Origin of the sequence: Rhodococcus oryzae (assembly GCF_005049235.1) — a bacterium.
GTDB lineage: Bacteria > Actinomycetota > Actinomycetes > Mycobacteriales > Mycobacteriaceae > Rhodococcus_G > Rhodococcus_G oryzae.
In genome coordinates, this window is the sequence record NZ_SUMD01000013.1 from 1 (window position 1) to 55,192 (window position 55,192).

The 55,192-nt window shown below is 70.4% G+C and carries 54 protein-coding genes and 2 pseudogenes; 23 read left to right on the forward strand and 33 right to left on the reverse strand.

Annotated elements, in window-relative coordinates:
- The 11 genes and pseudogenes from FCG67_RS25465 to mrf form a co-directional block, all read right to left on the reverse strand.
- Positions 1–170 (reverse strand): annotated as a pseudogene (locus FCG67_RS25465) (MspA family porin); the annotation flags it as partial.
- A gap of 295 nt (positions 171–465) precedes the next feature.
- Complete coding sequence (locus tag FCG67_RS21765; protein WP_136911723.1) at positions 466–1,143, reverse strand: MspA family porin; 678 nt, start codon at positions 1,141–1,143, stop codon at positions 466–468.
- A 62-nt stretch (positions 1,144–1,205) separates the two neighbouring features.
- The gene (locus tag FCG67_RS21770) at positions 1,206–1,877 is read right to left on the reverse strand and encodes an MspA family porin (protein ID WP_136911724.1); all 672 of its coding nucleotides are present in this window, start codon (positions 1,875–1,877) and stop codon (positions 1,206–1,208) included.
- Between the two features lie 623 nt (positions 1,878–2,500).
- On the reverse strand, positions 2,501–2,998 hold the full coding sequence (locus FCG67_RS21780; protein ID WP_037176160.1) for a MogA/MoaB family molybdenum cofactor biosynthesis protein: 498 nt from the start codon (positions 2,996–2,998) through the stop codon (positions 2,501–2,503).
- 110 nt (positions 2,999–3,108) lie between these two features.
- Positions 3,109–4,512, reverse strand: coding sequence for a S1C family serine protease (locus FCG67_RS21785; RefSeq protein WP_136911725.1), 1,404 nt, complete (start codon positions 4,510–4,512; stop codon positions 3,109–3,111).
- A 106-nt stretch (positions 4,513–4,618) separates the two neighbouring features.
- A complete protein-coding gene (locus tag FCG67_RS21790; protein ID WP_136911827.1) occupies positions 4,619–6,106 on the reverse strand; it encodes a HAMP domain-containing sensor histidine kinase in 1,488 nt (495 codons plus the stop codon).
- On the reverse strand, positions 6,106–6,792 hold the full coding sequence (locus FCG67_RS21795) for a response regulator transcription factor (protein ID WP_097214007.1): 687 nt from the start codon (positions 6,790–6,792) through the stop codon (positions 6,106–6,108). Before FCG67_RS21795 ends, FCG67_RS21790 begins: the two co-directional genes overlap by 1 nt.
- A gap of 72 nt (positions 6,793–6,864) precedes the next feature.
- Positions 6,865–7,476, reverse strand: coding sequence for a trimeric intracellular cation channel family protein (locus FCG67_RS21800; protein ID WP_136911726.1), 612 nt, complete (start codon positions 7,474–7,476; stop codon positions 6,865–6,867).
- A gap of 69 nt (positions 7,477–7,545) precedes the next feature.
- On the reverse strand, positions 7,546–7,719 hold the full coding sequence (rpmF, locus tag FCG67_RS21805; RefSeq protein ID WP_136911727.1) for a 50S ribosomal protein L32: 174 nt from the start codon (positions 7,717–7,719) through the stop codon (positions 7,546–7,548).
- Between the two features lie 37 nt (positions 7,720–7,756).
- Positions 7,757–8,008, reverse strand: a complete 252-nt coding sequence (locus FCG67_RS21810) for a type B 50S ribosomal protein L31 (RefSeq protein WP_136911728.1) — start codon at positions 8,006–8,008, stop codon at positions 7,757–7,759.
- On the reverse strand, positions 8,005–9,318 hold the full coding sequence (gene mrf / locus FCG67_RS21815; RefSeq protein WP_136911729.1) for a ribosome hibernation factor-recruiting GTPase MRF: 1,314 nt from the start codon (positions 9,316–9,318) through the stop codon (positions 8,005–8,007). Before mrf ends, FCG67_RS21810 begins: the two co-directional genes overlap by 4 nt.
- 84 nt (positions 9,319–9,402) lie before the next feature.
- Between mrf and rpmB the strand changes: the two genes are divergently transcribed.
- Genes rpmB through rpsR form a run of 4 tightly spaced genes read left to right on the forward strand, consistent with a single transcriptional unit; the run spans position 9,403 to position 10,395 of the window.
- A complete protein-coding gene (gene rpmB / locus FCG67_RS21820; RefSeq protein WP_136911730.1) occupies positions 9,403–9,639 on the forward strand; it encodes a 50S ribosomal protein L28 in 237 nt (78 codons plus the stop codon).
- Positions 9,639–9,803 carry a 50S ribosomal protein L33 gene (gene rpmG, locus FCG67_RS21825; RefSeq protein WP_068056418.1) on the forward strand — a complete coding sequence of 55 codons (165 nt, stop codon included), beginning with the start codon at positions 9,639–9,641 and terminating at the stop codon, positions 9,801–9,803. Before rpmB ends, rpmG begins: the two co-directional genes overlap by 1 nt.
- A 2-nt stretch (positions 9,804–9,805) precedes the next feature.
- Positions 9,806–10,111, forward strand: coding sequence for a 30S ribosomal protein S14 (rpsN, locus tag FCG67_RS21830; protein ID WP_077042652.1), 306 nt, complete (start codon positions 9,806–9,808; stop codon positions 10,109–10,111).
- Positions 10,112–10,131: 20 nt separating this feature from the next.
- Positions 10,132–10,395, forward strand: a complete 264-nt coding sequence (rpsR, locus tag FCG67_RS21835) for a 30S ribosomal protein S18 (protein ID WP_027500792.1) — start codon at positions 10,132–10,134, stop codon at positions 10,393–10,395.
- Between the two features lie 130 nt (positions 10,396–10,525).
- On the opposite strand, the gene FCG67_RS21840 is transcribed toward rpsR, so the two are convergent.
- Positions 10,526–11,314, reverse strand: a complete 789-nt coding sequence (locus tag FCG67_RS21840; RefSeq protein ID WP_246045215.1) for an RsiV family protein — start codon at positions 11,312–11,314, stop codon at positions 10,526–10,528.
- A 123-nt stretch (positions 11,315–11,437) separates the two neighbouring features.
- On the opposite strand from FCG67_RS21840, the gene FCG67_RS21845 reads away from it, so the two are divergent.
- Complete coding sequence (locus tag FCG67_RS21845; RefSeq protein ID WP_136911732.1) at positions 11,438–12,364, forward strand: AEC family transporter; 927 nt, start codon at positions 11,438–11,440, stop codon at positions 12,362–12,364.
- 56 nt (positions 12,365–12,420) lie between these two features.
- On the forward strand, positions 12,421–12,891 hold the full coding sequence (locus FCG67_RS21850; protein ID WP_136911733.1) for a hypothetical protein: 471 nt from the start codon (positions 12,421–12,423) through the stop codon (positions 12,889–12,891).
- A 15-nt stretch (positions 12,892–12,906) separates the two neighbouring features.
- Here the strand turns inward: FCG67_RS21850 and FCG67_RS21855 are convergent, their stop codons facing one another.
- On the reverse strand, positions 12,907–14,919 hold the full coding sequence (locus tag FCG67_RS21855) for a vWA domain-containing protein (protein WP_246045216.1): 2,013 nt from the start codon (positions 14,917–14,919) through the stop codon (positions 12,907–12,909).
- A complete protein-coding gene (locus FCG67_RS21860) occupies positions 14,916–16,301 on the reverse strand; it encodes a sigma 54-interacting transcriptional regulator (protein ID WP_136911829.1) in 1,386 nt (461 codons plus the stop codon). The genes FCG67_RS21855 and FCG67_RS21860 overlap by 4 nt, the downstream gene beginning before the upstream one ends.
- 195 nt (positions 16,302–16,496) lie before the next feature.
- Between FCG67_RS21860 and FCG67_RS21865 the strand changes: the two genes are divergently transcribed.
- From FCG67_RS21865 to FCG67_RS21875, 3 genes are read left to right on the forward strand one after another with little or no spacing between them, the layout of a single operon-like run.
- Positions 16,497–16,790: a DUF3311 domain-containing protein gene (locus FCG67_RS21865; RefSeq protein ID WP_136911734.1), complete on the forward strand. Its 294-nt coding sequence runs from the start codon at positions 16,497–16,499 to the stop codon at positions 16,788–16,790.
- Positions 16,787–18,451, forward strand: a complete 1,665-nt coding sequence (gene mctP / locus FCG67_RS21870; RefSeq protein WP_246045217.1) for a monocarboxylate uptake permease MctP — start codon at positions 16,787–16,789, stop codon at positions 18,449–18,451. The genes FCG67_RS21865 and mctP overlap by 4 nt, the downstream gene beginning before the upstream one ends.
- Positions 18,452–18,506: 55 nt before the next feature.
- Positions 18,507–19,094 carry a DUF4126 domain-containing protein gene (locus tag FCG67_RS21875; protein WP_136911736.1) on the forward strand — a complete coding sequence of 196 codons (588 nt, stop codon included), beginning with the start codon at positions 18,507–18,509 and terminating at the stop codon, positions 19,092–19,094.
- Here the strand turns inward: FCG67_RS21875 and FCG67_RS21880 are convergent.
- Complete coding sequence (locus FCG67_RS21880; protein ID WP_136911737.1) at positions 19,057–19,917, reverse strand: alpha/beta hydrolase family protein; 861 nt, start codon at positions 19,915–19,917, stop codon at positions 19,057–19,059. The genes FCG67_RS21875 and FCG67_RS21880 overlap by 38 nt on opposite strands.
- Positions 19,918–20,120: 203 nt before the next feature.
- Positions 20,121–21,338, reverse strand: a complete 1,218-nt coding sequence (locus FCG67_RS21885) for a PucR family transcriptional regulator (RefSeq protein WP_169310591.1) — start codon at positions 21,336–21,338, stop codon at positions 20,121–20,123.
- A gap of 109 nt (positions 21,339–21,447) precedes the next feature.
- Between FCG67_RS21885 and FCG67_RS21890 the strand changes: the two genes are divergently transcribed.
- The gene (locus FCG67_RS21890) at positions 21,448–22,413 is read left to right on the forward strand and encodes an alpha/beta hydrolase family protein (RefSeq protein ID WP_136911739.1); all 966 of its coding nucleotides are present in this window, start codon (positions 21,448–21,450) and stop codon (positions 22,411–22,413) included.
- A gap of 48 nt (positions 22,414–22,461) precedes the next feature.
- Here FCG67_RS21890 and FCG67_RS21895 read toward each other — a convergent pair whose 3' ends face one another.
- Positions 22,462–22,968 (reverse strand): DUF2004 domain-containing protein, encoded by a 507-nt coding sequence (locus FCG67_RS21895; protein WP_136911740.1) that lies wholly within the window; start codon positions 22,966–22,968, stop codon positions 22,462–22,464.
- A gap of 200 nt (positions 22,969–23,168) precedes the next feature.
- On the opposite strand from FCG67_RS21895, the gene FCG67_RS21900 reads away from it, so the two are divergent.
- Both FCG67_RS21900 and FCG67_RS21905 read left to right on the forward strand, forming a co-directional pair.
- Positions 23,169–24,038, forward strand: coding sequence for an endonuclease domain-containing protein (locus tag FCG67_RS21900; RefSeq protein ID WP_136911741.1), 870 nt, complete (start codon positions 23,169–23,171; stop codon positions 24,036–24,038).
- Positions 24,039–24,371: 333 nt separating this feature from the next.
- Positions 24,372–24,563, forward strand: coding sequence for a hypothetical protein (locus tag FCG67_RS21905; protein WP_027500842.1), 192 nt, complete (start codon positions 24,372–24,374; stop codon positions 24,561–24,563).
- 118 nt (positions 24,564–24,681) lie between these two features.
- Here FCG67_RS21905 and purH read toward each other — a convergent pair whose 3' ends face one another.
- The 7 genes from purH to FCG67_RS21940 all read right to left on the reverse strand — a co-directional run bounded on the left by purH (position 24,682) and on the right by FCG67_RS21940 (position 33,785).
- Positions 24,682–26,235, reverse strand: a complete 1,554-nt coding sequence (purH, locus tag FCG67_RS21910) for a bifunctional phosphoribosylaminoimidazolecarboxamide formyltransferase/IMP cyclohydrolase (protein WP_136911742.1) — start codon at positions 26,233–26,235, stop codon at positions 24,682–24,684.
- Entirely contained in the window at positions 26,232–26,873 is a 642-nt protein-coding gene (purN, locus tag FCG67_RS21915; protein WP_136911743.1) for a phosphoribosylglycinamide formyltransferase, read from the reverse strand. Before purN ends, purH begins: the two co-directional genes overlap by 4 nt.
- Positions 26,874–26,929: 56 nt before the next feature.
- On the reverse strand, positions 26,930–28,438 hold the full coding sequence (locus tag FCG67_RS21920; protein ID WP_246045218.1) for a cell division protein PerM: 1,509 nt from the start codon (positions 28,436–28,438) through the stop codon (positions 26,930–26,932).
- A 107-nt stretch (positions 28,439–28,545) separates the two neighbouring features.
- Positions 28,546–29,454: a DUF5336 domain-containing protein gene (locus tag FCG67_RS21925; protein WP_136911744.1), complete on the reverse strand. Its 909-nt coding sequence runs from the start codon at positions 29,452–29,454 to the stop codon at positions 28,546–28,548.
- 198 nt (positions 29,455–29,652) lie between these two features.
- Positions 29,653–30,567, reverse strand: a complete 915-nt coding sequence (sucD, locus tag FCG67_RS21930) for a succinate--CoA ligase subunit alpha (protein WP_097213968.1) — start codon at positions 30,565–30,567, stop codon at positions 29,653–29,655.
- 13 nt (positions 30,568–30,580) lie between these two features.
- Entirely contained in the window at positions 30,581–31,750 is a 1,170-nt protein-coding gene (gene sucC / locus FCG67_RS21935) for an ADP-forming succinate--CoA ligase subunit beta (protein WP_027500848.1), read from the reverse strand.
- Between the two features lie 145 nt (positions 31,751–31,895).
- Positions 31,896–33,785 carry a hypothetical protein gene (locus tag FCG67_RS21940; RefSeq protein WP_246045219.1) on the reverse strand — a complete coding sequence of 630 codons (1,890 nt, stop codon included), beginning with the start codon at positions 33,783–33,785 and terminating at the stop codon, positions 31,896–31,898.
- Positions 33,786–34,211: 426 nt separating this feature from the next.
- On the opposite strand from FCG67_RS21940, the gene FCG67_RS21945 reads away from it, so the two are divergent.
- Both FCG67_RS21945 and FCG67_RS21950 read left to right on the forward strand, forming a co-directional pair.
- The gene (locus FCG67_RS21945; RefSeq protein ID WP_136911745.1) at positions 34,212–35,090 is read left to right on the forward strand and encodes a M23 family metallopeptidase; all 879 of its coding nucleotides are present in this window, start codon (positions 34,212–34,214) and stop codon (positions 35,088–35,090) included.
- Positions 35,091–35,190: 100 nt separating this feature from the next.
- Positions 35,191–35,589 carry a hypothetical protein gene (locus FCG67_RS21950; RefSeq protein WP_136911746.1) on the forward strand — a complete coding sequence of 133 codons (399 nt, stop codon included), beginning with the start codon at positions 35,191–35,193 and terminating at the stop codon, positions 35,587–35,589.
- Positions 35,590–35,595: 6 nt separating this feature from the next.
- Here the strand turns inward: FCG67_RS21950 and pcrA are convergent, their stop codons facing one another.
- Complete coding sequence (gene pcrA / locus FCG67_RS21955; RefSeq protein ID WP_136911747.1) at positions 35,596–38,052, reverse strand: DNA helicase PcrA; 2,457 nt, start codon at positions 38,050–38,052, stop codon at positions 35,596–35,598.
- Positions 38,053–38,179: 127 nt separating this feature from the next.
- On the opposite strand from pcrA, the gene FCG67_RS21960 reads away from it, so the two are divergent.
- Positions 38,180–38,473, forward strand: a complete 294-nt coding sequence (locus FCG67_RS21960) for a chorismate mutase (protein WP_077042663.1) — start codon at positions 38,180–38,182, stop codon at positions 38,471–38,473.
- A 39-nt stretch (positions 38,474–38,512) separates the two neighbouring features.
- Here FCG67_RS21960 and FCG67_RS21965 read toward each other — a convergent pair whose 3' ends face one another.
- Positions 38,513–39,964, reverse strand: a complete 1,452-nt coding sequence (locus tag FCG67_RS21965; RefSeq protein ID WP_136911748.1) for an NAD-dependent succinate-semialdehyde dehydrogenase — start codon at positions 39,962–39,964, stop codon at positions 38,513–38,515.
- Positions 39,965–40,148: 184 nt separating this feature from the next.
- On the opposite strand from FCG67_RS21965, the gene pgi reads away from it, so the two are divergent.
- Entirely contained in the window at positions 40,149–41,798 is a 1,650-nt protein-coding gene (gene pgi, locus FCG67_RS21970) for a glucose-6-phosphate isomerase (protein WP_136911749.1), read from the forward strand.
- Between the two features lie 15 nt (positions 41,799–41,813).
- Here the strand turns inward: pgi and FCG67_RS21975 are convergent, their stop codons facing one another.
- Positions 41,814–42,623: an FAD:protein FMN transferase gene (locus FCG67_RS21975; protein ID WP_136911750.1), complete on the reverse strand. Its 810-nt coding sequence runs from the start codon at positions 42,621–42,623 to the stop codon at positions 41,814–41,816.
- Between the two features lie 244 nt (positions 42,624–42,867).
- Here FCG67_RS21975 and FCG67_RS21980 point away from each other — a divergent pair, with 244 nt between their 5' ends.
- From FCG67_RS21980 to FCG67_RS21990, 3 genes are all read left to right on the forward strand, one after another.
- Complete coding sequence (locus tag FCG67_RS21980; RefSeq protein WP_097213961.1) at positions 42,868–43,854, forward strand: AurF N-oxygenase family protein; 987 nt, start codon at positions 42,868–42,870, stop codon at positions 43,852–43,854.
- 29 nt (positions 43,855–43,883) lie between these two features.
- Complete coding sequence (locus tag FCG67_RS21985) at positions 43,884–45,614, forward strand: FAD-dependent oxidoreductase (RefSeq protein ID WP_136911751.1); 1,731 nt, start codon at positions 43,884–43,886, stop codon at positions 45,612–45,614.
- Positions 45,615–45,766: 152 nt separating this feature from the next.
- Entirely contained in the window at positions 45,767–46,012 is a 246-nt protein-coding gene (locus FCG67_RS21990; RefSeq protein ID WP_136911752.1) for a DUF2630 family protein, read from the forward strand.
- Positions 46,013–46,028: 16 nt separating this feature from the next.
- Here FCG67_RS21990 and FCG67_RS21995 read toward each other — a convergent pair whose 3' ends face one another.
- Together FCG67_RS21995 and FCG67_RS22000 are read right to left on the reverse strand one after the other, a co-directional pair.
- On the reverse strand, positions 46,029–46,793 hold the full coding sequence (locus tag FCG67_RS21995) for an SDR family oxidoreductase (protein ID WP_136911753.1): 765 nt from the start codon (positions 46,791–46,793) through the stop codon (positions 46,029–46,031).
- Between the two features lie 28 nt (positions 46,794–46,821).
- Complete coding sequence (locus FCG67_RS22000) at positions 46,822–47,406, reverse strand: helix-turn-helix domain-containing protein (protein WP_136911754.1); 585 nt, start codon at positions 47,404–47,406, stop codon at positions 46,822–46,824.
- 94 nt (positions 47,407–47,500) lie between these two features.
- Between FCG67_RS22000 and FCG67_RS25475 the strand changes: the two are divergent.
- Together FCG67_RS25475 and FCG67_RS25480 are read left to right on the forward strand one after the other, a co-directional pair.
- Positions 47,501–48,436, forward strand: a pseudogene (locus FCG67_RS25475) (NAD(P)/FAD-dependent oxidoreductase); the annotation flags it as partial.
- Positions 48,437–48,478: 42 nt separating this feature from the next.
- Positions 48,479–49,105, forward strand: a complete 627-nt coding sequence (locus tag FCG67_RS25480) for a class I SAM-dependent methyltransferase (protein ID WP_246045223.1) — start codon at positions 48,479–48,481, stop codon at positions 49,103–49,105.
- A 30-nt stretch (positions 49,106–49,135) separates the two neighbouring features.
- Here FCG67_RS25480 and FCG67_RS22010 read toward each other — a convergent pair whose 3' ends face one another.
- Together FCG67_RS22010 and FCG67_RS22015 are read right to left on the reverse strand one after the other, a co-directional pair.
- Complete coding sequence (locus tag FCG67_RS22010; RefSeq protein WP_211243296.1) at positions 49,136–49,870, reverse strand: Clp protease N-terminal domain-containing protein; 735 nt, start codon at positions 49,868–49,870, stop codon at positions 49,136–49,138.
- A 32-nt stretch (positions 49,871–49,902) separates the two neighbouring features.
- Entirely contained in the window at positions 49,903–50,379 is a 477-nt protein-coding gene (locus FCG67_RS22015) for a nuclear transport factor 2 family protein (protein WP_136911756.1), read from the reverse strand.
- Between the two features lie 152 nt (positions 50,380–50,531).
- Between FCG67_RS22015 and FCG67_RS22020 the strand changes: the two genes are divergently transcribed.
- Positions 50,532–52,004 carry a dihydrolipoyl dehydrogenase family protein gene (locus tag FCG67_RS22020; protein ID WP_136911757.1) on the forward strand — a complete coding sequence of 491 codons (1,473 nt, stop codon included), beginning with the start codon at positions 50,532–50,534 and terminating at the stop codon, positions 52,002–52,004.
- Entirely contained in the window at positions 51,997–53,487 is a 1,491-nt protein-coding gene (locus FCG67_RS22025; protein WP_136911758.1) for a carboxylesterase/lipase family protein, read from the forward strand. Before FCG67_RS22020 ends, FCG67_RS22025 begins: the two co-directional genes overlap by 8 nt.
- Positions 53,488–53,496: 9 nt before the next feature.
- On the opposite strand, the gene FCG67_RS22030 is transcribed toward FCG67_RS22025, so the two are convergent.
- Both FCG67_RS22030 and cobF read right to left on the reverse strand, forming a co-directional pair.
- A complete protein-coding gene (locus FCG67_RS22030) occupies positions 53,497–54,375 on the reverse strand; it encodes an Fpg/Nei family DNA glycosylase (RefSeq protein WP_136911759.1) in 879 nt (292 codons plus the stop codon).
- A gap of 75 nt (positions 54,376–54,450) precedes the next feature.
- Complete coding sequence (cobF, locus tag FCG67_RS22035) at positions 54,451–55,191, reverse strand: precorrin-6A synthase (deacetylating) (RefSeq protein ID WP_136911760.1); 741 nt, start codon at positions 55,189–55,191, stop codon at positions 54,451–54,453.
- Between the last annotated feature and the right edge of the window lies 1 nt (position 55,192).

Here is a 55,192-nt window from a genome sequence, read left to right on the forward strand (position 1 = left end):
ACACTCTCACCGGTGCGGGAGACGACCGCACCCGGCCCGGCCTTCTGCCCGTCCGGCAGCGGCACGAAGGTGTCGGCATGCGCCGCACCGGTCGACATCAGGCCGATCGCCACGGCCGCGGCCGCACCGACACCGGCAATACGGATGCCGCGCTTACGGATCTCGCTCATTGAATCCCCTCACAGGTCTAGCGCTCACCTCTCGCCTGACCAGGCGGTGAGCACGGTTGCCCCGCAAAGCTAAATGGTTGAACCCCCCACGAATAGATCGGAAACCTCACTTTTACACATCATTAACTGAGGGGGTGACCCAGGTAACAGCAAAAAGCCGGGGACGACGGAAATGTCCGTTTCGTCCCCGGCTTCTGCCGGCCGATCACACGAGCGTGATTGGGTCTCATCCTGTTCGTGATTGGGCCTTGACTGTTTTGTGATTCATCTCACCGATGGTTCTTCGGGCCTGAGATCAGCCGAGGCTGAACGGCTGTCCCCACAGGGTGATGGTGCTGCTGACGTTCTTGGTGTTGGCGGTGACCTTCACGTAGGAGCGGGCCTGCGCGTAGCCGGCGCAGCCTTCGACGCCGAGGGTGGAGTCGGCCCAGGTGACGCTGCCGCTCTTGCCCTTGAAGCTGTTGGCGCCGGAATGCGACTCGCCACCGAAGTCGTCGGCCTTCTCCAGGTCGAGCAGCTTGACGTTCTTGGCCTGGCCGGGAGCGATGGACAGGTTGCCCGCGCTCTTGGCGGTCTGCTTGACGCTCTCGCCCTCCCAGTTGGAGGACATGCCGGTGTCGGCGCCGCCCTTGCCGCCGAGGGTCAGCTGGCAGGCCACCACGTAGCCGGGCTCGATCTTGCCGCCGTCGGCGTTGGCGCCGGACAGTTCGACCTTGGTGGAGCCGGAGACCCACACGTTGCGGTGCAGCGGGGTCGAGCCCAACGACGGGGAGATGTTGGCGGTCTCGCCGGTGCGCGTGATGGTGACGACGGTGCCGTCGACGAGGGTCTCGGTGATCGAGCCGTCGGGCAGCGGGACCAAGGTGTCGGCGTTCGCCGCGCCTGCGGACAGGAAGCCGAGGGCGATCGCGGCGGTGGCACCGACGGCTGCGGTCTGCAGCCCGCGGCGCAGGCCGTTCTTACTGGCGTTCATTGTTCCCCTCTGAGGGTCTGGGTTCGCGAATGCGAGAAAGTGTGTGGGCAAAGAAGATCAGGTCAGCCGATGCTGAACGGCTGGCCGTACAGGGTGGTCTTGGAGTAGTTGTCGCCGACGATCTCGACCACCGTGTAGGAACGGGCCTGGGCGAACCCGCCGCAGTTCTGGATCTCGAGCTGGGTGTCCTGGTACTGGACCGAGTACTTGCCGTTCTTCTTGATGTCCTTGCCCGCGACACCGACGAACTTGACCTGGCCGGCGGAGACCGGGACGGTCAGCGAACCGGAGACCGACGGTCCCGAGAGGTCGATGCCTGCGCCGATGGAGCCGCCGAGGCCGGTGATGTCGACCTGGCAACCGACGATGTAGCCGGTGCTGATCCGCGAGACCCCGTGCGTGGACGAGTTGTTGGTGCCCTTGTCGTTGGTGGCACCGTTGAACGGCCCCACCTCGCCTTCCTTGGTGATGCCCTTGACGTCCGCGGTGACCGTGCCCGAGACCCACGCGGTGCGGCCGGCACCATTGGCGGCCAGCGACGGGGAGATCAGGGCGCTCTCGCCGGTGCGGGAGACGACCGCTCCCGGTCCGGCCTTCTGCCCGTCGGGCAGCGGCACCAGGGTGTCGGCCTGCGCCGCACCGGTCGACATCAGGCCGATCGCCACCGCCGCGGCGGCGCCTGCGCCTGCGATGCGGGCGCCACGGCGCAGGCCGGACTTGCGGTTCTCGCTCATTCGTTCCCCTCAAAGGTTCTGCTACTTCTCAACCTCGACCGCCGAGGCTGATGAGTGGTCCATACGGCCCGGCGAAGTATTGCCAACAATGGTGACCGCGAGGTGAACTCGAGGTGATCAATGCGGGGCTGAGATTCGCCGGAGATATTTCCCCCGAATTCGAGGGAAAAGCTCCCGGCAGACGCGCATTTCTGAGCTCCGCCGGCCCTGTTCCTGTACTGACTCGCGGAGGAGATTAACCACGCCTGACCAGCATGGCAACGTTTGGAGAACCGGAGAACCGGGTGAGCCGCACCACTTCGTCAAGGTTGTGTTTCGCCATTCAGAGAAACATGCGACGGAAGGGTTGACAATTTCGCGGGGGAAGGAGTTCACCCGGCGTTTCATCACCGTCAATGTCGCGGCTTCCTCGGCCGATTTTCGCAATCGGACAAAACGGGATCAGCCGTGGTGCGGGGGAACCTGTCGCCGCAGCCAATCGTCGGCCGACGAGGACTCATCGGCCGAGCCGTCGGAACGTTCATCCCGGGTGGTCTCGGGCAGGACATCGCCGAAAACGCGCGCCAGCCGGGCCCGATCGATCGGGTCCCGGCTGGGCGCGTTCTCGGCGCGGTCGGCGATGACTAGTCCTCTATCCCGGAGAGCTCGCCGATCACGTGACCGGCGAGCGGGCTGAGTGTGGCCATCCCGTCGCGAATGGCCGCTCGGGACGATGCCAGGTTCACCACAAGGGTACTGCCGGAGACACCGACGAGTCCCCTGGACAGCCCGGCGTCGAGCGCTCCCGCCGCAAGGCCCGACGAGCGCAGCGCCTCGCTGATCCCCGGGATCTCGCGGTCGAGCACCGCCGCGGTTGCGTCCGGGGTGACGTCGCGGGGCGAGACCCCGGTTCCGCCAACGGAGATGACGAGGTCCACACCACCGATCACCGCGGTGTTGAGTGCGTTACGGATCTCCACCTCGTCCGCCGACACCGCGACGGTCGCGTCGACGAGGAAGCCCGCCTCTCCGAGCAGTTCCGTGACCAGCGGTCCGATCGCGTCGACCTCTGCACCGTGGGCAGCGCGGTCGTCGACGATCACGACGAGGGCCCGCCCGGCAAGTGTGGCTTCGATGTCCATGACTCCTACGGTAGTGCCCGGCACCACGGCAGGCCCCGACCGCCCGTGAATCCGCCGAACCGCGACGGACGAACGGCCGTGCCTGTCGGCACGGCCGTTCGTCGGGTACATCAGCGACCGCCCTGCGTCGGCGCGGTGCCGAGGGTGACCTCGACGGTCTTCTCGCCGAGTCCCTTGGCGTCGGTGTAGGTGATCTTCACCTTGTCTCCCGGCGCGTGCGAGCGGACCGCCGCGATCAGGGCGTCACCGCTGTCGATGACGCGATCGTCGACCCGGGTGATCACCGCGCCCCCGGGGATCCCGGCCTGCTCGGCGGGGCCACCGGGCGAGACGTCCTTGACGCCTGCCCCGTGCGAATCGTCCTTGGAGGGAACCGTGACGCCGATGATCGCCTGCGAGGCCTTGCCGGTCTTGCTCAGCTCGTCGGCGATGCGCCGGGCCTGGTCGACCGGGATCGCGAATCCGAGGCCGATCGACCCGCCCTGCTGGCCGCCCGCCTGGGCGCCGCCGAGGGTGGCGATCGCCGTGTTGATGCCGATCAGCCTGCCCTCCATGTCGACGAGCGCCCCACCCGAGTTGCCGGGGTTGATCGCCGCGTCGGTCTGGATGGCGTCGATGACGGTGCTCTGGTTCGCCGCTTCCCCGCTGGTGGACACCGGCCGGTTCAGCGAGGAGATGATGCCGCTGGTGACGGTGCCGGCCAAACCGAGTGGCGAGCCGATCGCCACGACGCCCTGACCCACCTGGAGGTCGGCGGAGCTGCCCAGTTCGATCGGGGTCAGGTCGTTCTTGCCGTCGACCTTGATCACCGCGAGGTCCGACATCGGGTCCGTGCCGACCAGCTTGGCCGAGGCGGTGGATCCGTCGGAGAACGCGACCATGATCTTGCCGTCCGGGCCCGCGCCCGCCGCGACGTGATTGTTGGTCAGGATCAGCCCGTCCGAGGACAGGATGACGCCCGAGCCCTCGCCCTCGGCCTGCCTGCCCGCGACCTGGATCTGCACCACGCTCGGCAGCACCTTCTGCGCCACCGCCTGTACGGAGCCCGCGGGCGCGTTCGCCGCCGGCTTGGCGTTGGCCTGCGGGGCGTTCAGCGAGTTCGTGACCGGCCCGGAGCTGTCGCCCGCGGCCCAGGCGCCCGCGATCCCGCCGATGCCGCCGCTGACCAGGGCCAGCGCGATCGCGCCGGTGGCGAGGGCGACGCGGGAGGGCCGGGGCTTGGTGGCCGTGGACGCACCCAGTGCGGTGGCCGCGTCCGCGGTCGGGGCGGCGGCGCCTGCCCCCGCGGTCGGGTACTGCTCGGTCGGCCGGTACGCGCCGTACGGTGCCTGCGCGTACCCCTGCTGCTGGTAGGGCTGCTGGTACTGCGGGTACGCCGCGGTCGGCTCGGCCGACGCCTGCTCGTGGCCTGCCTGCGGCATTCCGACGGTCGGGGGGGTCGACTGGTGGCTGGGCTGCGCCGGCTCATGGCCCGGCTGCGGCTGGTTCGGCTGACTGCTGCGGTCGTCGGTCATCGCGTTTGGTATCCGTTTCTCCCCTGCGCGCCCTCGGCGCACTGTGTTCGATCTCGTTACTCACGACTCTGCCCGAGCGGTCTGAGAGGGCGCTGAGATCAGGCTGTCAGTTTGCCGAGACCCTTCCGCTCGCCTGTGCGCCCGGCACGAACTCGGCCTCGCCCGGCAGCACGATCGTGATGAGCGCGCCCCCGAGCTCGGACCGGCCCGCCTCGACGGTGCCGCCGTGCTTGACCACGACCTGCCGGACGATGGCCAGCCCCAGCCCTGATCCGGGCATCGAACGGGCGGCGGTCGACCGGTGGAACCGCTCGAACACCAGCTGTCGATCCTCCTCCGGGATGCCGGGGCCCGCGTCGGCGACGGTCAACGCGAGGTGGCCGCCGTCGAGCTGCTGCATCCGGACCTGGACTGCCTGGCCGGGCGGACTCCACTTGGCCGCGTTGTCGAGCACGTTCAGCACCGCCCGCGCGAGGCCTGCGCCGTCGCCGTAGACGAACCACGGGATCGTGTGCGCCTCGAAGTCGACCTCGTTGCGCCGCCTACGAACCCGCTCGAGCGAGCGTTCCACGGTGTCGCTGAGATCGATCCGCTCGTGCACGGTCTCGGGCGCATCCTCCCGGGCCAGATCGACGAGGTCGCCCACAAGGGTGGAGAGCTCCTCGATCTGTGCGACCACGTCCTCGCGCAGTTCCGCCATGTCCTCGTCCGGAATCTGCGGCGCCCCAGGTCGTCCCGAGGCGATGAGCAATTCCATGTTGGTGCGGAGCGAGGTCAGCGGCGTGCGCAGTTCGTGGCCCGCGTCCGCGACCAGCCGGCTCTGCCGGTCTCGCGACTCGGCTAGCGCCCGCAACATCGTGTTGAACGACACGGTCAGCCGCGCCAACTCGTCGTTGCCGGTGACCGGGATCGGGGTGAGGTCGTCGGTTTTGGCGACCCGCTCGGCGGCCGCGGTGAGACGCGCGATCGGTCGTAACCCGGTTCGTCCCACTGCCATTCCGGCCAGGGCGGCGAGCCCGACTCCGCAACCGCCGACGGTGAACAGCACCCACGCGAGCCGATCGAGCACCTCCCCCGTCGTGGCAAGGCGTTGCGCGATCACCAGGGTGCTGCCGAGATTCGTCCGCTGGGTGAGCACGCGCTGGCCGTCGACGGTGCGCAGCGAGCTGTCGTGTTCGCCCTTGGCCACCGACATCTCGGCGTTGCCGATCGGCGCGTTGGAGCCGGGCGGCATGTACACGTTCTGGTCCGGGAAGATCAGCGCGACGCTGATGTCGTCGGAGTAGAAGGTGGCCAGCGAGATGTACCGGAAGTCCATCGCGTCGAGGTTGTTGTCGATGAGGGTGGCCGAGCGGGTACGCAGCTGCGAGTCGACCTCGGCGTAGAGCGCGCGGGAGACCACCGCGTACGCGGCGATGGCCATGACCGCCACCGCGATCGCCACCACCGAGGCCGCGAGCAGGGTGACGCGCCAGCGCAGCGACACCGACCGCGTCAGCGGCATCGGTGGCCGCATCTCGGGCATCGGTGCCTGCTCACCGTTGACGCCGGTGCCGTTCGTGGCGGTGCCGTTCCGACCGAAGGGGGCAACCATCACGGGGGTGTCTCCCGGAGCACGTAGCCCACACCGCGCACGGTGTGGATGAGGCGGGATTCCCCCTCCGCCTCGGTCTTTCGCCGCAGATAGCCCACATACACCTCCAGTGCGTTGCCCGAGGTCGGGAAGTCGTATCCCCATACCTCCTCGAGGATGCGGCTGCGGGTGAGCACCCGGCGCGGATTCGCCATCAGCATCTCGAGCAGTGAGAACTCGGTGCGGGTGAGGCTGATCGAGCGGCCCGCCCTGGTGACCTCGCGGGTGACCGGGTCGAGGGTGAGGTCCTCGAAGGTCATCGCCTCCGATTCGGCCCCCACGTCGGGCGTGGCGCGGCGCAGCAGCGCGCGCAGCCGGGCGAGCAACTCCTCGAGCGCGAATGGCTTGGGCAGGTAGTCGTCTGCCCCCGCGTCGAGGCCCGCGACGCGCTCCGACACCGAGTCCCGCGCCGTCAGAACGAGGATCGGTAGGTCGTCACCCGTGCTGCGCAGCCGCCTGCACACCTCGAGTCCGTCGAGGCGCGGCATCATCACGTCCAGCACCAGCGCGTCGGGTCGCGCCGCCGCGACCTTCTCGAGCGCGTCGACGCCGTCGACGGCGAGGTCGACGGTGTAGCTGTTGAAGGTCAGGGATCGGCGGAGGGATTCCCGCACGGCACGGTCGTCGTCGACCACCAGGATGCGCATGGTCACAGTTTGACCCCACGAACTGAGATCACGCTGAGAGGGGTCTGAGCGGCGACGGTCAATTGTGACCCCTCAGCTCTCGGACACCCGGGGGCCGGGCAGGTTCCAGTGCCGCCACAGCGCGAGCAGCCGCACCGTCGAGGCCGACACCGTGCCCACCACGAGCCCGAGATTCGGCGTGAGCCCGAACTCCAGGCACGCCACCGTGACCGTGGACCCGATCAGCGCGGGCACCGCGTACAGGTCGCGGTGCAGCAGCAGCGGCATCTCGTTGACGAGCATGTCGCGCAGCACGCCGCCGCCGATCGCGGTGGTCGCCCCGATCAGGCACGCGGCCTGGTTGCTGGCGCCCGCGGCCAGCGCGATGACCGCGCCGCTGCTGGCGAACAGCCCCATGCCGATGGCGTCGAGCACCAGGATCTCGCGGCGCAGCTTCGACACCGCCGGGTGCAGGAAGAACACGATCACGGAGGTGACCAACGCGGTGGTGAACGTCGGCCAGGTGTTCAGCGCGGTCGGCGGGTGGATGCCGAGGAGCACGTCGCGGATGACACCGCCGCCGATGGCGGTGAACACCCCGAGCAGACAGACCCCGAAGATGTCGAGGCGCTTGCTGACGCCGACGAGGGCGCCGGAGGCGGCGAACGCCACGACGCCGACCAACTCCAGCACCTTGAGCAGCACCGGTCCAGGGTGCCACGGCCGCGGGCGGTCAGCCGTCAGCCGGTCCGGGACCGGCCGGCGGCCATCGGGTCAGCGGGCGCCGGGTTCGTAGATCCCGAGCCGCACCGCGCGGACCAGTCGCCGCGGCACCCGGTGGGTCACCCCGCCGACGGTCACCTCGACCAGGTCCGGCGCGGTGGCCTTCCACTGGGCTCGGCGGCTGCGGGTGTTCGAGCGTGACATGCGTCGCTTCGGGACTGCCATTTCCTGTTCTCTCCTTCTGTTGTGTCGGGTGAGGCCGTCAGCGCGCGCGCTTGCCGTATCGGCGCTCGAACTTCTCGACGCGGCCCGCGGTGTCCATCAACCGGGCGGCCCCGGTCCAGAACGGGTGCGACTCGTTGGTCACGTCGACCACGACGAGGGGGTAGCGGTTGCCGTCCTCCCAGTCGATGCTCCGGTCGCTGACGACGGTGGACCTGGTCAGGAACGTCGACCCCGTGGACGAGTCCTGGAACACCACCGGGTGGTAGTCGGGGTGGATGCCGTTCTTCATGCGCGATCCTCTCTGTTGGTCTCGCCGGGTAGCGAGTCGATTGCCTGCGGTCCTGGCCCGCCGTCGGCGCCCCCGTCCTCGCAGGGGTCCTCGTGCCATTCCCCGAACGGGTCCGGCCAGCCCGCCCAGTCGGACTCGTTCCGCAACTCCTCGTCGGTGACAAGGGCCCACCGCATGGCCCGGTCGATGTGGTCCGGATCCGCGGCGTGCACGAGCACGATCAGCGAGGTGTCGCGGTCGCCGTACCGCTCGTCCCAGCGCAGCGCCGCCATGGCGCGGCGCGCCGTCGGGACCGACTCCTGCTCCTCCGCGGTCATGGCCGCGAGCCAGCGCCCGGCGGCCGCGACCTGCAGCCCGCCGCCCGCGGATTCGAGCCAGCACACGTGCTCGGGCTGGGTGGCCAACCACAGCCGGCCGCGCGCGGTGACCACGCCGTCGAGCAGCGCGTCGACGGCCTCGTGCAGGCGCTCCGGATGGAAGGGACGATCGGCGGTGAACTCGATGATCGCGACGCCACAGTCCTCGTCGAGCGGCGGCTGCCCACGCAGCAGGGCCGAATGCGCGTCGCCCACCTCGCCTCGCCTGGCGCCCGCGGGAATCCGTGCGAGCAGCCGCTCGGCCTCGACCGCGCCGCCCTCGGCCACCCAGTCGATCGGCGCCGACGGCGCGAGCCGGGTCAGCACGGCGTGCAGCTTCGCCTGCGCCCAGCCGTCCGCCGCGCGACCGGAGACCACGAGGGCGTCGGCGTAGTCCACCTGCCCGACGACCAGCTGCGCGACCGTGCGCTCGTCGTCGCCGCCCGCCGTCAGTCCCCGGTCCTCCAGCCCGTCGTCGCCGGTCGCGTCGTCGAGCCAGGTCGCGGCGTCGATGCAGGTGACGACGGCCTCTACGCGCACGTCGCGCGAGGCCGGACCGTCGATCTGCCCGACCACGCCCGCGACCGCGACGTGCTCGATCGCCCAGCACAGCGCCTCGGGTTCGAGCGCCCGGTCCAGGTGCAGCACGATCCGTCGGACCGAGCTGCGGGCGTGCAGGCGACGCAGAAGGGGAAGCAGGTCCTCGCGGAGCGTGCAGGAGACGCAGCCGTGGGCGAGCTCGAGGATGTGGGTCCGAACGATGCCGTCGGTCCCGGTGACCGTGCGGCGCAGGACGCCCTCCCGCAGGTGCCCGAGGTCGTGATGCACCAGCACGGTCCCGTCGCCCAGCAGGGCCCGCGCGGTGGCGTCGACGGCGTCCGTCCACCCCGACACCAGAACCAGCGGCGTCCGCCGATCACTCACCTCAACACCTCTTTCGATAACGATTGTCATTAGCCGACGCCAACGCTACAGTGAACTCACGCTGTTGTCGAAAATGATTGTCATCTCTACGTGAGAGGGCGCAGGAGGAACACCATGTCGGCGCACTGCCAGGTGACCGGACGCAAACCGGGATTCGGTAAATCCGTGTCCCACTCCCACACGCGGACCAACCGCCGCTGGGACCCGAACATCCAGAAGAAGACCTACTACCTGCCCGGCGAGGGCCGACGCGTCACGCTGACCGTCTCCGCGAAGGGCATCAAGACCATCGACCGGGACGGCATCGAGGCCGTCGTGGCCCGGATCCGCGCACGGGGAGACAAGGTCTGATGGCGCGCAACGAGATCCGTCCGATCGTGAAGCTCAGGTCCACCGCGGGCACCGGGTACACGTACGTCACCCGCAAGAACCGCCGCAACGACCCGGACCGGATGGTGCTCCGCAAGTACGACCCGGTGGTCCGCAGGCACGTCGATTTCAGGGAAGAGCGCTAGGCATGGCCAAGAAGTCCAAGATCGCCAAGAACGAGCAACGCAAGCTCGTGGTCGCCCGGTTCGCCGAGCGCCGGGCCGAACTGAAGGAGATCATCCGGCGACCGTCGAGCAGCGACGAGGAGCGTGCGAGCGCCCGCACCGCCCTGCAGCGTCTGCCGCGCGATGCGAGTCCGGTACGATTGCGAAATCGTGACGCTGCGGACGGACGTCCGCGAGGTCACCTACGGAAATTCGGCCTGTCTCGTGTGCGTGTGCGCGAGATGGCCCATCGTGGGGAACTGCCAGGCGTCCGCAAGTCCAGCTGGTAATTCGAGCCGTAAGGGAAGCAATGGCAGTCAAGAGAGCCCCGTCCAAGAAGCCGCGCGGCGCTGACGCGGGCCGCAAGCCCAAGAAGAACCCGCTTTTCGCGGCGAAGATCACGCACGTCGACTACAAGGACGTGAACCTGCTCCGCACGTTCATCTCCGACCGCGGCAAGATCCGCAGCCGTCGCGTCACGGGCCTGACCCCGCAGCAGCAGCGTCAGGTTGCCGTCGCGGTGAAGAACGCCCGCGAGATGGCCCTGCTGCCGTTCACCAGCACCAGCCGGTAGTCAGCGCAGAAGCCGAGGCCGCGCAGTCCGCAAGGACTGCGCGGCCTTCTGCGTTCCCGGGCGCCGCGCCGAGTGTGCAGCTACCCACGCTCCCTCTCGGCATGTGCCCCGACAACTGCACACTCGGCCGTCAGCTGCGAACCACGTCGAGCAACTCGGGATCGACGACATCGGCCAGCCGGTCCCACGGCACGGTGATCACCACCAGCCCGATCGCGTGCGGGCCCACCTGATAGTCCGAGAAGTGGATCTCCATCCCGGCGGGCGTCGGCAGCCAGTTCGCGAAGTTGAGCTCGGTGGGCGCGATCCCCTCGCGCTCGAATTCCTCGCCTGCCGCGGTGGCAGGCAGCAACCGCGCGGACTCCTCGGAGAGCCGGTTCAGCCCGGCCTGCAGATCGGGAAACAGCGCCGCAAGCGTGATCGGCTGGGCATCGCCGACGCCCACGACCACCGTGGCCACCAGCGGGGTGGGGTGGGCCCCGGGCGGGTTGGCATTCCACGAGGTCACCAGCAGGCCGCTGACCACACTGTCCCCGATCCGAGCGAACGCCTCCCGACCCTCCAACGTGAACCGTTCATCGCCGGGGCCGTCGATCTGGTCTTGCAACGCCGCCGCGACCGATTCGTTGAACTCGGCGGCGACCGCGGGATTGCCGCCTTCGATCCGCGGCAGCGTGACGTCGTAGCGAACGCGCCCGGTGTCGCCGGTCGACCGGATGGTGGTCGCGATGTATGGCCCGGCGGCCTGCGGATCGTCGGCCGTGGATGGCGTCACCTCCGATGTCGCAGCCGGGGAGGACGACTGCATCGCCGACGGCTCGGGCACCGCCGTCCCACCGCCGCCCGAGGAACAGGCGGCCAGGCCGGCCAGGAGCACGAGCGCCACGGCTCCTCGGTGCAGGACACGGGACGCTCGCATGGGGTGCATCCTCTCGACGGGGTGGATCCATGATGCGCCCCGCGCCTGTCCCGCGAGGCGCACCGGGGTTCCCCGCGTGGCGGACGACTAGACTCTTGCGGGTTCTATGAGGAGGTCCGCGGGGTGTCAGGTGTGTTCGCGGGCTTCACGGTCATCTTCGTCGTCATAGCCATCGGCTACATCCTCGGCCGGACACGGGTGCTCGGCGAGCACGGCGAATTCGTGCTCGGGCGGTTGGTGTTCTTCGTCGCAACCCCGGCGCTGCTCTTCGACACCCTCGCCACCGCCGACCTGGCGACGGTCTTCTCCCCCACCCTCGCGGTGGCCGCGGCCACGGCCTTCGCGGTCGGCGGCGTGTACCTGGCCATCGCGCTCGGCTGGCTGCGCAGGCCCCTGCCCGAATCCACGATCGGGGCGCTGGCCGCCTCCTACGTGAACTCGGCCAACCTCGGCATCCCGATCTCGGTGTTCGTGCTCGGCGACGCGTCGTTCGTGGCGCCGCTGCTGCTGTTCCAGATCGTGGTGTACTCCCCGATCGCGCTGACCGCGCTCGACCTGGCGACCACCCGCAAGGGCACCTCGATCCGCGACACCCTCATCACCCCGTTCCTCAACCCCATCGTGGTCGCCGGGATCGCCGGACTCGTGGTCGCCATCGCCGGGTGGACGCTGCCGGAATCGCTGATCCAGCCGTTCCGGATCATCGGCGGGGCCTCGGTGCCGGGGGCGCTGCTGGCCTTCGGGTTGTCGCTGTACGGGGTCCGCGTGCTGCAGCGCGGCGTCAGCCCTCGCCGCGAGATCGCGCTCGCCTCGGTGCTCAAGATCCTGGTCCAGCCGGTGCTGGCCTACCTGATGGCCCGCTTCCTGCTCGGCCTCGACGGCCACGACCTGTTCGCCGTGGTTGTCGTCTCCGCGCTGCCGACCGCGCAGAACGTGTTCGTGTACGCAAGCCGCTACCAGCGCGGCACGGTGCTCGCCCGCGACACCGCCCTGGTCACCACTCTGGCCTCGATCCCCGCCATCGCACTCGTCGCCTGGGCGCTGGCCTGACCCGCCGAACTTTCGGGGAGGGCCGCCCACCGCGCCGCGCGCGTTACGGTGAGGTCATGCGCACCCTCGTCGTCGCGGCCCTGCTGAGCCTGGCGCTTGCCGGCTGCGCCGGCGGCGACTCCTCGGACCCGGAAACCGCCCCGAGCTCGCCCGCGGTGACCACGCAGGCACCGATCGTCGATGTGACGAGCCCGGCGCCGCCGCCGGTGAACGACCCCAACGCCAAGCCCGGCATGGTGTTCACGGCCGACCCCACCATCGTCGATGCGCACCCCGCCCCCTTCGAGTCCTACACCGTGGTGGGCGAGGCAGGCGACCGCGTGGCCGTGCACTTCACCGCCGGGGCCCCCGAGTGCTACGGCGCCGATGCCACCGTCACCGAGTCCGCCTCCAGCGTCACCATCGCGTTGCGCACCGGCACCAGGGCGGACGCGGTGGACCGGCTCTGCGTCATGATCGCGGTGCAGGCCACCCTCGAGGTGCAGCTCGCCGCGCCCCTCGGCAACCGACAGGTGATCAGTGACTAGCGCCAACCGACCCGATCAGCGCCGACGCAGGCGCATGTAGTCGCTGACCACGGCCGCACCGAGCCCGTCCAGGTCCGGCGCCACCACCCGGCCGCCGACCCGCTGCGCCATCTTGTCGACCACCCTGGCCAGCCCCGGGTCGTCGCCGAGCCGGAATATCGTCACCGCAGCGCCGAGCCGCGCGAGGTTGTCGAACTCGCGGACGGTGAGCCCCAACGTCTTCGGGTGTGGTGGATAGTCGAAGAAGGCGTGCCCGTCCGGTTCCAGGTGTGCCGTCGGTTCCCCATCCGTGACGATGAGGACGACCGGTTGCGCGTTCGGATTGCGCCGCAGGTGCCTGCCCGCGAGCAACAACGCGTGGTGGAGGTTGGTGCCCTGGTCCCAGGCGCCGTCGAGCCCCGCCAGCTCGGCCGGGGTGAGCTGCTGCGCCAGTCGGCCGAACGCGATCAGCTGGAGGTCGTCGCCGCGAAAGCGCGTGGTGATCAGGTGGTTCAGCGCAAGGGCCGTGCGCTTCATCGGCACCCACCTGCCGTCCATCACCATCGAGAACGAGGTGTCGACGAGCAGCGCGACCGCGGCGTGCACGCGCTGCTCGGTCTCGGCGACCTCGACGTCCGAGACCTGCAGCTGAATACGATCCGACGTCAGCGGATTCCCCTGCTGCGCGGCCCGGAGCACCGCGTTCGTCACCGTCCGGGTCACGTCCCACGGTTCGGTGTCACCGAACTCCCAGCCCCTGCTGGCGCCCGTCGGCTCCCCCGTCGCGCCTGCCCGCTGGGTGTCGCGCTCGCCGCTCCGACCCGAGAGTCGCTGCGCCACATCCCGGAACGCCGACTGCCCGAGCCGGCGCATGGCCTTCGGGGAGAGCCGCCACTGGCCGTCCGCCCCGCGGGCGAGGAAGCCCTGCCGCTGCAGCGCCCGCTCCAGCTCGGCCAGCGTGCGGGCGTCGGCCGCCGCGCCGTCACCGAGCTGTCGGGCCAGGGCCTCGGGGTCGATGTCGTCGAGCTGCGCGCCCGCGTACTGCTGCGAGAGCTGCTCGGCGAGCTGCTCCAGCTCGGCGATGTCCGCAAGGGCCCCCGTCCCCTCCCCGAGGCCCATGCCGTCGTCGCCCCGAAAGCGCTGGGTACCGTCCCAGTCCTCGCCTGGACGCGCCGCCCGCAGGTTCGCGTCCAGGCGGTCCAGCTGATCGATCAGGCTTGGGCTGCCGAACGCCTGCTGCGCCAGCGCGTCCAGCTCGGCGCGCTGCTCCGTGGTGAGCGAGTTGCGCAGCCGCTGCGCGGCCGCGGCCCGCCGGGCCAGCGAATCGAGCAGCTCCTCGGTGTTACGCGGGTTCTCCGGGAAGTAGTCGCCGTGCGTCGCCATGAACTCGTCGAAGTCGGACTGGGTGTCCTCACCGCGAGAGTGCTTGTCCAGCAGGTCGTTCAGGTCGCGGAGCATCGCGTCGATGCCGGCGCGATCCTCATCGGTCGCGCCGGCGAGGGCCTCCTTCATCCCCGCGAACCGCTGATCGAGCAGCTCTCGTCCGAGCAGCTCGCGGATCTTCTCGTAGTCCTCGCGGGCCGACGCGTCGCGCCAGCGGTACTCCGACAGGTCCCGGACGGCCTGGGCCGTCGACGACGGCAGCTCGTCGAGCTGCAACTCGGAGAACCGAGCGTCGTCGTCCAACGCGCGCGCCAGCTCCTTGCGCTCGGCGAGCAGCGCCCGCTCCAACAGCTCACGGACCTCGTCGAGGGTGCCACCGAGATGATTGCGCTCCAACAGCTCTCGCCTGCGCCGATTCGCCCGAGCGGCGAGATCGTCGAGCCCGCGGGTGTCCGCGGTGCCGCGGCGCATCAGCTCCCGCAGCGCCCGTCGGGGCGAGGAGCCCTCGAGCACGTCGTTGCCGATCGCCTCCAGCGCCTCCCGGAGGTCCACGGGCGGGAGCAGCGGGTCCGGTCCACCCTGGTACGGCCCGTACCGCGCCCGGTGCGGATCACCCCGACCCCCGGACCGGGGACGCCGGGAACCCGGCCGCGGCGGCTCGGTCATCCGCTGTACACCAGCTGTCCGTCGTCGTCGGGGAACTTCGCGATGCGCCGGGCCAGGTACAGCCCCTCCAACGCCAGCTCCACCGCGGACGCCCGCGCCCCCGTGCTCTCGGCGCCGAAGCGCGCGGCCACCTCGTCCAGCACGTCGATCTCGGGCAGCTCGCCGAGCAGGTCCTTCGCGGTCACACGGTCGCCGGTGACGACGGGTCCGCCCGCCTCCACCGCCGCCACCAGGGGCGCCAGGTCCACGCCGCCGAGCCGCTCGCGCACCGTGTCCGCGGTCGCCCGGCGCAGCAGGTGTTCGAGCACGTCCAACTCGCGCCCCTCCTCGCCGGACTCGAACTCCACCTTGCCGCGCAGCACCTCGATGACCGTGCCGAGATCGACCGGCCGTGCCACCGGATCGGACTCACCGAGCACCGCCCCGCGGTGCACGGCGGCCGCGCTGACGGTCTCGGCCCCGGCCACCGCGAACCGGGCGGACACCCCCGAACGCTGGTCCACCGAGGTGGACTCGCGCAGCAGCCGGGTGAACCGGGCCAGGATCTCCAGGAGGTGGTCGGGCACCTCGGCGCGCAGGTGCGCCTCCTGCTCGATCACCGCGATCTCGTCCTCGAGCGCGGCCGGGTAGTGGGTGCGGATCTCGGCGCCGAAGCGGTCCTTGAGCGGGGTGATGATGCGGCCGCGGTTCGTGTAGTCCTCCGGGTTCGCGCTGGCCACCAGGACCACGTCCAGCGGCAGCCGCAGCGTGTACCCGCGCACCTGGATGTCGCGCTCCTCCATCACGTTCAGCAGCGAGACCTGGATCCGTTCGGCCAGGTCGGGCAGCTCGTTGATGCCGACGATGCCGCGGTGCGCGCGTGGGACCAGCCCGAAGTGGATGGTCTCCGGATCGCCCAGGCTGCGGCCCTCGGCGACCTTCACCGGATCCACGTCGCCGACCAGGTCCGCCACCGAGGTGTCCGGGGTCGCGAGCTTCTCCGAGTAGCGCTCGTCGCGGTGCCGCCAGGCCACCGGCAGCTCGTCCCCCAGGACGGCGGCGCGGCGGATCGAGGCGGGCGTGATCGGCTCGTACGGGTGCTCACCCAGCTCCGAACCCTCGATCACCGGGGTCCACTCGTCGAGCAGCAGCGGCAAGGTCCGCAGCAGCCGGGTCTTGCCCTGGCCACGCTCACCGAGCAGCACCACGTCGTGGCCTGCGATCAGGGCTCGCTCGAGCTGCGGCAACACCGTGTCGCCGAAACCCACGATCCCCGGCCACGGCTCGCGGCCGTCGCGCAGCGCCGCGAGCAGGTTCTCTCGCATCTCGTCCCGGACCGGTCGCAGCACGTGTCCGGACGCGCGCAGTTCGCCGACCGTGCGCGGAAAACCATCGGGGGCCATGGCAGTCACCACTTCACGCTACGAGCGTTCGGCGAATTCGGCACGCGTGTGGCCAAATCGGCATCTACCGCGGCGGGGGCGACGTGGCCGATTCGAGACCTCGGATCGCCGACACCGCGGCACACCTGGGGGTAGTTTTCCGCGGGTGCGGGTTGCACTCGGCAGTCCGCCGCGTCGAGATGCGGAGTACCCATCATGACTGCGGAGCACGATCACGACACCACCCCACCTGCGAACAAGCGCCTGCTGGCCCTCGCCGTGGTTCTGCTGCTGCTCCCGATCGTCGCCATCCTGTGGGTCTCGACCTACGCAAGGACGGGCCCAGAACTGGGCGGCGTGCCGTTCTTCTTCTGGTACCAGTTCCTCTGGGTGTTCCTATGCGCAGGCGCCACCTGGTCGGCCTACAAGATCGTGTTGAAGGCCCGCCCGCACCGGCCGATGACCGAGGGGCCCGCGCCCGAGGTCACCGACGGCGGGTCCGACCGGTGACCACGCTGGCCGCGAGCGACAGCGGCGTCAACGGCGTGGCGCTTGCCGTCCTGATCGCCCTCTTCACGCTCGTCACGGTGATGGGATTCCTGGCCTCGCGCTGGCGCCGGGCGTCGAACCTGCAGACCCTCGACGAGTGGGGGCTCGGCGGACGCAGCTTCGGCACCTGGGTCACGTGGTTCCTGATCGGCGGCGACATCTACACCGCGTACACCTTCATCGCGGTGCCCGCCGCGATGTTCGCGCTGGGCTCGGTGAGCGGCTTCTTCGCGATCCCGTACGCGATCGTGGTGTACCCGATCATCTTCGTCTTCATGTCGCGATTGTGGTCGGTGAGCCACCGGCACGGGTACATCACCACCGCGGACTTCGTCGGCGGCCGGTACGGGTCCCGCTGGCTCTCGCTGGCGATGGCGCTGACCGGCATCCTCGCGACCATGCCGTACATCGCGCTGCAGCTGGTGGGCATCCAGGCGGTGCTCGAGGTCATCGGCATCGGCGGCGCCGACAATGTGATCGCCAGGGACCTGCCGCTGCTCATCGCGTTCGCGGTGCTGGCCGCCTACACCTACTCGTCGGGCCTGCGCGCGCCTGCGATCATCGCGTTCGTCAAGGACACGCTGATCTACCTGGTCATCATCGTGGCGGTGATCTACCTGCCGTCCCGCTACGGCGGCTGGGGCCACATCTTCGACGCCGCCGAGGCGAAGATGACCACCCCGAATCCCGCCACCGGCAAGCCGACCGGGACGTTCATCCCGAACAGCCAGCAGTACTGGGCCTACGCAACGCTGGCGCTCGGCTCGGCGCTGGCGCTGTTCATGTACCCACACTCCATCACCGCCACCCTGTCCTCGAAGTCCCGCAACACCATTCGGCGTAACGCCGCGATCCTGCCCGCCTACACGTTCCTGCTGGGACTGCTCGCCCTGCTCGGCTGGGTGGCGATCGCCGCGGGCACCAAGCCGATCGGCCTGGACGGCAAACCCAATGCGCAGCTGGTGGTCCCGCAGCTGTTCGAGGACGCCTTCCCCGCCTGGTTCGCCGGGGTCGCGTTCTCGGCGATCGCGATCGGCGCGCTGGTACCCGCGGCGATCATGTCCATCGCGGCCGCGAACCTGTTCACCCGCAACGTGTACCGCGAATGGTTCAGGCCCGGCGCGACGCCCGCGCAGGAGGCCAAGGTCAGCAAGCTGACCTCGTTGTTCGTCAAGTTCGTCGCGCTGATCTTCGTGCTGACCCTCGACAAGCAGAACGCCATCAACTTCCAGCTGCTTGGCGGCATCTGGATCCTGCAGACGTTCCCCGCCATCGTGTTCGGGCTCTACACCCGCTGGTTCCATCGGTGGGCGCTGCTCGCGGGATGGGCGGTCGGCATGGTGTACGGCACGATCGCGGCGTACAACGTCTCGTCCGCCAGCGCAGCGCATTTCGCCGGATCGCTCGCCTCGATCCCCGGTATCGCGCAGATGGGCTACATCGCGTTGACGGCGTTCGTGGTCAATATCGTCGTCGCCGCGGTGCTCACGCTGGTTATGCGGGCGGTCAAGGCCCCGGAGGGGGTGGACGCGACCATCAGGGGCGACTACTTCGCGGACGCGGGCGATCCCCGGGTCGCACCGCTGCCGCCGACCCCGACGGAGGCCACCCCCAGCCCGTGACGGGGAACGGCCCGGAATCCGACGGGCCGACACCGTCGACTCCTAGACTCTGCCCATGGAGACCTGGCTGCTGCCCGCCCTGCTCGGACTCGGACTGGCCGCCGCCACCGGCCTGCGCACCTTCCTGCCGCTGTTGATGCTCAGCGCGGCCGCGCACTTCGAACTGTTCGGCATCTCCCTCGGTGAGAGCTTCGCGTGGGTCGGGTCGACCGGCGCGTTGGTCGCCCTTGCCGCCGCCACCGCCACCGAACTGCTCGCGGATCTGATTCCGTTGGTGGACAACGCACTCGGCGTGTTCGGCACCTTCACCCGACCGATCGCGGCGGCGATCGCCGCGGGCGCGGTGTTCACCGATCTCGGCCCCACCGGCGCAGTGATCGCCGGCATCATCGTCGGTGCGCCGACGGCGCTGGCGTTCAGCGCGGCGCAGACCGGAACCCGCGCCGTGAGCACCGCGACCACCGGCGGTCTCGCGAACCCGGCGCTGTCGGTGATCGAGGACGGGGTCTCGTTCGGCATGGTGCTGGTGGCGTTCCTGCTGCCGCTGCTCATCCCGCTGGTGCTGGGACTGATGCTGTGGTTCGCCTGGAAGGGCGCGCGCCGGTTCAGCCCGGGATCTGGCCGGCCAGCCCGTTCCGCTTGAAGTCGGAGAACTGGCGGCTGTCCGAGCAGAAGCCGCAGTTCGGACCGAAGAACTCGGCGCGGGCGGTCGCGTCGTCCATCAGCCAGTACCGGAGCCAGGCCGTCGACGGTGCGCGCATGTCCCCGCCCGAGATGCCGGTGCCGAAGTGGGTGGCGCCGCGCAGTTCCGCGTACTCCGCCGGGACGTGGTCGGCGTCGTTGTACATGCCCTTCACCAGGATCGGCCACACGATCGCATCGAACTGCCCGGCGAGGAACAGCACGGGCTCGTCGATCAGATCGACGTCGTTGAGCGGTCCCGGCTGGATCGCCACGACGGTGTCCACCCGGGGGTCGACGGCGGCGTTGATCGCGCCCGATCCGCCCTGGGAGTGTCCCGCTGATCCGACCCGGTCCAGGTCCACCTTGCCGTGGAAGACGCTGACGGGGTCGGCGTTGAGGTTCTCGATGAGGTCGATGCCGCTGCGCATGGTGATCGCGAAGTTGCTCGCGGGCGTGTTGGCGGCGACCACGATGAAGCCGTGGCTGGCGTAGTGCCGCAGCAGCAGGGTGTACGCGCCGGGGAGCACCCCGGTGCCGTTCCCCCAGATGACCACGGGGTGCTTCTCGCCACGCGCCCCCATGTTCTGCGGGTAGTACAGCGTGTGCACCGCACCGATGCTGACCTCCGGCGTGTAGGGACCCGGCGCGGACCAGTTCCGCCCGACGCTCGGGATGCCCTCGGCCTGAGCGGGCGCGGCGACGGCCGTCAGTGTCACCGCGGTGACCGCGGCCGTCACGGCGGCGGCCAGCCAGGCGCGGAGGATGGAAGTGCGAGTGCGCATGCGCGAACACCTTCCCTTTCGATAGTCGCCCGAGGGCGGGTTGCGCACCGGCACAGCATGTCTCCGGGCCGGCGACGGGGAGTTCCTGGCGTGAAAGCTATGCCGCGCTCTCGCGGCGTGCAGCCGAAATCCGATCTCCGCGCGTGCCTTGTGCCCGAGCACAATCGGGCGGCCCCTGTACTGGCTCGGCTGCCCAGATCGGGCTATCGGCGGGCGGCCTCGACGGCCAGGGCCAGCTCGATCATCGCGCGCGGGTCGGTGATGGATCGGGCGGTGAGGTCCTCGATCCGCCGCAACCGGTTCAGCACGGTGTTGCGGTGGCAGAACAGCGTCGCGGCCGCGCCCGCCGCCGAGCCGCCCGCGTCCAGCCAGGCGGTGACGGTGTCGAGCAGCAGGTCGCGTTCTACCGGCGGCAACCGGAGCACCGGGCCCAGCACCACCGTCCGGAGCCGCTCCGCGAGGTCCGGCTGGGCGGCGACCAGTGCGACCGGCAGCCGCCGATCGAGCACCACCACCTCGTCGGTGTCGGGCGCGCAGGTCTGCAATGCGATCTCGGCGAGCCAACGGGCCCTTGCCAGCTCGGCCAGCGAACCCACCACCGGGCTGATCCCGGCGGCCACGCCCTGTTCCTCCAGCAGCCGGGCTGGCTCGGCCACCTCGTCCGACCCGAGCGAGATCAGCCCCACCTCGTGATCCGCGCGGATCCGCCACAGGATGTGGAAGCCCCCAGTCGCCGAGTAGCCCCTGTCCCTGGGCAGACCGGCACCCCGCCCGACCGACCGCACCACCGCCACCGCGTAGCGGCCGCGCTCGGCCAGGCCCAGAAATGCCGATGCCTCCGCGACGAGGCCCGCTCCCCCGCCGACGGGGAAGTCGGCTCCCGGCCCGCCGAGCAGGACGTCGAGCACGGCGTTGCGCCGCTCGCCGTCCCGCGCCAGGCGCTCCGATTCCGCCTCCTGGTAGGCATCGGCGACCGCGCCGACGAGGAGGTCGACGATGTCCCACAGGTCACCCACACACGGCAAGAGGTCGGGCAGCGAGGCCGGGTATTCCTCGGCAACCGTCTCGATCATGGCCTGCCAGAGCAGCCGGCAGCCGCGCCGGTACGCGTCCTGCAGCGAGGACAGCGGCAGGCCCTGCTCGGCCCTGGTCCGGCCGGTCCATGCGGCGTCGGAGAGGTCGACGGGGCGATCCTCGGAGCGGTCCAGGATCGAGGTCATGGCCTGGCCCAGGTTGTGCAGGATCGTGTCCCGCAGCTCCGCGGGGGCGACCAGCGCGGCGTAGGCGCCGTCCTCGGCGAGGATCTGCTCGGCCAGCCCCGCGGCGATCGCGGGCAGTCGCCCCGCGAGCGGCCGCGCCACCGCGGTCAGGATGTGTGAGGCGTTGTCCCCGTCGCGCACCCAGTCGCCGCCCTTCTCCACGAGACCATCCCGCAGCCGCAGGCACGGTCCGCGATGAGCAGGATGGTAGCCCGCGGGGCGGCGCCGACGGGCTCGTTCCCTGGCCCCGCGCTCTGGTAGACAGTGGGCCATGGCCGACACCGAGATCACCTTTGCCAGCGGCGACGTCACCCTGCACGGCAGCCTGCGGCTCCCCGACGGCGTGTCGGGCCCGGTGCCCGCGGCCCTGCTCCTCGCAGGCAGCGGGCCGACCGACCGCAACGGGGACAGCGCCCTGATGCCCGGGTCCATCGGCACCCTCCGCTTCCTCGCCGACACGCTGGCCGACGCCGGCTTCGCGAGCCTGCGCTACGACAAGCTCGGCAGCGGGGAGACCGGGCTCGGGCCGTACGAGGTCGAGGACGTCGCGGGGCTCGGCTTCTCCACCTTCGTAGACGCGGCGGCCGACGGGCTGGATTACCTTGCGGCGCAACCGGGTGTCGATGCGGACCGGCTGCTGGTGATCGGCCACAGCGAGGGCGCTCTGGTCGGGCTCGCGCTTGCCGTCGCCGACGACGCCCCGGCCCTCGCCGGGCTCGGCCTGCTCGAGCCGCTCGCGGTCCGGCTGCTGGACCTGCTGACCCGGCAGATCAACGCGCAGGTGGACGGCGCCCTCGGCGCCGGGGCGCTCCCGCTCGAGCTGGCCGACGAGCTGCGCACCGCGCTGACCGAGGCCGTCGAGTCGTTGCGCGCCGACGGCACCCTCCCCGACGACCTGCCCGAGCCGCTGCGGATGGCCGGGTTCGTGCCGGTCAACGCCAAGGCGCTCGCCGAGGAGGATGCGCTGGACCCGCGCGTGCTGGCGGGTGCGCTGCCCGCGGGACTGCCGGTGCTGACCAGCTGCTCGGCGCGGGACACCCAGGTCGCCGACGCCGATGTGGACGCGCTGGACGTGGCACTGTCCGCCGTCGCGTTGACGTCGGTGCGGATGACCACGGCCAACCACGTGCTCAAGGAGATCGGCGAGCGCGACTCGACCGGCGCCGACTACATCGAGGACCTGCCCTACTCAGCGGAGTTCGCCGTCGGGTTCCGGAACTGGCTCGCCGGGCTCTAGGGCGTCTCTCTCAACCTGATCAACTGGTTCGACGCGGGGTCGATCTCGTCAGCTTTCCCACGAAATGCTCGTCGCGTGTCGGTCCGAGTCGAAGCGAACGACCAGGAGTTGGTCGGAAGCATCCGGCGACAGCGTGAAGTCGATCCAGCTCTCCAGGCCACCACCCCCACCCACATTCAAGACGAATGCCTTCGGGTCCAGGAGAGCCACCAGCCCCTCCGCCGTCGCGCGTTGACCTCGATACTCCTCGTACGCCTTCCGAACCTCGGGCAGGTCGAGCTCGTCCGTGTGGAACTCCACGAACTGGGCGACCTGCATCCCGGTGCCGAGATCCTCCACGAGGAGGGTGCGCGCCTTGCTGACCAACTCGGGGAACGCGTCGATGAGGCCACCCGTCTCACGCAGGAGTTCGCCGTTCCGAGAGACACTCTCGAAGATGGACAACCACACGGGCACAGCACCGTTCGGAGTTCGAATGGTGATGTCGTCGGCAAAGCCCGAATCAGTGTCCAACGTCAGCGAACCCACCAACTCCGAGTGAATTGTCACCTGCATCCCACAAGCATGCCCTAGCCGTCCCGGGCAGCGGTCGTCTCGGGCACCGCGGCCGTCGCCGAGTGTGCAGCTACCGTCGCGCCTACCCGAGCGATGCCCCGACAACTGCACTTTCGGCCGACCTGTGGACAACCGAGTCGGTTCTCCACAGATCGCCCCGGGCCCTGCCGGATCCGTGATCCGTCGGCCAGTCTCGACGGATGGGGGAATTCGACGAACCGTTCTCGGGCAGCGCGGCCGTTGCGGTCGGAGCGGTGACCGACCGGCAGCTACGCCTGACCTTCCATCGGATCCATCGAGATGTGTACATCGCCAAGGGAATCGGTCTCGACGCGATCCTGCGCGCGCGGGCGGCGGCACTCTGGGCGGGCGAGGACGGGATCCTCGCGGGGATGTCCGCCGCCGCGGTGCACGGCACCAAGTGGATCGACCCGGGCACCCGCGCGGAGCTGTTCCGGACGGGCAGCAGGCGCAGCACGTCGGGAGTGTTGATCCACGGCGACGCACTGGCCCCGGACGAGATCTGCCTCGCAGGCGGGTGGCTCGCGTCGACCCCGGCCCGCACCGGCTACGACCTCGGCCGGCGGCTCCCGTTCGACCGCGCGGTCGAGGTGCTCGACGCGCTCTGCAACGCCACCGACACGAAGCCCGAGGAGATCCGTGCGCTGGCCGAGAATCACAGCGGGGCAAGGGGAATCGTCCAGCTCCGCCAGGTGCTCGAACTCGTCGACGGCGGCGCGGAGTCGCCACAGGAGACCCGAACCCGGCTGCTGTTGATCGACGGTGGGTTGCCGCGCCCGTCGACGCAGATCCTCGTCCGGGACGAGCGCGGCCGCGTCGTCGCGCGGTCGGACATGGGGTGGGAACGCTGGAAGGTTCTCGTGGAATACGACGGCGAGCAGCACTGGACCGACGAGAGTCAACGCACATGGGATGTCGAGCGACTGGAGGTGCTGGCGAACCTCGGGTGGCGGGTGATCCGCGTCGGTTCCGCGCAGCTGCGACTGCGTCCGCACACGGTCGCGAAGCGTATCCGTGCGGCGCTATGGGAGGCGGGCGCCCCGGTCTGACAGCCCGTCGAGTGTGCAGATTCCCCCGTCCCATCTCGGACGATGCGCCGGCAGATGCACTCTCGGCGGCCCCGGCGCCGGAAACCGAGATGCGCTCGCCGTCGGCGTGCTGTAGCGTTCTCGCCTAACCAACGACGCCTAGACCGAAGGGACGGCCACAATGACGCACTACGCGCACCTCAGCGCCGTACCCGCGTGGCATTGCCACATGTCGGCCAAGCGCGTATCCCGAGAACGATCCTGACGTAGCGGATCCGTTCTCGGCACCCAGGGCACACGCCCGGGTGCCGTTTCTTTTACTACCCCCAGCATTTTCAACAGCAAGGAACTCCCATGAAGCTTCGTATCAGCCAATTGTCCACGGCACCGCCGCTGACCTCCCTGCCCGCCGACCTGACCGGCCACGCGGTCACCCTCGATCTGTCCCACACCGACGCCGCTCAGCGCGCGGCCGCGACCGACCTGGCGCGCGAGCTGCTCGACCGCGGCGCGGCCCGGATCGTGATCTCCGGGTCGGCCGCCTGACGACGGCGTCGAGTGTGCAGTTACCGGGGCATCGCCCGGGTAGGAACGACGAAAGGTCCACACTCGGCGGGAAGCGAGTGTGCACCTTTCGTCAGAACCTCGGTGCGCGAGAAGAACCTCAGTGCGCGAAGTGGCGCGCCCCGGTCAGGTACATCGTGACGCCCGCCTCGCGGGCGGCCTCGATCACCTCGTTGTCGCGAACCGAACCGCCCGGCTGCACGACCGCCTTGACGCCCGCGTTCGCGAGGACCTGGAAGCCGTCCGGGAACGGGAAGAACGCGTCGGAGGCGCCCACCGAACCGGCGACCCGGTCCCCCGCGCGCTGCACGGCCAGATGCGCCGAGTCGACGCGGTTGACCTGCCCCATGCCGACGCCGACCGAGGCCCCGTCATGAGCGAGCAGGATCGCATTCGACTTCACAGCACGGCATGCGCGCCAAGCGAATTCAAGATCCTTCAGGGTCGCGGCGTCGGCCGCGTCACCGGTGACCAGGGTCCAGTTGGCCGAGTCGTCGCCCTCGGCATCGAGCACGTCCCGCTCCTGCAGCAGCGCGCCGCCGGAGATCGGGCGCAGCTCCACGCCGGTCGCATTCGGGACCGCGGCCTCGAGCACCCGCACGTTCTTCTTGCGTGCCAGCACCTCGACGGCACCTGGGGCGTAGGAGGGCGCGATCACGACCTCGGTGAAGATCTCGGCGACCTGCTCGGCCATCTCGACGGTCACCTCGCGGTTCGCCGCGATGACGCCACCGAACGCGCTGACCGGATCGCAGGCGTGCGCCTTGCGGTGCGCCTCGGCGATGTCGGCACCGACGGCGATGCCGCAGGGGTTGGCGTGCTTGATGATCGCGACCGCGGGCTCGGCGTGGTCGAAGGCGGCGCGCCAGGCGGCGTCACCGTCGGTGTAGTTGTTGTACGACATCTCCTTGCCGTGCAACTGCTTCGCCTGTGCGAGTCCCGCGGGGGCCGCCGGGTCCTCGTACAGCGCCGCGGCCTGGTGCGGGTTCTCGCCGTAACGCAGGACCGCGGTGCGGTTCCAGCTCGCGCCTGCCCACTCGGGGAACTGCGTGTCGGACTCGACGAGGGTCGAGGTCATCCAGCTGGCGACCGCGACGTCGTAGGACGCGGTGTGCTGGAAGGCCTGCGCGGCAAGGGAAGTGCGCTCGGCAAGGGTGAACCCGCCCGCCGAGATCGCGGCGAGAACGTCCTCGTACTTGCCCGGGTCCACGACGACCGCGACCGACGGGTGGTTCTTGGCGGCGGCGCGCACCATCGACGGACCGCCGATGTCGATCTGCTCGACGCACTCGTCCGGAGTGGCGCCGGATGCGACGGTGGCGGTGAACGGGTACAGGTTCACGACCACCAGCTGGAACGCCTCGACGCCCAACTCGACGAGCTGATCGAGGTGCTCGTCCTTGCGGGTGTCGGCGAGGATGCCGGCGTGCACGCGCGGGTGCAGGGTCTTGACGCGACCATCGAGGGTCTCCGGGAAGCCGGTCAGGTCCTCGACCTTGGTGACGGGGATGCCGGCATCGGCGATCTTCGAGGCCGTGGAGCCGGTGGAGACCAGCTCGACGCCGGCCTTGTGCAGCCCGGTGGCCAGTTCCACGAGGCCGGTCTTGTCGTAGACGCTCACCAATGCGCGGCGCACAGCCTTACGTTCGGTCACTTCGGGATCACGGCCTTTCGTCCATCGGAAATAACACCTCGGGTGGCGACAGCGGCGAGAACCTCCGCCAGCAGTCGCCGTTCCACCGTCTTGATCCGCTCGTGCAGGCTCGACTCGTCGTCGGACTCGAGCACGGGCACGGGCTCCTGGGCCAGGATCGGTCCGGTGTCGACCCCCGCATCGACCAGGTGCACGGTCGAACCGGTGATCTTCACGCCGTAGGCCAGGGCATCGGGCACCGCGTGCGCGCCGGGGAACGAGGGCAGCAGGGCGGGATGGGTATTGATGATGCGGCCACCGAAGCGGTCGAGGAACTCGGGGCCGAGGATCTTCATGAACCCGGCCGAGACGATGAGGTCCGGCTGGTGCGCGTCCGTCGCCTTGGTCAGCGCCCGGTCCCATGCGGCCCGGTCTGCGTGGTCGCGCAGTCCCACCCGGAAGGCGGGGATGCCTGCGGCCTCCGCGTGCCCCGCGGCGTCGCAGTCGCGGTCCACCCCGACCGCGACGATGCGCGCGGGGTAGCCGTCGACGGCTGCCGCGATCAGCGACTGCAGCAGGCTCCCGGTACCGGAAGCGAGGACCACGACTCGGACCGGCTCGGTCGAGCCGGGGCGGAAGTACTCACGCGAGGCAGTCAGCGCTCTACTCCTGTGTGCGGGCCAGCGACCGGAGGGTGCCCCGGCCGGGAAGAAGCCTAGTCGCTGCTGGTCCGGGTGCCGTCGGGCAGGTCCGCTTCGGCCGGATCGGACGTGACGTCCGCCACCTCGGCATCCACCACCGCGTCGTCGATCTCGGCATCCACCGCGGCGGTGGATGCGACCACCTGATCGCTCGCCGCCGCGACCGGGTCGCCGCCGGCGTCGACCACCTCGGCCTCGACCACCACCTCGCCCTCGATGTACGAGGCACCCGGCAGCTCCTTCACCGGTTCCGGCACCGGGCGATCGAGCATTCGGGCGGCCAGCGTGTAGGTCCGCGGCGGATCGGGCTGTTCGGCGGGCTTCGACTGCTCGCGGCCTCCACCCCCGTGCTTGGCCACGACCAGCGCGGTCAGCGAACCGAACACCGCGAACCAGGCGAAGGACAGCCCGGTGAACGTCGCGAGGTCCACCCCGACCGTCCCGAAGGAACCGAGCTCCCCGCCCGCGGCGAAACCGAGCAGGCCGAGCGCCAGGGCCGCCGCGGCGGCCGCGACCAGCACCTTGCGCACCGCCACCGCCCGACCACCCGCGCGGTGCGCGCAGTCCCGTCCGAGCTGGATGCCGAGGGCCGCGGGGATCAGCAAGAGGGCGGGCCAGCCGCCACCGCTCGGCCCGGCGGGCACCGCCCCGAGCAGGGGCAGCGCCGGTAGCGGCCCGCCGACGACGGTGAACACGCTCAGCGACGCGTCCCCGAGGTGCGCCGTCGACCCGACCAGCATCGCCGCGCTGCCGACCGCGAGGTTCGGCAGGTACAGGATCGAGAGCAGGGTGAGGCCGAGCGCGCCGCCGAAACCGTCACCGGCCTCGAGCAGCTCGCCCACCTCGGCCCAGGACGAGATCAGCGCCACCGCGGTCAGGGCCGCCCCGGACGCCAGCAGGGCCAACCCGACCCTCAGCGCGGGCCTGGCGGACGCGCGCACCCACTCCGGTACGCCGAGCCGGGCACAGATCGGGCGCCACAGCTTGCTGCCCATCCCGATGCCCGCTCCGATCAGGTGCACGCCCAGCACCCAGGCGAAGGCGGCCAGCGCGTTGGGAGGGGCCAGCGCGATCACCGACGACGCGTCCTTGATCACGGCCAACGCCACCGCGGTGACCAGCAACGGACCGGCGAGCGCGGCGCCGAGCACCCAGAGCTGTTCGTGTCGCGGGGTCTGCTCTGTGACGGCGTGCGCGCAGCCGCGCGCGACCGACCAGATCATCAGGATGGTCGGGACCAACGGCAGCACGCCGAGCGAGGCGCCGCCGATGGTGAGCTGCACCTGGTGCACGGCCAGCCAGCTCGCCGCGATGGCGCCGCTTGTCCCGGTGAGATCGCTGTTCGCCGCGACCAGCGTCACGAGGATGCACGCGGCGATCAGCGCGAGCGCGACCAGCGCGGGCCGCAATGCCACCGCGAGCAGGGTGCGGATCTGCTCGGGGTTCGGCGTCGGCCTCGGTGCCGCCGGTGTCCGTCGTCTGCTCGAACGGCGGAGGGTGTCGCTGCTGCGCAAGGAACTCATCTCCTCGAGGGTGACATCTGTCTTGGGGACGGTCTGCCAGGCGCGCCGACAGGTCAGGACACGACGACGCCCCCCGGCTCACCGGGGGGCGTCGAGCGCGGGTGTCGCTAGTCCGCGTCCCGTTTCGGGGCCGAGCCGAAGGCCTGGGTGGGCGCGGCGGTGCCGTCGTCCGCTGCGGGCGCCGGGGTCTCGGGCGACTGCGGCGCGGGGCCGGTGGCGGCGTCCTGCGGGCCGGACTGCTGCGGCTGGCCGTAACCCTGCGGCGCCTGGCCGTAGCCCTGCTGCGGTGCGGGCGGGGCGTACGGGTTCGTGGGCTGCGCGTAGCCCTGCTGACCGTAGCCACCGGGATACGGCTGCGGCTGTCCGTAGCCGGGCTGTCCCTGCGGCTGTCCGTAGCCGGGCTGGGCCTGCGGCTGACCTGGCGCCTGCGGCTGGCCGTAGCCCTGGGGCGCCTGGCCGTACGGCTGGCCGGGCGCCTGCTGCTGGCCGTAGCCCTGCGGCGGCTGGCCGTAGCCCTGCGGGTAACCCTGGGGCGCGTAGCCGGCCGGCTTCGGGGCGGGCACCTTGAGCATGCCGAGCGAGAACAGCAGCACCGCCACCGCGACCGCGGCCTGGACGAACGCCAGGATCAGGCCGGTGACGCCGCCGACGGCCAGCGAGACGCCCTCGGACAGGCTGAACATGAAGAACAACGCGATGAGGAATCCCACCACCGACGCGGCCGCGGCCGCGCCCTTGTACGGCTGCTCGGGCAGCAGCGACAGGCCGGCCAGCAGCCCACCGAAGAGCAGGAAGGCCAGCGCCAGGATCGGGTAGCCGGCCTCGAAGGAGCTCTGCGTCAGGGTCTCGTCACCGAAGGTGGTCACCTTCGCGAACGGGGCGAACCCGAGCAGGAAGTTGATGATGGCGAGCCCCAGGACGCCGAGGGTGAGCAGGTAGGGCAGGCCCTTCGACCCGAGTCCCCCGGACGGCGGCTCGCCCGGACCGTAACCGGACCCCGCAGGCGTGAAAGTCATGACATCTCCTAGGGAGGGTCTGCATTGTGCGACTGGTCAATTCCTCAATGAACGCTAGCGCATTTCTCTGTGTGAACCCTGAGCCCGCGGCGCCCGCCCGTCGGACGAAAAAGAACGAGGGGCACCTTCCCGCGCGATGAGCGCGGGCAGGTGCCCCTCGTTCGGTGAGACCGGAGCGGGGTCAGCCGCTCAGTTCACTCAGGCCTCGACGACCAGGCTCTGCAGGATCTCGCGCGCGAGAGCGGCGGTCTCGGACGGCGTCTTGCCGACCTTGACGCCTGCCGCCTCGAGGGCGTCCTTCTTGGCCTGCGCGGTGCCCGAGGAGCCGGAGACGATGGCGCCTGCGTGGCCCATGGTCTTGCCCTCGGGGGCGGTGAAGCCCGCGACGTAGCCGACGACCGGCTTGGTGACGTTGGCCTTGATGTAGTCGGCCGCACGCTCCTCGGCGTCGCCGCCGATCTCGCCGATCATCACGATGATCTTGGTCTCGGGGTCCTTCTCGAACGCCTCGATGGCGTCGATGTGGGTGGTGCCGATGACCGGGTCGCCGCCGATGCCGATGGCGGTCGAGAAGCCGTACTCACGGAGCTCGAACATCATCTGGTAGGTCAGGGTGCCGGACTTGGACACCAGGCCGACCGGGCCCTTGCCGGAGATGTTGGCCGGGGTGATGCCGACCAGCGCCTCGCCCGGGGTGATGATGCCGGGGCAGTTGGGGCCGATGATCCGGGTCTTGTTGCCCTTCTCGACGTTGTAGGCCCACGCGAACGCGGAGTCCTGCACCGGGATGCCCTCGGTGATGACCACGAGGAGCGGGATCTCCGCATCGATGGCCTCGACGATGGCGTCCTTGGAGAAGGCCGGGGGGACGAACGCGATGGAGACGTCCGCGCCGGTCTTCTCCATGGCCTCGGCGACGGTCGCGTAGACCGGCAGCTCGACGGCGGAACCGTCGGCGGCGGTGTGCGAGACGGTGGTGCCGGCCTTGCGGGCGTTGACGCCGCCGACGACCTGGGTGCCCGCCTTGAGCATCAGGGCGGTGTGCTTGGTGCCCTCGCCGCCGGTGATGCCCTGGACGATGACCTTGGAGTCCTTGGTCAGGAAGATTGCCATTGTTCTAGTCCCTTTACTTCGCTGCGAAGGCGAGTTCGGCGGCCTTGTCGGCGGCCTCGTCCATGGTGGCGACGACGGTCACCAGCGGGTGGTTGGCCTCGGCGAGGATGCGACGACCCTCTTCGACGTTGTTGCCGTCCAGGCGCACGACGAGCGGCTTGTTGGCCTCGTCGCCCAGGGTCTGCAGGGCGCCGACGATGCCGTTGGCGACCGCGTCACAGGCGGTGATGCCGCCGAAGACGTTGACGAAGACGCTCTTGACCTGGGCGTCGTTCAGGATGACGTCGAGGCCGGCGGCCATGACGGCCGCCGAGGCGCCGCCACCGATGTCGAGGAAGTTGGCCGGCTTGACGTTGCCGTGCTTCTCGCCCGCGTACGCGACCACGTCGAGGGTGGACATGACCAGACCCGCGCCGTTGCCGATGATGCCGACGGAGCCGTCGAGCTTGACGTAGTTGAGGTCGTTCTCCTTGGCCTTGAGCTCGAGGGGATCGGTGGCGTCCCGGTCCTCGAAGGCCTCGTGGCCGGGCTGACGGAAGCCGGCGTTCTCGTCCAGGGTGACCTTGCCGTCGAGGGCCAGGATCTGGTCATCGGGGGTGCGCACGAGGGGGTTGACCTCGACGAGGAGCGCGTCCTCCTTGATGAAGACCTCCCAGAGCTTCTGGATGGTCACGGCCGCGGCGTCGAGCACCTCGGCCGGGAGCTTGCCCGCCTCGGCGATGCTGCGCGCGAACGCGAGGTCGACACCCTTGACGGCGTCCACCGGGATCTTCGCGAGGGCGTCGGGGTTCTCCTCGGCGGTGACCTCGATCTCGACGCCACCCTCGACCGAGCACATGGCCAGGTAGGTGCGGTTCGTGCGGTCGAGCAGGAAGGAGATGTAGTACTCCTCGGCGATGTCACTCGCCTCTGCGACCAGCAGCTTCTTGACGACGTGTCCCTTGATGTCGAGCCCGAGGATGGACTCGGCGTTCGCGACAGCCGCGTCGACGTCGGCGGAGTACTTGACGCCGCCGGCCTTGCCGCGGCCTCCGACCTTGACCTGCGCCTTGATCATCACGGGCTTGCCGATTTCCTCGGCAATCTCACGTGCGCCGGCGACAGTGTCGGTAACACGGCCTGCCGACGTCGGCACGCCGTGCTTGGCGAAGAGTTCCTTCGCCTGGTATTCGAAGAGATCCATCTGCTCACCGTCTCGTCAGTGTTGACGCCCGCTCGAGGGGTAAGAGCGGGTCCGTCCCGGACTTTATCTAGTTGAATCAATCGTCTATCGACCGCATTGATGCTATGTGGCATATCTCACGGCACAAGGGGGCGTGAGCGTCAGCTCACCGGCGATTTCGACGAACCACCAAGAAAGCGGTCACCGCCAGCAACGCCACCGCGACGAGCCCGCAGACCGCACCCGCGCCCATCGCGGGCTCCGCCACCCGGGCGCGTGTCAACGGCCACCCCATCAGGTATACGGACATTCCGGTCACCGCGCCGATCATCAGGGACGCGCCCCGTGCCGCCCTTGACCGCGCGGCGACGAGCGCTGCCGCCGCGATCACGACCGCGAGGAGTGCGCGTCCCCACAGATCCCAGCCCCACGGCCACTGCGCGAACGAGTCCGGGCCGAAGTCGCGACCGCGATAAAGCGGCAGGCCGAGGGCGAGCACCGACGCGAGCGCCGCGACCGAGCCGACGATCAGCACCGGCAGCTGGACGGGCACGTCGACCGAGGTGTCGATGCCGTCGCGCTCCGCCGACCCCGCGCAGAGCGCGAGGAGTCCGGTTGCGGCCGCCGCGATGGCGGACAGGGCGAGCAGCGCCGCGCCGGGGCCGGGTCCGACCCCCGGCAGGTCGCCCGCGACCACGAGCGCCTGCAGCGCCGCTGCGACCGCCATCACGTGCGCGGCCCACAGCACCCCGACCGCGGGGCGCACCAGACCCGCGAACTCCGAGAGCAGCAACCAGACGCAGGCGACCACCAGCACCACCCCGGCCAGCAGCACCACCCTGGTCGCCAGGATCCGCGGCTCTGGCACTCCGTCCGGAACCGACAGCACGGGCAGGAGCGCGCCGACCGCGCCGAGCAGCCCGGCCCCGATCCCGGCCACGGCGGTGGCGACGTGCCAGCGCCCGACCCGGGCCCGTTCGGCCGCGGCCGCCCTCGCGCGGGCGGCGGACTTGGAGGTGCCCGCGGCCGCGGGCGCCGCCGTGGCCGTGGCGGCGGACTGCGCCAGGAGTTGAGCGAGCCCGCGGCGCGCCCGGGCGGCCGCCGCGGCCGGGATCACGCAGCCGACCGCGATGAGCACCGCGCACGCCGCGATCGCCACCACCGAACCGGGACCGACCGAGACGCCGTCACCCGCCAGCAGGCCCGCGACCAGTCGCACGCCGATGACACCGAGGGCAGCCACCGCGGCCCCGACGATGGCGCCCGCCGCGCCCAGTGGCGAGATCGCGGCCAGCGCCGCGGCGACCACGATCAGGACAGCCACCCCGACCAGCCCCGCGCCCAACGACATCGGGGCCGCGGACTCGATGACGGCGGGCACGAGCAGCACCGGGTCGGTCGATCTCAGCGGCGGCGCGAAGAGCGCCGCGGCGAGGACCACCGCGGCCGCCACCGCGAGTACCGAGAGTCCGGCGCCGATCCGGCGGCCGACGCCCGCCCCGTCGTGATCCGGGTAATCGGAGTGGCCGTAGCCGTCGGCGTTCGAGGCCCTCGCCGCCGCGACGAGTCCGAGCAACCCCGCCAGCACCGCGAGGACGTGCCCCACCAGGATCGCGTAGGCACCGGGACCCGCGCTGAGCGACGCGGCGGTCAGCGGACGGAACAGCTCGAGCCGGTTCGCGTTGATCGGGTCGTCGAGGAGCTGGAGGTCGAGCACCACCAGTCCGACCGAAACGCCGCCTGCGCCTGCCAACACCGTGCCCGCGACGGCAGGCCTGCGGCCCACCAGTGCCAGCACGGCCAAGGCAGGCGCGAGCGCCACGCAGACGAGGGCGGCGACGGCGGCAGCGGCGACGGCGGGCCCGGTCTCCGGGCGGACGACGCCGAGCACCGGGGCGACCGCCGTCGCGGCGACACCGAGCAGAGCGAGCACGACCGCCGCGATCGCGACCGGACCCGGGCCGCGGGACGGCTCGGACGAGCCGAACCCGTCCCGGGCGTCGATGCGTTCGGGCTTGGCCCGAGAACTGGTTCTGAGATCGGGTGAGGGCGCCACGCGGACAGACGCTAGTGGGTCATCGGCGTCGGTCTCGACCGAACTTCACAAGAATCCAGCTCGCCCCGTTACAGCCGCCTTCCGGCGTATTCCCAGGACCGGCCGTGATCACTCTGTGATGCATCTCACATATCACCACGAGTTAGCGCTAGGAGTTGCGGCGCTCGCAACCGTTTCGTTACCGTCGCTTTGGTCAAAGTCACAGACAGATCACGAACAGGAAGGCGGCAAGTGTCCAGGCATCGCGCACCCTTCCAATCCAGCCGCTTCGCCCCGCAGGAGCAGGCCGACGAGGCCTCAACGACGGTTTACTCGATTTCCGCAGGTCACGCCGTAGAGCCTCGCTACGAGGCCCCGGTTGAACCCAGTAGATCGCGCTTCGAATACGCAGGCGACAACGAGACCACGCAGACTTATTCGCATCGCGTGCCGGATCGTTACATCGGGTCCGCGAATCTCGGAACACCGCGCTCCACGAACTACCGCGCCGCCTCGCTCGACCAGCTCGACACCTCTTTCGATTCGGACCTCGCAGCTCCCGCTCGCCGCGGTGGAGCGCACCGGATCCCCACTCCCCCCACCGCCCTCAAGGGCCGCGCCGCAGTCATCGCGGTCGCCGCAGGCGCCGTCGTCGCCGCGGGCCAGGCAGGCCTGAGTGGCCCCAGCAGCACCGATACCGCCGAGCTCAATCTGGCCTCGGACGACAGCTCCACGGGCACCGCCGCCACCGCCGAGCCGCAGGCCGCCCAGTTCGCCGCCGACACGGCCGCGAACACGGGCTCCCAGGCTCCGCAGGTCCTCAACATCGCGGCCCCGACGGACCTCAGCCAGTTCTCGAACCTGCTCGCCAAGGGCCAGCGGTTCAGCGAGGAGCGTGCCGCCCGCGAGGCCGCCGCCCGTCGCCCCCTCTTCGTACTGCCCGCCGTCGGCTCCTACACCTCCGGCTACGGCGCCCGGTGGGGCACGCTGCACGCAGGCGTCGACATCGCGAACGCCATCGGCACACCGATCTACGCGGTCGCCGACGGCGAGGTCATCGACTCCGGGCCCGCACAGGGCTTCGGCATGTGGGTACGGCTGCGGCACGCCGACGGCACCGTCACCGTCTACGGCCACATCGACTCGTCCAACGTCTCGGTCGGCCAGAAGGTCATGGCGGGCGATCAGATCGCACGGATGGGCAACCGCGGCTTCTCCACCGGACCGCACCTGCACTTCGAGGTGCACCTGGGCGGCGAGAACAAGATCGATCCGCTCCCCTGGCTCGCGACCCGCGGCATCAGCCTCGGCGTCGAGCGCGACTAGGAACGACCCCCACCCCGGCATTCGACCGGCGGAACGGCGCTGCCTGCATTAGCCTTCGGTGCGCCAGACTCCGTTGACGTCTACGTAGCAAGGGGTTCGCGTGAACTACTTCCGAGGGTCCGTCGTCGCCGCCGCTCTCACCGGCGCAGTCTCGCTTGCACTGGCGCCCACCGCATCGGCCGCCGCCTATCAGATCACCGCCATGCCGCCGATCGGAACCGTGTACTCGGACAACCTGGTGACGCTCGCCATGGCCGTCAGCCCCGTCCCGGCCGGTGCGGACGCGACCACCCCGGTCCTGATCCACATCGCCGAACCGGACGGCGACGACCGGACCCTCACCGTCCCCCTGACCCTCGGCGGGGCGACAGTGGCCACCCGGGTCAACGAACCCGGACGGTACGTCGCGGTCTTCACCTTCGACGCGCCCGGCGGCGACCCGGCCACGACCACACTGCAGTTCGACGCCATCCCGTCGCCGTTGGGAAGTGCCTCCTAGCGACAGCTAGAGCTTGACCATCGGAACGCCGCCGATGAGCATCAGACGCACCTTGCCCGCCGAGCCGAAGTCGACGGTGACCGTCGCCGTCGGCCCACTGCCCTTTGTCTCCAAAACCGTTCCGAGACCGTACTTGTCGTGGCTGACGCGATCGCCGACGGCGAGCACCAGGTGGTTGTTGCGAGCCCGCGCGGCACCGAAGCTCGGTGTCGCGTTGCCCGACCCGCCGTAGCCCTGACCGCCACCGAAGCCGCCGCCACCGCCGTAGCCCTGGCCGCCGCGGGGACGCCCGCCCCCGATCGCGCCACCGGCGCCGGTACCCGGATCCTCCCGCCGCCAGTGCAGCAGGTCGGACGGAATCTCCTGCAGGAATCGTGATTCCGGGTTGGTGATCGGCTGACCCCACGCCGAGCGCATGATCGCGCGGGTGAGGTACAGGCGATGCCGGGCCCTGGTGATGCCGACGTAGGCCAGCCTGCGTTCCTCGGACAGCTCCGCCGGGTCGCCGAGCGCCCGCATGTGCGGGAACTGGCCGTCCTCCCAGCCGGTCACGAAGACCACCGGGAATTCGAGGCCCTTCGCGGTGTGCAGGGTCATCAGGGTCACCACGCCGTCGCCGTTGTCGGGCAGCTGGTCGGAATCGGCCACCAGCGACACCCGCTCGAGGAAGGCGGCGAGCGAGCCCGGGTCCGGCTCGCCCTCGGTGGGGTCGAGATCGCCGTCGGCCGCGGCCGCGAGCGCGCCCTCGAGACTCTCGTCGATCTCAGTCTCCACGCCCGCGGCATTGCGCGCATCGGAGCTGAATTCCTGCGCCACGCTGACCAACTCGTTGAGGTTGTCCAGTCGCGCGCCGTCCTGCGGATCGCTGCTCGCCTCGAGCTCCGCCCGGTAGCGGGTCCGGTCGAGCACGGCCTCGACCACCTCGCCGATGTCGATCAGCCCGGTGTCGTCGGGCTGCAATGTCTCGCGGATGTCGTCCATCATCTCGAGGAACGCCGAGATCGCCTTCTGCGAGCGGGTGTTCAGCAGCGGCACCACACCGTCCGCCGCGTCCCGCAGCGCCTGCGCGAAGCCGATGCCGCGCTGCTCCGAGTGCACGGCCACGCAGGCCTCGGCGCGGTCGCCGATGCCGCGGCGCGGGGTGTTGAGGATCCGGCGCAGGCTGACGGTGTCGTCGGGGTTCTGCAGCACCCGCAGGTACGCGACCACGTCGCGAACCTCCTTGCGCTCGTAGAACCGGACGCCGCCGACCACCTTGTACGGCAGGCCGAGGCGGATGAAGATCTCCTCCAGCGCCCGCGACGAGTTGTTGGTGCGGTAGAACACCGCGACCTCACCGAACTTCGCGTCGCCCGCGTCCACCAGCTTGTCGATCTCGGAGGCGACGAAGTAGGCCTCATCGTGCTCGTTGTCGGCGACGTAGCCGGTGATCAGCTCGCCCTCGCCGGACTCGGTCCACAGCCGCTTCTCGCGCCTGCCGGTGTTGCGGGAGATCACCGCGTTCGCGGCCGACAGGATGTTCTGGGTGGATCGGTAGTTCTGTTCGAGCAGGATGGTCCTGGCGTCGGGGTAGTCGCGCTCGAACTCCTCGATGTTGCGGATGGTGGCGCCGCGGAACGCATAGATCGACTGGTCCGCGTCGCCGACCACGCACAGCTCGGCGGGCGGGACCAGGGACCCGCTGTCCGCGATCCCTCCGACCAGCTCGCGCACCAGCACGTACTGCGCGTGGTTGGTGTCCTGGTACTCGTCGACCAGCACGTGCCGGAACCGGCGCCGGTAGTACTCGGCCACCTGCGGAAAGTTCTGCAGCAGCGCGACGGTCTCGCCGATCAGGTCGTCGAAGTCCATCGCGTTGGCCGCGCGCAGTCGAGCCTGGTAGTGGCCGTATACCTTCGCGACCAGCCGGACCAACTCGTTCGGATCCTTGTCGGCGTCGGCCGCGGCCCGCTCCGGGTCGATCAGCTCGTTCTTGAGGTTCGAGATGTGCGTGGCCAGCAGGCGCGCGGAGTACCGCTTCGCGTCGATCTCCAGGTCCTTCGAGATCATCGTCAGCAGCCGGCGCGAATCGTCCGCGTCGTAGATGGTGAAGTTCGAGTTCAGACCCGGCAGCAGCGCGGCCTGCATCCGCAGGATCCGCACGCAGCTCGAGTGGAAGGTCGAGACCCACATGTTGTTGGCCCGGGGCCCGACGAGATGCGCCACGCGCTCGCGCATCTCCGCGGCGGCCTTGTTGGTGAACGTGATCGCCAGGACCTGCCCGGGCGCGACGTCCCGCTCGGCGAGCAGATACGCGATCCGACGGGTCAGCACGGCGGTCTTGCCCGAGCCCGCGCCCGCCACGATCAGCAGCGGCGAACCGGCGTGCACCACTGCCTCGCGCTGCTGCGGGTTGAGCCCCTCGAGGAGGGCCGCCGAAGGAGTGCGGGTACCCGCTTGAGCTGCTGCTGAGAAAGTGTTCATCGTCTGTCAACGCTACCGCCGCGCACCGACAGCGGCGCCCCCGGACCGGCCCGCGCCCCCGCCGATGGTCAGCCCCTCGTACCCGTGGCAAACTGTGATTCCTGATCTGACACGAGGAGAAATACACATGGGCGGCTCAGTTCCATCGGATGCCACCGACCCCGACCTCCCCACCAGCGAGGCCGAGATCGAGGAGCTCCGACTGGAGATCGACCGACTGGACGCCGAGATCCTCGCCGCGATCAAGCGCCGCAGCGAGGTCTCGCAGATCATCGGCCGCACCCGGATGGCCTCCGGCGGCCCCCGCCTCGTGCACAGCCGCGAGATGAAGGTTCTCGAGCGCTTCAGCGACCTCGGCCAGGAGGGTCACACCCTGGCGATGTTGCTGCTGCGCCTCGGCCGCGGCCGGCTCGGCCAGTAGAACACCAGCCGGCTCGGCCAGGCCGACCGGAGCCCGCCGCTACTGCAGCGCGATGTACTTGGTCTCCAGGTACTCCTCGATGCCCTCGCTGCCGCCCTCGCGTCCGAACCCGGAGGACTTGACGCCCCCGAACGGCGCGGCGGCGTCGGAGATCACGCCCCTGTTCACGCCGACCATCCCGGTCTCGAGTGCCTCTGCCACCCGCAGCGCCCGATCCAGGCTCTGCGTGTAGATGTAGGCGGCCAGTCCGTATTCGGTGTCGTTGGCGGCGGCGATGCCCTCCTCCTCGGTGTCGAACCCGGCGATCGCGGCGACCGGACCGAACACCTCCTCGCGCAGGATGCGGGCCTCCACGGGCACGTCAGCCAGCACCGTCGCCGGGTAGAAGTAGCCCGGCCCGCCCGGTGCCTGGCCGCCGAGTCGCACCTGCGCCCCCACCGCGACCGCGTCCCGCACCAGCTCGCTGACGGTCTCGAGCTGGGCGGGGTTGATCAGGGGTCCGAGCTTCGAATCCGGGTCGGTGCCCGGCCCGAGGGTCATCGACCGCATCCGCTCGGTCAGCTTGGCACTGAACTCATCGCGGACCGAGTTCTGCACGTGGAACCGGTTCGCCGCGGTGCAGGCCTCGCCGCCGTTGCGCAGCTTGGCCAGCATCGCCCCGTCCACCGCGGCGTCCAGATCGGCGTCGTCGAACACGACGAAGGGCGCGTTCCCGCCGAGCTCCATCGAGGTGCGCAGCAGCCCCTTCGCGGACTGCTCGATCAGTTTGCGCCCGACTCCGGTTGACCCGGTGAAGGTGAGCTTGCGCAGCCGCGGGTCGTCGATCAGCGGCGCCGTCAGCGCGCCCGCGTTCGAGGTCGGCAGCACCGAGAGGACGCCGTCGGGCAGCCCGGCGTCGGCGATGAGCTGTCCGAGCAACAGCATGGTCAGCGGCGTCTCGGCGGCGGGCTTGACGATCATCGTGCAGCCTGCAGCGAGGGCGGGCCCGATCTTGCGGGTCCCCATCGCCAGCGGGAAGTTCCACGGGGTGATCGCCAGGCACGGCCCGACCGGGGCCTTGCCGACCAGGATCCGGCCGGTGCCCGCGGGCGCGTGGGTGTAGCGGCCCGCGATCCGCACCGCCTCCTCGCTGAACCAACGGAAGAACTCGGCGCCGTAGGCCACCTCGCCCTTGCTCTCGGCCAGCACCTTGCCCATCTCCAGCGTCATCAGCAGGGCGAAGTCGTCGGCGCGGGCGGTGATCGCCTCGAACACGGCCCGCAGGATCTCGCCGCGCTTGCGCGCCGGGGTGGCCGCCCACTCGCGCTGGGCGGCAGCCGCCGCATCGAGCGCCAGCAGGCCGTCGGCGGGGCCTGCGTCCGCGACCTCGGCGAGGGGCTCGCCGGTCGCGGGGTTGACCACCGTGAACGTCGCGCCGCCTGCCGCGTCCACCTGTTTGCCGCCGATCCAGAGCTTGGTCGGGATCGACTCGATCAGAGTTCGCTCGTCCATGGCTCCATACTGCCCGCCCGCGCGCGTATTGGAAGGCCCCGTCGAGTGTGCAGGTCCCGTCGCGTCGGCCGAGTGGTCCCGCCCGTAGGTGCACACTCGGCGAACCGCCGGACACGATCGATCAAGGAGCACCCGCACCGGGAAGCGCTGAGCGCCGCCGGTTCTCCCCCACTAGTCTCGACGTATGAGTCTCGACATCACCGCCACGGCCGCTTGGCAGGAGCTTCGCGCGCACCACGACGAGGTCGGGACGCGACACCTGCGCGAGATCTTCGCCGAGGACCCCAAGCGCGGCAGCGAGCTCACGGTGACGGCAGGCGATCTCTACATCGACTACAGCAAGCACCGGGTCGAACGCGAGACCCTGCGATTGCTGATCGAACTGGCCCGCGCGGCCGGGGTCGAGGAGCGCAGGGACGCGATGTTCCGCGGCGATCACATCAACACCTCCGAGGACCGCGCCGTACTGCACACGGCGCTGCGACTGCCCGCCGACGCGGCCCTGGTCGTCGACGGCCAGGACGTGGTCGCCGACGTCCACGAGGTGCTCGAACGGATGGGGCGCTTCACCGATCGGCTGCGCTCGGGCGACTGGCGTGGGGCCACCGGCGAGCGCATCACCACCGTGGTCAACATCGGCATCGGCGGATCCGATCTGGGCCCGGTGATGGCGTACCGGGCGCTGCGCCACTACGCGGACGCCGGCATCGCGGCCCGGTTCGTCTCCAACATCGATCCCGCCGATCTGGTGAGCAAGCTGGCCGGCCTCGACCCGGCGACCACGCTGTTCATCGTCGCCTCGAAGACCTTCTCCACCCTCGAGACCCTCACCAACGCAACGGCGGCCAGGCGCTGGCTCACCGCGGCCCTCGGCGAGGACGCCGTCGCCAAGCACTTCGTCGCCGTGTCCACCCACGCCGAGCGGGTGTCCGAGTTCGGTATCGACACCGACAACATGTTCGGCTTCTGGGACTGGGTCGGCGGACGATATTCCGTGGACTCGGCCATCGGGCTGTCGCTGATGTGCGTGATCGGCAAGGACGGGTTCGGCGAGTTCCTCGAGGGCTTCCACACCATCGACCGGCATTTCGCGACGGCCCCGCTCGAGAACAACGCGCCGGTGCTGCTCGGCCTCATCGGACTCTGGTACTCGAGCTTCTTCGACTCGGATTCGCGTGCGGTGCTGCCCTACTCGAACGATCTCGGCCGGTTCGCGGCCTACCTGCAGCAGCTCACCATGGAGTCGAACGGCAAGTCGGTGCGCGCCGACGGGTCCCCCGTGACCACCCCGACCGGCGAGATCTTCTGGGGCGAGCCGGGCACCAACGGCCAGCACGCCTTCTACCAGCTGCTGCACCAGGGCACCCGGCTCTCCCCCGCCGACTTCATCGGATTCGCCGAGCCCACCGATGATCTGCCGACGCTCGACGGCACCGGCAGCATGCACGACATCCTGATGAGCAATCTGTTCGCGCAGACCAAGGTCCTGGCGTTCGGGAAGACCGCGGAGGAGATCGCGGCGGAGGGCACCGCACCGGAACTGGTGCCGCACAAGGTGATGCCCGGTAACCGGCCGTCGACGACCATCCTCGCGCCCAGGATCACCCCCTCGGCGCTCGGCCAGCTGATCGCGCTGTACGAGCACCAGGTCTTCGTCGAGGGTGTCGTGTTCGGCATCGATTCCTTCGACCAGTGGGGCGTCGAACTGGGCAAGACCCAGGCACTCGAACTCGGCCCGATCCTCACCAACCCCGAAGCCCCTGCGGAGCAAGCCGATTCGTCCACCGACACCCTGGTGCGGTGGTACCGCAGCAGGCGGGGCCGCGCGGTCTGAGTTCCCCCGGCCCGCCTAGGCGACGTGACCGTGGGGCAGCAGGTGCGTCCACGCGTCGGTGATGCGCACCGCGCCCCGTCGGTACGCGACGCGGGCGGCGAGTTCGTTCTCGTCGAGCCAGCGCAGCGCTGCCACTCCCCGGCTCACGGCGGCGGCCGCCGCCGCATAGGCCCAGAGACTGTCCTCGGTGATCACGGTGACACCGTCCAGTCCGCCGTCGGCATCCCACTCCTCCAGGACCGCGGGACGCGCTGAGGACAGCGCCTTCCCCGTGAGCACCTCGATCGGCGCACCCGCCCCGATCTCCACCTGCCAGCCCCCGATCGGGCAGTGCCCTGCGGTCGAGATGGTGTCACCGATCCGGACCAGGACACCGCATTCGAGGGTGCCCGCCGCGGTTTGGGCCACCCGATCCGCGATGCCCGCCTTCGCGGTGCCGGTGATGTCGAGGTAGACCCCGAACGGGGCGAAAACCGTGTCGCCGTCCAGGCGAATGTCCTCGAACGTGCTTTCGGGATGAATGGGAGGCACCCGGCGCGGGTCCGCCGCGTCACGGGAGAGCGGGTCGACGGCGCCCCCGGTCATCCGGGCCGCCCACAGCGCCGCGCGGATCAGCGCGGTGAGGCGTCGGCTGATCTTGACCGGCATGCCCTGGGAGAGGTTGACGGCGTGGATCTCGGCATCGCCGCGGGTGAGGTCGCAGGCCGCGCGGACCTCGGCGAGCGTGGCGGCGGCGATGTCGGCCGCAGCGCCGAGCGCGGCCCCCTCGGTCACCTGGATTTCCACCTCGCTACCCCAGGTGTGCCACTGCATGCTCGGAACCATGATGGTGCTCCACGGATGGGCCGCCGATGTGGCGGGTCTGCTGAAACCAGTATGCGCCAGGTTTCTGAGCTGGGACTGAGCGATCTTTCCTGCCGCCGCGATCGAATTGCCCGAAGGCCTGGATTTGCATGCGACTCACGGTTACAGTTACCTGAACATCGAGACACCGCGGCCGGAACGCCGCACCGAAGAGACGATGCCGTGCGCGATCGCCTCAGCAACGACAGCGACAGCGGGAGTAGCCATGACACTGACGACAGCGACCGATCGATCCGATCAGGCCCGGTACGACGAGTCCCTGACGATGCTGTCGGAAGCCTCGGTGCACAAGCACTTCGATCCCTTCGAGGACATCGACTGGGATTCCCCCGAGTTCGCGGTGATCCCGAACGATCCCCGGTGGGTCCTCCAGAAGGAGAGCGATCCCCTCGGCAGCCATCCGTGGTACCAGGCGCTGCCCCTGGAGAAGCAGATCGAGATCGGCATGTGGCGGCAGGCCAATGTCGCCAAGGTCGGCCTGCAGTTCGAGAACATCCTGATCCGCGGGATGATGCAGTACGTGTTCTCGCTGGAGAACGGCTCCCCCGAGGCGCGCTACTGCACCCACGAGACCATCGAGGAGTGCAACCACACCCTGATGTTCCAGGAGATGGTCAACCGGATCGGCAAGGACACCCCCGGCATGGGTCCGCTGATGCGCTTCGTCTCGCCGTTCCTCCCGCTGGCCGGCTCGACGCTGCCGGTGATCTTCTTCATGGGCGTCCTCGCGGGCGAGGAGCCGATCGATCACATCCAGAAGGCCGTGCTGCGTGAGGACGGCGTCATCCACCCGATCATGAAGGGCGTCATGGCGATTCACGTCGCCGAGGAGGCCAGGCACATCTCCTTCGCGCACCAGTTCCTGCGTCGGCGCGTCCCGAAGATGTCCAAGGTGGGGCGGTTCTTCGCCTCGCTCGCTATGCCGATCATCATGCGCATCCTGTGCGACGTCATCGTCATTCCGCCGAAGCAGTTCTGGCGCGAGTTCGACATCCCGAAGCAGGTCAAGAAGGACCTGTTCTGGGGCACCCCCGAGGCGCGCCAGACCCTGCGTGACTACTTCGCGGACGTGCGGATGCTGGCCACCGACAGCGGTCTGATGAACCCCGCGTCGCGCCTGGTCTGGAAGGGCCTGAAGATCGACGGCAAGAGCTCGCGCTACCGCAGCGAGCCGGTCCGCAGCGCCGCCTGACCAGACCCCCAGATCGGAAGCTGTTCGCAATGCCCCATGTCGTCACCCAATCCTGCTGCAGCGACGCATCCTGCGTGTACGCCTGCCCCGTCAACTGCATCCACCCGACGCCGGACGAGCCCGACTTCCTGACCGCGGAGATGCTGCACATCGACCCGGCCTCGTGCGTCGACTGCGGTGCCTGCATCTCCGCGTGCCCGGTGGACGCGATCGTCCCGCACTCGAAGCTGGCGGAGTCCCAGCAGCCGTTCCTGACGATCAACGCGGACTTCTACAAGGAGCCGCGCCCCCGACCGGTGCTTGCGCCCGTCGTACCCGCGCCCGAGATCCGCCGCGACCGGGGTCCGCTGCGGGTGGCGATCGTCGGGGCAGGCCCGGCCGCGATGTACGCCGCCGACGAGCTGCTCACCCAGCCCGGGGTGCAGGTCAACGTCTTCGACCGGCTTCCGGTGCCGCATGGCCTTGTCCGCGCGGGTGTCGCACCCGATCACCAGAAGACCAAGCAGGTCTCCCGGCTGTACGACAAGATCGCCGCCCAGCCGGGATTCGAGTACTTCCTGAACGTGGAGATCGGCGAACACCTGACCCACGACGAACTGCTCGCGCATCACCACGCCGTGATCTACGCGGTCGGCGCCTCAACCGACCGCGGCCTCGGGATCCCCGGCGAGGACCTCCCCGGTTCGACCTCCGCGACCAACCTGGTGGCCTGGTACAACGGCCATCCCGACCACGCCGACGATCGCTTCGACCTGTCCCAGCGACGCGCCGTCATCATCGGAAACGGCAATGTCGCGCTCGATGTCGCGCGGATACTGACCGCGGACCCCGACCGCCTGGCCGCCACCGACATCGCCCCCGCCGCCCTTGAGGCGCTGCGCGGCAGCCGGATCGAGGAGGTCGTGATCGTCGCGCGCCGCGGAATCGCCCAGTCCGCCTTCACGGTTCCCGAGTTCACCGGCCTTCTCGACGCCCCCGACGCCGACGTGGTCGTCTGCCCCGACGAGATGGTGCTCGACCCGACGACCGAGCGCCTCGCCCGCGACGGCGGGCTCTCGCACGCGGTGGCGCAGAAGCTGGCGCTGCTCCGGTCCGCCCGCCGCGAGGGCGAGCCGGGTCGGGATCGGCGGCGGATCTCGCTGCGTTACCTGTTGTCCCCTACCGCGATCAGCGGCGACGACCGGGTCACCGGCGTCGAGTTCGCCCGCAACGCTCTGACCGTCGGGGAGGACGGCAGCGTGCGGGTCGAACCGACCGGCGAGACGGAACGACTCGAGGCCGGCCTCCTCCTCACCTCGATCGGCTATCGCGGGGTGCCGATCGCGGGGGTGCCGTTCGATCATTCGGCCGGAGTGATCCCCAATACCGACGGACGGGTCCTCGACGGACCGGGCGGGTCCGTGCTCGCGGGCGCGTACGCCACCGGCTGGATCAAACGCGGGCCCACCGGGTTCATCGGCACGAACAAGTCCTGCGCACAGGAGACCGTGACCCGGCTCGTCGACGATTTCAACTCGGGTCGGCTGCGCGAGCCCCGGTCGGGCGCGACCGCGCTGAACCGACTGGTGCGGGAGCGGCAGTCGGCGGTGATCGACCGCGCGGGCTGGAAGCTGATCGACGAAGCCGAACGCAGCCGCGGCACCGCACGAGGCCGCATCCGCGAGAAGATCACCGACCCGGCCGAGCTGGCGCTCATCGCCGCGGCGGCCGGCCGCGGCACCGAGACGTCCGTGCTCGGGCGGCTCCGTCGGCGCCGCTAGGCTCCGGGCTCCGGGCTCCGGGCTCCGGGCTCCGGGCTCCGGGCTCCGGGCTCCGGGCTCCGGGCTCCGGGCTCCGGGCTCCGGACAGTCGACCCGGAACCGGCCTATGGTGGATCGCGGAACCCGCAGTCCCCTAGGAGTGGAGTTCACTGATGAGCGAACAGGACATCCTCGCGAGCATCCGCCGACTCGTCGACACCGAGCACCAGCTGCGCGCGAAGACCGAGGCGGGCGAGCTCGATCCCGAGCAGGAGCAGACGCAGCTCGCCGCCATCGAGGAGACCCTCGACCAGTGCTGGGACCTGTTGCGCCAGCGCCGGGCCCGCAGGGACGCCGGCCTGCCACCGGACGAGGTGCCGGTCAGCCCCGCAGGCCAGGTCGAGGGCTACCTGCAGTAGCCGCCCGCCGTAGCGATCACAGGAACCGTCCCGTCAGCCGCTGGGGCAGAACCCGCAACGCCAGGTCGATCGGACGCCACGGCCAGCCGGGGACGACGGCCCGCCGCGGCTCCCGCTCGATCGCCTTCACCATCGACCGCACGCCGGCGACGGTGTCCGCCATCAGCGGCGTCTTGGCCACCTTCTCGTTGATCGGGGTCCGGATGTAGCCGGGCAGGATGGTGGTGACGGCGATCGGGCTGCGCGAGAGTTCCGCGGCGAGCCCCTCCCCGATCGCAGACACCGCTGCCTTGCTCGCCGAGTAGGCGGTCTGCGCCTTCGGCAGGCCGCGCACCGCGCTCATCGAGGACACAAGCACCAGATGGCCTGCGCCGCGGGCGCGGAACAACTCCATCGCGGCCTCCGCCTGCGCGAGCGCACCGAGGAAGTTCGTCTGCGCGGTCTCCAGATTCGCCTCGGGCTTGCCGGTGCCGATCGGCGCGCCCTTGCCGAGCCCGGCGTTGACGACGATCCGATCGAGCCCGCCCAGCTCGTCGTCGAGTTCGCCGAACACGCGGGACACCGCGCGGTGATCGTTGACGTCGAGGGCCCGGACCGCGACCCTGATCGACGGGTGCGCGGCGAGAAGTTCCGCGCGCAGTTCCTCGAGCCGATCGATGCGGCGGGCACACAGCGCGAGATCGCGCCCCTTGGAGGCGAACTGGCGTGCCATCTCCGCGCCCAGCCCGGAACTGGCGCCGGTGATCAGGATCGTGGTTCGCGTCTTCGCCGTGGAGGTCACAGCGGATGAGCCTAGCGACGCGTCGGGGTCATCGCCGGGTGCGCACGTGCGCCCGCTCGCCCTGCGGCCCGAACAGGCTCAGGATCTCCGCGGGCTCGGGCCCGGGGTTGCCGAACCAGTGCGGGACGCGGGTGTCGAACTCCGCCACCTCGCCGGGCATCAGGATCACGTCGTGCTCGCCGAGCACCATCCGCACCCGACCGGACAGGACGTAGAGCCACTCGTAGCCCTCGTGCGTCAACAGCCGGGGCTCCACGGACGGAGTGCCCGGTGGGAAGACGTGCTTGAAGGCCTGGATCCCGCCCGGCCTGCGGGTCAGCGGGATGATCGTGACGCCGTTGCGGCTGATCGGGCGGGGGTGGATCCGCGGGTCGCCGGTCGCGGGTGCGTCGACGAGCTCGTCGAGGGGCAGCTGGTGCGCGCGGGCCAGCGGGAGCAGCAATTCGAGTGTCGGCCTGCGTTGCCCGGATTCGAGCCGCGAGAGGGTGCTCACCGAGATCCCGGTGCTCTCGGCGAGCTGCGCCAGCGTCGCGCCACGCTGCTTGCGAATCGCCCGCAGCCGCGGTCCGACCGCGTCGAGGACGTCGTCGTGCGCGTGCGGGTCGTCGGCCATCCACCCATTTTGCCACTTTCGCAACGCAGCTTGCGGGAATCATCGCGCGGGACGGACAGTGCAAGGACCAGGCGAACGAACGGAGGAGACGACGGTGGAGCAGAAGTACGACGTGGTGATCGTCGGCGGCGGTGCGGCCGGACTCAGCGGGGCGGTGGCGCTGACCCGCGCGCGGCGCTCGGTATTGGTGATCGATGCGGGCGAGCCACGCAATGCCCCCGCGGCACATGCGCACAACTACCTGACCCGCGAGGGCACCCCACCCGCCGAGCTGCTGACGGCGGGCCGGGCCGAGGCCCGGGGATACGGCGCCGAGTTCGTCAGTGGCACTGTGTCCTCCGCCCGGGCCGTGGACGGCGAGGGCTTCCGTGTGGAACTCGCCGGCGGCGCGGCCGTGGCGGCCCGCAGGCTGCTGGTGGCCACGGGCCTGGTGGACGAACTGCCGGACGTGCCGGGCGTCGCCGAGCGCTGGGGTCGCGAGGTGCTGCACTGCCCGTACTGCCACGGCTGGGAGGTCCGCGACCAGGCGATCGGGATCCTGGCGACCGGCCCGATGGCCGCGCACCAGGCGCTGATGTGGCGGCAGTGGAGCGCGGACATCACCGTGTTCCTGCACACCGCGGCCGAGCCGAGCGCCGAGGAGCTCGAGCAGTTCGACGCCCGCGGCATCGTGGTCGTCCGCGGCGAGGTCGCCGGCCTGGAGGTCGACGACGACCGGTTCACCGGGGTCCGGATGCGCACGGGCGAGCTCGTGTCGCGCGACGCGATCGTGGTCGCCCCGCGCTTCGAGGCCCGTGCCGGATTCCTGCGTGAGCTCGGCCTCGAGCCCACTGAGCAGGCGATGGCCGGGCATGTGATCGGCAGCTACATCGCCGCCGATCCGATGGGCGCCACCGCGGTCCAGGGGGTGTGGGCGGCGGGCAACGTCTCCGACCTCAAGGCCCAGGTGATCGTCGCGGCCGCCGCGGGGCTGAACGCGGGCGCGGCCATCAATGCCGACCTCATCGCGGAGGACACCCGTCTCGCGGTGACCGCCAACGCGCACTCGGAAGACCCGGCGCCGGGTGGCCCGATGAACGGATTCGACGAGCGGGCCTGGGAGGAGCGATACCGCTCGAGGTCCGGGGTCTGGAGCGGTAGCCCGAACCCCCACCTCGTCACCGAGGCCGCCGAGCTGACGCCGGGTACCGCACTCGAGGTCGGCGCGGGCGAGGGGGCCGACGCACATTGGCTGGCCGAACGCGGCTGGCGGGTGACCGCGGTGGACTTCTCGACCACGGCGCTGGAGCGGGCGGCCGCGCGCGCCGAGGCCCTCGGCGCGGACGTGGTGCACCGGCTGAACTGGGTGCATGCCGATCTGACCGCCGAGCCGGTCGAGGGTCGCTTCGACCTCGTCACCGCGCACTTCATGCACCTGCCGGAGCCGCAGCGCAGTGTCCTGTACGGCCGGCTGGCTGCGGCCGTCGCGCCGGGCGGGAGCCTGCTCATCGTCGGGCACCACCCGTCCGACCTGCAGACCACCGTGCCTCGGCCGCCGCTGCCGGAGCTGTTCTTCACCGCGGAGGAGATCGCGGGCTCGCTCGACCCCGACGAATGGGACATCGTGGCGGCCGAGGCCAGGGCACGCACGGCGACGGATCCCGACGGCCAGGAGGTCACCATCCACGACGCGGTCCTGCGCGCCCACAGGCGCCCCTGACCCGTCGCCCACCTGGCCGCTATCCGGCGGTCACTCCCGCTCAGCCGCGGCGGCCATCGCGGCCACCGCGGTACCGACCTCGGCCTCGATGGTCGCCCTGTCGAGGCCGAGGTCGGTGAGCAGACCCGAGCCGTCCTCGAGTTCGAGCAGCGCGAGCAGGATGTGTTCGGTGCCGATGTAGTTGTGCCCCAATCGGAGTGCCGCCCGGAAGGTGAGCTCGAGGGCCTTCTTGGACTGTGCGTCGAACGGGATGAACTCGGGCAGCTCCCCCGTCTTCGCGGGCAGGGACGCGGCCGCGGCGGCACGGGCCGCCGCCAGCGTGACGCCCTGGGCGACGATCTGCGCCGCACCGAGGCCCTCCGGCTCGGTGAGCAGGCCGAGCACGAGGTGCGCGGGACGGATCTGGTCGTTGCCCGCGGTGCGGGCCTCGTTCTGCGCCGCCATCACGACGTTCTTGGCCCGGGGGGTGAACCGGCTGAAGCCCTGGCTCGGATCCAGGTCCACCGATTCGCCCTTCGGCACGAAGCGCTTCTGTGCGGCCTGCTTGCTGACGCCCATGCTGGCGCCGATGTCCTTCCAGGACGCCCCGGACCGGCGGGCCTGGTCGACGAAGTGCCCGATCAGGTGGTCGGCCACCTCCCCGAGGTGGTCGGCCGCGATGACCGCGTCGGACAGCTGGTCGAGCGCATCGGTGTGCGCCTTCTTGATGCCCTCGATCAGGTCGTCGAGGCGGACGGGGTTCGTCATCTTCGTCGGATTCACCATGCGTCAACCCTAGGTTGACGACCTTCGAGCCGTCAACCCTCGGTTGACGATCCGTTCACGACGCGCGATGTGGTGTCGACGCCGCCCGCGGCCGCGATGTGCTTCGCGGTGTCCACGTAGTGCCGCATCCGCGAGATCTTCCCGGTCCCGTCGAAGGACCACAGGTGCAGCTCCTCGTCGCGGTAGTGGCCCCCGCCAGGAACCACGGCGTCGATGCTGATCTCCGCGGCCACCTGGCTCTCGCCCGCCATGATCGACAGGACCGCGAACTCGCCGATGTCGAATCCACCCACGATCCCGAAGAACTCGGCCGCGCCCTCGCGGCCGCCCCGCCGACGCAGCCACGGCACGTCGGCGCGTTGCGCGAAGTTGTCGGACCAGTCCTCCCAGCGCACGTCCTCGGCGAGCATGCCGAGAACCGCGCGGATGTCGCCGCGCGCGAACGCGGCGTAGAGGGCGCCGACCGTCGCCGCATGGTCAGCGGCGGCGGCGCCGGGTTCGGTGCTCATAGCGCCCCTCCTGCCCGAGGGTGTCTCGCGAACGGAAGTCCCACCTTGGAGTATCGGCCGGTCGAAATGCGCAGCGCAAGCATTGCGGAACCGTGATGCGCCGCCGCGCGAATGTCTCGCCCGCCGCCGCTGACCGCTCTACGGTGGGAACCATGGCCACATCGACGGACGAGTACGACGTCATCGTGATCGGCGGTGGGCCGGCGGGCGAGAACGCCGCCGCCTATGCCGTCGCCGGTTCGGATCGGAGCGCCGCGATCATCGAACACGAACTGCTGGGCGGCGAATGCTCCTACTGGGCCTGCATGCCCAGCAAGGCCCTGCTGCGGCCCGCGGAGGTGCTGGCGGCGGGCCGCGCCATGCCCGGCGTTCGCGAGACCATCGGCGAGGCGACGCTTGACCGCCGCGCGGTGTTCGCCCGTCGCGACGAATTCACCAGTCACCACGACGATTCCGGCCAGCGGAAGTGGGCCGCGTCCGTGGGCGTCGACGTGATCCACGGGTCCGCCGCACTCACCGGCGAACGCACAGTCGAACTCTCCACCGGCGGCCACGGCGATCCCCCGACCCGGACGTTGCGGGCGCGGCACGCGGTGGTGCTCGCCACCGGCACCCTCGCCTCGATACCGCCCGTGCCCGGGCTGCGCGAGGCGCTGCCGTGGATCTCCCGGGACGCCACCAACCTTCGGGAGGTGCCCGAGCGGGTCGCCATCATCGGCGGCGGGGTGGTCGCCACCGAATGCGCGACGTGGCTACTGGCCCTCGGGGTACGCGAGCTGACCGTGATCGTCCGTGGATCGGCGCTGCTCGCGGCCGCCGAGCCGTTCGCGGGCGAGCTCGTCGCCGAGTCGCTGCGGGCTGCTGGTGCCAGCGTGCTGTTCGGCACCAGCCCCAGCGCCGTGCGCCGCGAGCAGCCGCGCGACACCGGCGTCGGCCGGATCCACGGCGGACCGGTGACCATCACCTTCGACGGCCGGGAACGGGGCGAGATCACCGTCGACGAGGTGATCGTCGCGGCCGGACGCCACCCCGCCACCTCCGGTCTCGGCCTCGCCGCGGTGGGGCTGACGGACGGGCGCACGCCCACCGACGACCATCTCGCCGTCTTGGGCGTACCCGGCGAATGGCTCTACGCGGTCGGCGACGTCAACGGCCGCGCGGCGCTCACGCACATGGGCAAGTACCAGGGCCGGGTGTGCGGCGACGTGATCTCCGCCCGGGCGGAGGGCCGCGCGCTGGACTCGGCGAGGTTCACCGCGAGCGCGGACCACGCCCAGGTGCCACAGGTGGTGTTCACCTCCCCCGAGGTCGCCTCCGTCGGCCGCACCGAACGCGCGGCCAGCGCGGACGGCATCGATGTCGAGACCGTCGAGGTCGACATCGCGGTGGCCGGATCATCGCTGGCGCGAGACGATTTCGCCGGTCGGGCGAAGCTGGTGATCGATCGCGGCACCGACACCCTTGTGGGCGCGACCTTCGTGGGAACCGAGGTGGCGGAGTTGGTCCACGCGGCCACCGTCGCGGTGGTCGGCGCGGTGCAGATGGAGTCACTGTGGCACGCGGTGCCGTCGTACCCGACGGTCAGCGAGGTATGGCTGCGACTGCTGGAGGCCCGGCGTGGCTGACCCGTTGACCGTTCCCACCGACGCGGGTCTGGTCCGCGGCCGGGAACACGACGGGCTCAGGTCCTGGCGCGCGATCCCCTATGCCGCACCACCGGTGGGCGACCTCCGGCTGCGGGTCCCGCAGCCTGGCGCGCCGTGGCGCGGGGTGCGCGACGCGCTCGACTTCGGCCCGGCGGCGCCCCAGTCGGGGCGAGCCGAGCGGCTCGGGACCCGTACCGACGAGGACTGCCTGACCCTCAACGTGCTCGCGCCCGCCGCGCGGAGTTCCGCCCCGCGGCCGGTAATGGTGTTCATCCACGGCGGCGCGTACAGCGGCGGATCCACGGCCACCGGGCTCTACCGGGGCGACACGCTGGTCCGGCGTGGCGACATCGTGTACGTGTCGCTGAACTACCGGCTCGGCGCGCTCGGATATCTCGACTTCGGCGAATACTCCACCCCCGAGAGAACTTTCGATTCCAACCTCGGTCTGCGCGATCAACTCGCGGCACTTCGGTGGGTGCGCCGCAACATCGCCGCGTTCGGCGGCGATCCGGACAACGTCACGCTGTTCGGGGAATCCTCTGGTGCCAACGCCGTGACCACCCTGATGTGCGTGCCCGCGGCCGAGCGCCTGTTCGCGCGCGCCATCGCGCAGAGCCCGCCCGCCGCCTCCGCGTACGGACCCGGCCGCGCCAAGGCCTGGGCGGCCGAGTTCCTCGAGATCCTGGGCGCCGCCGACGACCCGGCCCTCGTGCTCAGCACCGCCGACCCCGACGCCCTGGTCCGCGCGGGCGACGCCCTCACCGCGCGCGGCGCCGACGAGGCGCCCGGCACCAGGGCATTCGCCCCGCTCGTCGACGGCGACCTCCTGCCGCGACACCCGCTCGACGCGTTCGCCCAGGGCCTCGCGCACGCCGTCCCGCTGATCATCGGCACCAATGCCCATGAGGGCACGATGTTTCCGCGTTTCCTCGACATCATCCCCACCGACCCGGTCCGGATCGAGAAGATGTTCGCAGAGACGGACCCCGAGCTCAAGGCCCGCATCCTGGCCGCCTATCCGGGCTACCCGGATCGCCGGGCCGCCGTGCGGATCGGCGGTGATGCCACCTTCTGGGAGCCGTCGATCCTGGTCGCGCAGACACACACGGCCACAGCACCGACCTTCGGCTACCGCTACGACTTCGCCCCACGGCTGCTGAATGTCACCGGCTTCGGCGCCACCCACGCGACCGAGCTGCTCGCGGTGTTCGGGGCCGGCGAGGCGATGCTCGGCCGGGCGGCCACCGTGCTGGGCGGGCGCCGCGGGCTGCGGGAGGCCACGGCCATCATGCAGTCGCACTGGTTGCATTTCGCCCGGTACGGGGCGCCCCGGTCCACCTGGCCGGCCTACACGGTGGCGCGGCGCGAGACGCTGATCGTCGACACCACCGCGCGAATCGAGAACGACCCGCAGGGCGACCTGCGCCGGGCGTGGATCGGGTACCGGCACCGGCGCTGAGGCGCCGCGCTACTTCAGCAACCTCGACAGTCGCCGGTCGGCGAGGATCTTGCCGCCGGTCTGGCAGGTCGCGCAGTACTGAAATGACCGCTCCGCGAACGACACCTCACGGACGGTGTCGCCGCACACCGGGCAGGGCATGCCGGTCCTGGCGTGCACCCGCAACCCGGAGCGTTTCTCGCCCTTGAGCCGCGCGGCGTCCTGTCCAACCGAGCGGTCAACGGCGTCGGTCAGCTCCGCCCGCATCGCCGCGTGCAGGGTGGCCACCTCCTCCGCGGTCAGCTTGTTCGCGGTCGCGAACGGCGACAGCTTGGCCAGGTGCAGGATCTCGTCGGAGTACGCGTTGCCGATCCCGGCCAGCACGGACTGGTCGGTGAGCACGGTCTTGATCCGCTGCGAGCTCTTACCCAGCAGCTCCGCGAAGGCAGGCTCGGCGATGTCCAGCGCGTCGGGTCCGAGCTTCGCGATCCCCGGCACCTCCGCGGGGGTGCGCACCACCCAGACCGCGAGGCGCTTCTTGGTGCCCGCCTCGGTGAGGTCGAAGGCGGGGGTCCCGCCGTCGGGGGTGAACAGGTGCACCCGCAACGCCAGCGGACTCTTGCCGCCGGGCTTCGGCGGCGTCGCGCTCGGGTTGTCGGCCCAGCGCAGCCAGCCTGCCCGGGAGAGGTGGGTGATCAGCCACAGCCCGTCCTCGTCGCCGCACCGGATCCCCAGGTGCTTGCCGAACCGGGCGGCGCCGACGACGTCCTTGCCCTGCAGGTCGGTGATCGGTGGGTCGAACGTCTTCAGCACGCTCAGCGCCGCGATGTCGATCCGGCCCACCACCGAGCCGACGGCATGCGTGCGCAGGAACTGTGCCAGGGCCTCTACCTCGGGCAGTTCGGGCATGAGACCAGGGTAGGCGGCTTCGCCGCCCGTGCGCGCTTAATGAGTCCAGGGACTCGTCAACCGCGCACGGGCGCGTCAGCGCCGCAGCAGGTAGGTGTCCATGATCCAGCCCTTGCGCTCGCGCAGCTCGGCCCGAACCCGGACGATCTCGGCCTCGACCTCGCGCAGATTCCCGGAGATCAGCACCTCGTCGCCGGTGCCCAGGTACGCGCCCCACCAGATCTGCACGTCGTCGCCAGGGACCTCGGTGAAGCTGCAGTCCGCGTCGAGCATCACCACCGCGTCCCGCACGCCCTCGGGCAGGCCGTCGCGCAGGCGTCGGCCGGTAGTGATGTGCACGGGCTCGCCGATCCGGTTGAGCACGATGCGGTGCTGCGCCGCCAGCGACTGCACGCTCGTGACCCCGGGGATCACCGAGTACTCGAACGTCGCGATGCCCCGGGCGAGCACCCGCTCGACGATCCGCAGGGTGCTGTCGTAGAGCGACGGATCCCCCCACACCAGGATCGCGCCGACACCCTCGACCGCGCCGAACTGCTCCTCGAAGATCGCGGCCCGCCGGTCGTGCCAGTCGTCGACCACGCCCTCGTAGTCCGCGGGGGTCCGGTCCCGGGGCGGGTCCACGATGTCGACGATCCGGTAGGGCCCCCGCATGTGCTCGTCCAGGATGCCGGTGCGCAGGTCGACGAGGTCCTGCTTCTCGGCGCCCTTGCCGATGACGAAGAACACCTCGGCGCGGTTCATCGCCTTGATCGCCTGCACGGTCACCTGGTCGGGGTCGCCGGCGCCGATGCCGATCACGAGGAGTTCACGCATG

What these genes read in the sequence shown, in the direction of transcription:
- FCG67_RS21810 (WP_136911728.1), bottom strand. Translation starts at nt 8,008, where the DNA reads ATGAAGAACGGCATCCACCCCGACTACCACCCGGTGGTGTTCCAGGAC.
- FCG67_RS21795 (WP_097214007.1), bottom strand. Translation starts at nt 6,792, where the DNA reads ATGCGCATCCTGGTGGTCGACGACGACCGTGCCGTGCGGGAATCCCTC.
- FCG67_RS22010 (WP_211243296.1), bottom strand. Translation starts at nt 49,870, where the DNA reads ATGGTGAATCCGACGAAGATGACGAACCCCGTCCGCCTCGACGACCTG.
- pgi (WP_136911749.1), top strand. Translation starts at nt 40,149, where the DNA reads ATGAGTCTCGACATCACCGCCACGGCCGCTTGGCAGGAGCTTCGCGCG.
- FCG67_RS21905 (WP_027500842.1), top strand. Translation starts at nt 24,372, where the DNA reads ATGAAGCTTCGTATCAGCCAATTGTCCACGGCACCGCCGCTGACCTCC.
- FCG67_RS22020 (WP_136911757.1), top strand. Translation starts at nt 50,532, where the DNA reads ATGGCCACATCGACGGACGAGTACGACGTCATCGTGATCGGCGGTGGG.
- FCG67_RS21990 (WP_136911752.1), top strand. Translation starts at nt 45,767, where the DNA reads ATGAGCGAACAGGACATCCTCGCGAGCATCCGCCGACTCGTCGACACC.
- FCG67_RS21895 (WP_136911740.1), bottom strand. Translation starts at nt 22,968, where the DNA reads ATGCAGGTGACAATTCACTCGGAGTTGGTGGGTTCGCTGACGTTGGAC.
- mrf (WP_136911729.1), bottom strand. Translation starts at nt 9,318, where the DNA reads ATGACAATCGTTATCGAAAGAGGTGTTGAGGTGAGTGATCGGCGGACG.
- FCG67_RS22015 (WP_136911756.1), bottom strand. Translation starts at nt 50,379, where the DNA reads ATGAGCACCGAACCCGGCGCCGCCGCCGCTGACCATGCGGCGACGGTC.
- FCG67_RS21890 (WP_136911739.1), top strand. Translation starts at nt 21,448, where the DNA reads ATGGCCGACACCGAGATCACCTTTGCCAGCGGCGACGTCACCCTGCAC.
- FCG67_RS21975 (WP_136911750.1), bottom strand. Translation starts at nt 42,623, where the DNA reads ATGGTTCCGAGCATGCAGTGGCACACCTGGGGTAGCGAGGTGGAAATC.
- FCG67_RS21900 (WP_136911741.1), top strand. Translation starts at nt 23,169, where the DNA reads ATGGGGGAATTCGACGAACCGTTCTCGGGCAGCGCGGCCGTTGCGGTC.
- rpmF (WP_136911727.1), bottom strand. Translation starts at nt 7,719, where the DNA reads ATGGCAGTCCCGAAGCGACGCATGTCACGCTCGAACACCCGCAGCCGC.
- sucC (WP_027500848.1), bottom strand. Translation starts at nt 31,750, where the DNA reads ATGGATCTCTTCGAATACCAGGCGAAGGAACTCTTCGCCAAGCACGGC.
- FCG67_RS25480 (WP_246045223.1), top strand. Translation starts at nt 48,479, where the DNA reads ATGAACGGATTCGACGAGCGGGCCTGGGAGGAGCGATACCGCTCGAGG.
- FCG67_RS21880 (WP_136911737.1), bottom strand. Translation starts at nt 19,917, where the DNA reads ATGCGCACTCGCACTTCCATCCTCCGCGCCTGGCTGGCCGCCGCCGTG.
- FCG67_RS22030 (WP_136911759.1), bottom strand. Translation starts at nt 54,375, where the DNA reads ATGCCCGAACTGCCCGAGGTAGAGGCCCTGGCACAGTTCCTGCGCACG.
- rpmG (WP_068056418.1), top strand. Translation starts at nt 9,639, where the DNA reads ATGGCGCGCAACGAGATCCGTCCGATCGTGAAGCTCAGGTCCACCGCG.
- FCG67_RS21770 (WP_136911724.1), bottom strand. Translation starts at nt 1,877, where the DNA reads ATGAGCGAGAACCGCAAGTCCGGCCTGCGCCGTGGCGCCCGCATCGCA.
- FCG67_RS21860 (WP_136911829.1), bottom strand. Translation starts at nt 16,301, where the DNA reads ATGGCCCCCGATGGTTTTCCGCGCACGGTCGGCGAACTGCGCGCGTCC.
- FCG67_RS21980 (WP_097213961.1), top strand. Translation starts at nt 42,868, where the DNA reads ATGACACTGACGACAGCGACCGATCGATCCGATCAGGCCCGGTACGAC.
- rpsR (WP_027500792.1), top strand. Translation starts at nt 10,132, where the DNA reads ATGGCAGTCAAGAGAGCCCCGTCCAAGAAGCCGCGCGGCGCTGACGCG.
- FCG67_RS21785 (WP_136911725.1), bottom strand. Translation starts at nt 4,512, where the DNA reads ATGACCGACGACCGCAGCAGTCAGCCGAACCAGCCGCAGCCGGGCCAT.
- FCG67_RS21840 (WP_246045215.1), bottom strand. Translation starts at nt 11,314, where the DNA reads ATGCGAGCGTCCCGTGTCCTGCACCGAGGAGCCGTGGCGCTCGTGCTC.
- rpmB (WP_136911730.1), top strand. Translation starts at nt 9,403, where the DNA reads ATGTCGGCGCACTGCCAGGTGACCGGACGCAAACCGGGATTCGGTAAA.
- FCG67_RS22000 (WP_136911754.1), bottom strand. Translation starts at nt 47,406, where the DNA reads ATGGCCGACGACCCGCACGCGCACGACGACGTCCTCGACGCGGTCGGA.
- FCG67_RS21960 (WP_077042663.1), top strand. Translation starts at nt 38,180, where the DNA reads ATGGGCGGCTCAGTTCCATCGGATGCCACCGACCCCGACCTCCCCACC.
- FCG67_RS21920 (WP_246045218.1), bottom strand. Translation starts at nt 28,438, where the DNA reads ATGAGTTCCTTGCGCAGCAGCGACACCCTCCGCCGTTCGAGCAGACGA.
- cobF (WP_136911760.1), bottom strand. Translation starts at nt 55,191, where the DNA reads ATGCGTGAACTCCTCGTGATCGGCATCGGCGCCGGCGACCCCGACCAG.
- FCG67_RS21865 (WP_136911734.1), top strand. Translation starts at nt 16,497, where the DNA reads ATGACTGCGGAGCACGATCACGACACCACCCCACCTGCGAACAAGCGC.
- FCG67_RS21765 (WP_136911723.1), bottom strand. Translation starts at nt 1,143, where the DNA reads ATGAACGCCAGTAAGAACGGCCTGCGCCGCGGGCTGCAGACCGCAGCC.
- FCG67_RS21850 (WP_136911733.1), top strand. Translation starts at nt 12,421, where the DNA reads ATGCGCACCCTCGTCGTCGCGGCCCTGCTGAGCCTGGCGCTTGCCGGC.
- FCG67_RS21780 (WP_037176160.1), bottom strand. Translation starts at nt 2,998, where the DNA reads ATGGACATCGAAGCCACACTTGCCGGGCGGGCCCTCGTCGTGATCGTC.
- FCG67_RS21790 (WP_136911827.1), bottom strand. Translation starts at nt 6,106, where the DNA reads ATGGTTGCCCCCTTCGGTCGGAACGGCACCGCCACGAACGGCACCGGC.
- FCG67_RS21925 (WP_136911744.1), bottom strand. Translation starts at nt 29,454, where the DNA reads ATGACTTTCACGCCTGCGGGGTCCGGTTACGGTCCGGGCGAGCCGCCG.
- FCG67_RS21985 (WP_136911751.1), top strand. Translation starts at nt 43,884, where the DNA reads ATGCCCCATGTCGTCACCCAATCCTGCTGCAGCGACGCATCCTGCGTG.
- FCG67_RS21965 (WP_136911748.1), bottom strand. Translation starts at nt 39,964, where the DNA reads ATGGACGAGCGAACTCTGATCGAGTCGATCCCGACCAAGCTCTGGATC.
- pcrA (WP_136911747.1), bottom strand. Translation starts at nt 38,052, where the DNA reads ATGAACACTTTCTCAGCAGCAGCTCAAGCGGGTACCCGCACTCCTTCG.
- FCG67_RS21875 (WP_136911736.1), top strand. Translation starts at nt 18,507, where the DNA reads ATGGAGACCTGGCTGCTGCCCGCCCTGCTCGGACTCGGACTGGCCGCC.
- sucD (WP_097213968.1), bottom strand. Translation starts at nt 30,567, where the DNA reads ATGGCAATCTTCCTGACCAAGGACTCCAAGGTCATCGTCCAGGGCATC.
- rpsN (WP_077042652.1), top strand. Translation starts at nt 9,806, where the DNA reads ATGGCCAAGAAGTCCAAGATCGCCAAGAACGAGCAACGCAAGCTCGTG.
- FCG67_RS21855 (WP_246045216.1), bottom strand. Translation starts at nt 14,919, where the DNA reads ATGACCGAGCCGCCGCGGCCGGGTTCCCGGCGTCCCCGGTCCGGGGGT.